This window comes from Pseudoxanthomonas sp. z9 (genome assembly GCF_006542425.1).
Lineage (GTDB): Bacteria > Pseudomonadota > Gammaproteobacteria > Xanthomonadales > Xanthomonadaceae > Pseudoxanthomonas_A.
Genome location: NZ_VFID01000004.1, coordinates 114,643 through 172,313 on the forward strand (window position 1 = coordinate 114,643; position 57,671 = coordinate 172,313).

49 protein-coding genes and 2 tRNA genes (2 of these 51 only partly in view) are annotated in these 57,671 nt (G+C 68.1%); 18 read left to right on the forward strand and 33 right to left on the reverse strand.

The features are described from left to right. The 8 genes from FG323_RS05090 to FG323_RS05125 all read right to left on the reverse strand — a co-directional run. On the reverse strand, positions 1-13 hold the beginning of the coding sequence (locus FG323_RS05090; RefSeq protein ID WP_141453396.1) for a glycosyltransferase family 2 protein. 779 nt of this gene lie to the left of the window's left edge; the window shows 13 of its 792 coding nt (coding positions 1-13); it begins with the start codon at positions 11-13; its stop codon lies beyond the left edge, outside the window. Then, positions 10-1,197 carry a hypothetical protein gene (locus tag FG323_RS05095; protein ID WP_255470082.1) on the reverse strand — a complete coding sequence of 396 codons (1,188 nt, stop codon included), beginning with the start codon at positions 1,195-1,197 and terminating at the stop codon, positions 10-12. The genes FG323_RS05090 and FG323_RS05095 overlap by 4 nt, the downstream gene beginning before the upstream one ends. A gap of 131 nt (positions 1,198-1,328) precedes the next feature. Beyond that, entirely contained in the window at positions 1,329-1,967 is a 639-nt protein-coding gene (locus tag FG323_RS05100; protein WP_141453400.1) for a polysaccharide deacetylase family protein, read from the reverse strand. A gap of 110 nt (positions 1,968-2,077) precedes the next feature. Continuing rightward, positions 2,078-3,232, reverse strand: coding sequence for a glycosyltransferase (locus FG323_RS05105; RefSeq protein WP_249890077.1), 1,155 nt, complete (start codon positions 3,230-3,232; stop codon positions 2,078-2,080). Further along, a complete protein-coding gene (locus FG323_RS05110; protein WP_141453402.1) occupies positions 3,229-4,569 on the reverse strand; it encodes a phenylacetate--CoA ligase family protein in 1,341 nt (446 codons plus the stop codon). Before FG323_RS05110 ends, FG323_RS05105 begins: the two co-directional genes overlap by 4 nt. Then, positions 4,566-6,119, reverse strand: a complete 1,554-nt coding sequence (locus FG323_RS05115) for an oligosaccharide flippase family protein (RefSeq protein WP_141453403.1) — start codon at positions 6,117-6,119, stop codon at positions 4,566-4,568. The genes FG323_RS05110 and FG323_RS05115 overlap by 4 nt, the downstream gene beginning before the upstream one ends. Further along, a complete protein-coding gene (locus FG323_RS05120) occupies positions 6,116-7,411 on the reverse strand; it encodes an O-antigen ligase family protein (RefSeq protein ID WP_141453405.1) in 1,296 nt (431 codons plus the stop codon). The genes FG323_RS05115 and FG323_RS05120 overlap by 4 nt, the downstream gene beginning before the upstream one ends. A 22-nt stretch (positions 7,412-7,433) precedes the next feature. Further along, positions 7,434-8,516, reverse strand: a complete 1,083-nt coding sequence (locus FG323_RS05125) for a polysaccharide deacetylase family protein (protein WP_249890075.1) — start codon at positions 8,514-8,516, stop codon at positions 7,434-7,436. A 168-nt stretch (positions 8,517-8,684) separates the two neighbouring features. Between FG323_RS05125 and FG323_RS05130 the strand changes: the two genes are divergently transcribed. The 6 genes from FG323_RS05130 to FG323_RS05155 all read left to right on the forward strand — a co-directional run bounded on the left by FG323_RS05130 (position 8,685) and on the right by FG323_RS05155 (position 15,698). After that, positions 8,685-9,446, forward strand: coding sequence for a hypothetical protein (locus tag FG323_RS05130; protein WP_141453407.1), 762 nt, complete (start codon positions 8,685-8,687; stop codon positions 9,444-9,446). A gap of 25 nt (positions 9,447-9,471) precedes the next feature. After that, the gene (locus FG323_RS05135; RefSeq protein WP_181444088.1) at positions 9,472-10,083 is read left to right on the forward strand and encodes a class I SAM-dependent methyltransferase; all 612 of its coding nucleotides are present in this window, start codon (positions 9,472-9,474) and stop codon (positions 10,081-10,083) included. Further along, complete coding sequence (locus tag FG323_RS05140; RefSeq protein ID WP_141453410.1) at positions 10,076-11,263, forward strand: glycosyltransferase; 1,188 nt, start codon at positions 10,076-10,078, stop codon at positions 11,261-11,263. The genes FG323_RS05135 and FG323_RS05140 overlap by 8 nt, the downstream gene beginning before the upstream one ends. A gap of 17 nt (positions 11,264-11,280) precedes the next feature. Next, complete coding sequence (locus FG323_RS05145; RefSeq protein WP_181444089.1) at positions 11,281-13,341, forward strand: NAD-dependent epimerase/dehydratase family protein; 2,061 nt, start codon at positions 11,281-11,283, stop codon at positions 13,339-13,341. A gap of 132 nt (positions 13,342-13,473) precedes the next feature. Continuing rightward, complete coding sequence (locus FG323_RS05150) at positions 13,474-14,601, forward strand: GNAT family N-acetyltransferase (protein ID WP_141453414.1); 1,128 nt, start codon at positions 13,474-13,476, stop codon at positions 14,599-14,601. After that, complete coding sequence (locus tag FG323_RS05155) at positions 14,598-15,698, forward strand: GNAT family N-acetyltransferase (RefSeq protein WP_141453416.1); 1,101 nt, start codon at positions 14,598-14,600, stop codon at positions 15,696-15,698. The genes FG323_RS05150 and FG323_RS05155 overlap by 4 nt, the downstream gene beginning before the upstream one ends. 27 nt (positions 15,699-15,725) lie before the next feature. Here FG323_RS05155 and FG323_RS05160 read toward each other — a convergent pair whose 3' ends face one another. The 3 genes from FG323_RS05160 to FG323_RS05170 form a co-directional block, all read right to left on the reverse strand. After that, positions 15,726-16,355, reverse strand: a complete 630-nt coding sequence (locus tag FG323_RS05160; protein WP_141453417.1) for a hypothetical protein — start codon at positions 16,353-16,355, stop codon at positions 15,726-15,728. Between the two features lie 78 nt (positions 16,356-16,433). After that, on the reverse strand, positions 16,434-17,906 hold the full coding sequence (locus FG323_RS05165; RefSeq protein WP_141453419.1) for an oligosaccharide flippase family protein: 1,473 nt from the start codon (positions 17,904-17,906) through the stop codon (positions 16,434-16,436). A gap of 43 nt (positions 17,907-17,949) precedes the next feature. Continuing rightward, a complete protein-coding gene (locus tag FG323_RS05170) occupies positions 17,950-18,981 on the reverse strand; it encodes an acyltransferase (RefSeq protein ID WP_181444090.1) in 1,032 nt (343 codons plus the stop codon). A gap of 94 nt (positions 18,982-19,075) precedes the next feature. Between FG323_RS05170 and FG323_RS05175 the strand changes: the two genes are divergently transcribed. The 3 genes from FG323_RS05175 to FG323_RS05185 are packed head-to-tail and all read left to right on the forward strand — an operon-like array spanning position 19,076 to position 23,269. Further along, positions 19,076-20,260, forward strand: coding sequence for a glycosyltransferase (locus tag FG323_RS05175; protein WP_181444091.1), 1,185 nt, complete (start codon positions 19,076-19,078; stop codon positions 20,258-20,260). A 24-nt stretch (positions 20,261-20,284) separates the two neighbouring features. Beyond that, the gene (gene asnB / locus FG323_RS05180; protein ID WP_141453425.1) at positions 20,285-22,279 is read left to right on the forward strand and encodes an asparagine synthase (glutamine-hydrolyzing); all 1,995 of its coding nucleotides are present in this window, start codon (positions 20,285-20,287) and stop codon (positions 22,277-22,279) included. Positions 22,280-22,327: 48 nt separating this feature from the next. Continuing rightward, a complete protein-coding gene (locus FG323_RS05185; RefSeq protein ID WP_220094127.1) occupies positions 22,328-23,269 on the forward strand; it encodes a class I SAM-dependent methyltransferase in 942 nt (313 codons plus the stop codon). Here the strand turns inward: FG323_RS05185 and FG323_RS05190 are convergent. Further along, complete coding sequence (locus tag FG323_RS05190) at positions 23,266-24,459, reverse strand: PQQ-dependent sugar dehydrogenase (RefSeq protein ID WP_141453429.1); 1,194 nt, start codon at positions 24,457-24,459, stop codon at positions 23,266-23,268. The two genes, FG323_RS05185 and FG323_RS05190, sit on opposite strands and share 4 nt — an antisense overlap. A 139-nt stretch (positions 24,460-24,598) precedes the next feature. On the opposite strand from FG323_RS05190, the gene FG323_RS05195 reads away from it, so the two are divergent. From FG323_RS05195 to FG323_RS05210, 4 genes are read left to right on the forward strand one after another with little or no spacing between them, the layout of a single operon-like run. Further along, on the forward strand, positions 24,599-24,847 hold the full coding sequence (locus FG323_RS05195; protein ID WP_141453430.1) for an acyl carrier protein: 249 nt from the start codon (positions 24,599-24,601) through the stop codon (positions 24,845-24,847). 10 nt (positions 24,848-24,857) lie between these two features. Then, entirely contained in the window at positions 24,858-26,366 is a 1,509-nt protein-coding gene (locus FG323_RS05200; protein ID WP_141453432.1) for a class I adenylate-forming enzyme family protein, read from the forward strand. Next, positions 26,363-27,343: an NAD(+) synthase gene (gene nadE, locus FG323_RS05205; protein WP_141453433.1), complete on the forward strand. Its 981-nt coding sequence runs from the start codon at positions 26,363-26,365 to the stop codon at positions 27,341-27,343. The genes FG323_RS05200 and nadE overlap by 4 nt, the downstream gene beginning before the upstream one ends. A gap of 3 nt (positions 27,344-27,346) precedes the next feature. Continuing rightward, positions 27,347-28,396 carry a GNAT family N-acetyltransferase gene (locus FG323_RS05210; protein ID WP_141453435.1) on the forward strand — a complete coding sequence of 350 codons (1,050 nt, stop codon included), beginning with the start codon at positions 27,347-27,349 and terminating at the stop codon, positions 28,394-28,396. 16 nt (positions 28,397-28,412) lie between these two features. Here the strand turns inward: FG323_RS05210 and FG323_RS05215 are convergent, their stop codons facing one another. Beyond that, entirely contained in the window at positions 28,413-29,435 is a 1,023-nt protein-coding gene (locus tag FG323_RS05215) for a polysaccharide deacetylase family protein (protein WP_141453438.1), read from the reverse strand. Between FG323_RS05215 and FG323_RS05220 the strand changes: the two genes are divergently transcribed. Next, on the forward strand, positions 29,434-30,348 hold the full coding sequence (locus FG323_RS05220; protein WP_141453439.1) for a glycosyltransferase: 915 nt from the start codon (positions 29,434-29,436) through the stop codon (positions 30,346-30,348). The genes FG323_RS05215 and FG323_RS05220 overlap by 2 nt on opposite strands. Positions 30,349-30,379: 31 nt before the next feature. Here FG323_RS05220 and FG323_RS05225 read toward each other — a convergent pair whose 3' ends face one another. Further along, complete coding sequence (locus FG323_RS05225; RefSeq protein WP_141453441.1) at positions 30,380-31,777, reverse strand: TIGR03013 family XrtA/PEP-CTERM system glycosyltransferase; 1,398 nt, start codon at positions 31,775-31,777, stop codon at positions 30,380-30,382. 420 nt (positions 31,778-32,197) lie between these two features. After that, complete coding sequence (locus FG323_RS05230; protein ID WP_181444092.1) at positions 32,198-33,754, reverse strand: right-handed parallel beta-helix repeat-containing protein; 1,557 nt, start codon at positions 33,752-33,754, stop codon at positions 32,198-32,200. A gap of 258 nt (positions 33,755-34,012) precedes the next feature. On the opposite strand from FG323_RS05230, the gene FG323_RS05235 reads away from it, so the two are divergent. After that, a tRNA-Arg gene (locus FG323_RS05235) sits at positions 34,013-34,089 on the forward strand. Positions 34,090-34,383: 294 nt separating this feature from the next. Here the strand turns inward: FG323_RS05235 and FG323_RS05240 are convergent. The 11 genes from FG323_RS05240 to FG323_RS05290 form a co-directional block, all read right to left on the reverse strand. Next, positions 34,384-36,171, reverse strand: a complete 1,788-nt coding sequence (locus FG323_RS05240) for a M56 family metallopeptidase (RefSeq protein WP_141453445.1) — start codon at positions 36,169-36,171, stop codon at positions 34,384-34,386. 3 nt (positions 36,172-36,174) lie between these two features. Then, positions 36,175-36,561: a BlaI/MecI/CopY family transcriptional regulator gene (locus FG323_RS05245; RefSeq protein WP_141453446.1), complete on the reverse strand. Its 387-nt coding sequence runs from the start codon at positions 36,559-36,561 to the stop codon at positions 36,175-36,177. 344 nt (positions 36,562-36,905) lie between these two features. Then, a tRNA-Ser gene (locus tag FG323_RS05250) sits at positions 36,906-36,998 on the reverse strand. Positions 36,999-37,069: 71 nt separating this feature from the next. Next, positions 37,070-37,279, reverse strand: coding sequence for a carbon storage regulator CsrA (gene csrA / locus FG323_RS05255; protein WP_141453448.1), 210 nt, complete (start codon positions 37,277-37,279; stop codon positions 37,070-37,072). A gap of 148 nt (positions 37,280-37,427) precedes the next feature. After that, positions 37,428-40,076 carry an alanine--tRNA ligase gene (alaS, locus tag FG323_RS05260; RefSeq protein ID WP_141453450.1) on the reverse strand — a complete coding sequence of 883 codons (2,649 nt, stop codon included), beginning with the start codon at positions 40,074-40,076 and terminating at the stop codon, positions 37,428-37,430. Positions 40,077-40,183: 107 nt separating this feature from the next. Continuing rightward, positions 40,184-40,678, reverse strand: coding sequence for a recombination regulator RecX (gene recX / locus FG323_RS05265; protein WP_141453452.1), 495 nt, complete (start codon positions 40,676-40,678; stop codon positions 40,184-40,186). 62 nt (positions 40,679-40,740) lie between these two features. Beyond that, positions 40,741-41,778: a recombinase RecA gene (gene recA / locus FG323_RS05270; RefSeq protein ID WP_141453454.1), complete on the reverse strand. Its 1,038-nt coding sequence runs from the start codon at positions 41,776-41,778 to the stop codon at positions 40,741-40,743. A 168-nt stretch (positions 41,779-41,946) separates the two neighbouring features. Then, positions 41,947-42,588 carry a transcriptional repressor LexA gene (gene lexA / locus FG323_RS05275; protein ID WP_141453455.1) on the reverse strand — a complete coding sequence of 214 codons (642 nt, stop codon included), beginning with the start codon at positions 42,586-42,588 and terminating at the stop codon, positions 41,947-41,949. 97 nt (positions 42,589-42,685) lie between these two features. Beyond that, positions 42,686-44,368, reverse strand: coding sequence for an AarF/UbiB family protein (locus FG323_RS05280; RefSeq protein ID WP_141453457.1), 1,683 nt, complete (start codon positions 44,366-44,368; stop codon positions 42,686-42,688). Between the two features lie 33 nt (positions 44,369-44,401). Continuing rightward, positions 44,402-44,905, reverse strand: coding sequence for a CinA family protein (locus FG323_RS05285; RefSeq protein ID WP_181444093.1), 504 nt, complete (start codon positions 44,903-44,905; stop codon positions 44,402-44,404). 125 nt (positions 44,906-45,030) lie between these two features. Then, the gene (locus tag FG323_RS05290; RefSeq protein ID WP_141453459.1) at positions 45,031-47,619 is read right to left on the reverse strand and encodes a TonB-dependent receptor; all 2,589 of its coding nucleotides are present in this window, start codon (positions 47,617-47,619) and stop codon (positions 45,031-45,033) included. 491 nt (positions 47,620-48,110) lie between these two features. Here FG323_RS05290 and mutS point away from each other — a divergent pair, with 491 nt between their 5' ends. The 3 genes from mutS to FG323_RS05305 all read left to right on the forward strand — a co-directional run bounded on the left by mutS (position 48,111) and on the right by FG323_RS05305 (position 54,145). Continuing rightward, positions 48,111-50,741, forward strand: a complete 2,631-nt coding sequence (mutS, locus tag FG323_RS05295) for a DNA mismatch repair protein MutS (RefSeq protein ID WP_181444094.1) — start codon at positions 48,111-48,113, stop codon at positions 50,739-50,741. Between the two features lie 426 nt (positions 50,742-51,167). Continuing rightward, a complete protein-coding gene (gene katG, locus FG323_RS05300) occupies positions 51,168-53,354 on the forward strand; it encodes a catalase/peroxidase HPI (protein WP_141453461.1) in 2,187 nt (728 codons plus the stop codon). Between the two features lie 179 nt (positions 53,355-53,533). Then, positions 53,534-54,145: a DUF937 domain-containing protein gene (locus FG323_RS05305; RefSeq protein ID WP_141453462.1), complete on the forward strand. Its 612-nt coding sequence runs from the start codon at positions 53,534-53,536 to the stop codon at positions 54,143-54,145. 71 nt (positions 54,146-54,216) lie between these two features. Here the strand turns inward: FG323_RS05305 and FG323_RS05310 are convergent, their stop codons facing one another. From FG323_RS05310 to FG323_RS05340, 7 genes are all read right to left on the reverse strand, one after another. Then, positions 54,217-54,627 carry a S4 domain-containing protein gene (locus FG323_RS05310; RefSeq protein ID WP_141453464.1) on the reverse strand — a complete coding sequence of 137 codons (411 nt, stop codon included), beginning with the start codon at positions 54,625-54,627 and terminating at the stop codon, positions 54,217-54,219. 4 nt (positions 54,628-54,631) lie between these two features. Continuing rightward, positions 54,632-54,835, reverse strand: coding sequence for a hypothetical protein (locus FG323_RS05315; RefSeq protein ID WP_141453466.1), 204 nt, complete (start codon positions 54,833-54,835; stop codon positions 54,632-54,634). Positions 54,836-55,029: 194 nt separating this feature from the next. Further along, entirely contained in the window at positions 55,030-55,434 is a 405-nt protein-coding gene (rplS, locus tag FG323_RS05320) for a 50S ribosomal protein L19 (RefSeq protein WP_141453468.1), read from the reverse strand. Between the two features lie 146 nt (positions 55,435-55,580). Next, complete coding sequence (trmD, locus tag FG323_RS05325; protein ID WP_141453469.1) at positions 55,581-56,339, reverse strand: tRNA (guanosine(37)-N1)-methyltransferase TrmD; 759 nt, start codon at positions 56,337-56,339, stop codon at positions 55,581-55,583. 70 nt (positions 56,340-56,409) lie between these two features. Then, complete coding sequence (gene rimM / locus FG323_RS05330; protein WP_141453472.1) at positions 56,410-56,937, reverse strand: ribosome maturation factor RimM; 528 nt, start codon at positions 56,935-56,937, stop codon at positions 56,410-56,412. Between the two features lie 37 nt (positions 56,938-56,974). After that, positions 56,975-57,226 (reverse strand): 30S ribosomal protein S16, encoded by a 252-nt coding sequence (rpsP, locus tag FG323_RS05335; protein ID WP_141453473.1) that lies wholly within the window; start codon positions 57,224-57,226, stop codon positions 56,975-56,977. Positions 57,227-57,311: 85 nt separating this feature from the next. After that, positions 57,312-57,671 carry the end of an aminotransferase class IV family protein gene (locus tag FG323_RS05340; protein WP_141453474.1) on the reverse strand. 438 nt of this gene lie beyond the right edge of the window, so only the last 360 of its 798 coding nucleotides appear in the window; its start codon lies off the right edge, out of view — the gene reads right to left on this strand; its stop codon occupies positions 57,312-57,314.

The following is a 57,671-nucleotide window of genomic DNA, read 5'->3' on the forward strand; positions in this document are numbered from 1 at the left end:
CCGGGGTGTTCACGCGGCGTCCCGGGCGACCGTGTTGCGGCCCGAGCCCGCCCACGACGAACGCGGCGCCGGCAGCACGAAATCGCGGTAATCGTTGGGATTTCCCTGGCGTCCTGCCTCGGCGGCCTTGGCGATGTTGTACGCCTCGCGCGCGCTGACGTAGTGCAGCACATAGCGCTTGCCATCGTTGTAGGCCGACTCCAGATACGCGTGCATCGCATCCACCGGCGCGCCCAGCAGCGTATCCATGTCCGCCTCCTGGGTGCCGTGGGTGTGGATCTTGATGAACACCCATTCCGGCCGGCCCTCGACGTGCACGCCGGTGCGCACCCATGCATCCACGCGTTCGGTGGTGGGTGGCTGGCCGCCGCGCACGTCGGCGTTCTCGATGCGCGGGACCAGGCCCATCCGGCGATCCCGCCAGTTCAGCCCCAGCGGTCCCTGGATCAGCATCAGGTCGCCGCTGGGCGTGCCGCCCACCCGCACCGGGGTGCCATCGTCATGCGATTTGGGCGCATGCGGATCGTCGGTGGCGTAGTAGATTGAGTTGATGATCCGGGTCTGGGTGTCGCTCGGCGCCGAGGGCATGGTGAAGTCGGCGTAGCAACCCAGCTCGCGCAGCAGGATCAGTTCGTTGTCGATGCCGCACCAGCGGCCGTCGGGACGCGAATTGTCCAGGCACCAGTTGCCGTGGATGAAGCCGAAGCGCAGTTCACCGCTGACCGGATCGCGCGGCAGCGCGCCGTGCCGCTCGTGCAGGATATGGCAGAAACGGGTGATGCTCTGGCGGAAATTGGCCTCGGTGTCGTTGTCGTGGTGCAGGTGCACCTCGATTTCGCCGTAGCCATCGGCACACAGTTCGGCCAGCTTCTCCAGGTGCTCCGGTGCGTACTCCTCTTCCGGATAGAAAAAGCTGTGTTGCGGCGGGCGCCCGTCCGCGTCGCGGTGGCGCGCGGCCATGTGCCGGTACTCGTGGCACCAGCGATCCACCCGGGTGCGCTGGGTGGCCAGGTCCGCACCGCGCCACATCGGCTCGAAATGATCGACGAAGCAGAACATCACGTGGACCGGCCGGTCGGTGACCCGCGGCGGCTTGCGGCGCAGGTAGCTGCCGATCCAGATTTCCATGTTGCGGGCGCGCAGCAGGCGCCAGATCACGAAGGCGCCGAGCGCCGCGAGGGCGGCCAATACGGCCACTCCAATCAGAACGTTCAAGCCTTCCCCCGTCGCTGCTTTCGTCCGGCGTCTGCCGCCATTCACAACAACGCGCTGCGGGGGGCGAACCGGCCATCCCGAGGTGCCGGCCAGGACGGTTCCGGCGGCCGTGTTCAGTCCAGCGCGGGCAAGGCCTGCAGCGCGAAGCCCGCCGCCTTCCAGCGTGGAATCAGCTCCCTGAGCAGATCCAGCGACAGCCGGCTGTCGTCGTGCATCAGCACGATTTCGCCTGGCCGCATCGGATGGCGGCCGATGACCTCCAGCAGGTCGCCGGCAGGCCGCCGGCTGTAGTCCAGGCTGTCGTAGGACCAATACAGGATGCGGCGGCGCTCGCGAATGCAGCGGGCGATCATCGGCAGCGACAGCACGCCGCGCGGCGGGCGGAAACCATGCCGCTGGCGGCCGTTGATGGCGGTCAACAGCCGGTCGGTGCGGTCGATTTCCTCGAACTGCTGCCGCAGCGACAGCGTCTCGAAACGTGGATGGGAGAAGGAATGGTTGCCCAGCGTGTGGCCCTCGGCGGCAATCCGCCGGGCCAGATCCGGGTGCCGCTCGATCTGCTGGCCGATCAGGAAGAAGCTGGCCCGCGCATCGTGCTCGGCCAACAGGTCCAGCAACGGCGCGGTGTGCTCGGGATGCGGACCGTCGTCGAAGGTCAGGTAAATCGCCCGGCCGTCAGCCGGGCCGGCGGTGGTCAGCCAGGCGTTGGGCAGCCATTGCAGGACTTTCAGGCGGCGCGGCCGGGGATTCATGCGGGCGGGGATCCGGATTCGGGGGAAAAAACACCGGGGCGCGCGCAAGCGCGCATGGCGGCATCCGGATCATGCCGGCCGGGGAAAACGATGTGGCGGATCGCGCGCATTCAGCCGATCTCCACTTCGGGGGCCAGTTCGCCCAACGCGATCGGCTGGCCGGCATACAGTCGTTCGTAGCGCAGCGCCATGGTCCGGAACGAGCCTTCCGCCAGCACCCAGTCGCGCCCGGCCCGGCCCATCCGCGCCGCGGTTTCGGGCGTTTCCAACAGTGCCAGCAGCGCCGCCGCCAGCGCGTCGGGATCCCCCGGGGCAATCAGTTTTCCATTGACGCCGTCGCGGACGATCTCGCGATTGCCGCCGACGTCGGTGGCCACGATCGGCAGTCCCGCAGCGCAAGCTTCCAGCAACGCAATCGAATAGCCCTCGCTGCGCGAGGGCAGCGCGAACACTTCCAGCCCGGTCAGCAGTCTAGGCACATCGCTGCGGTCGCCGAGGAACCGCACGGCATCGCCCAGCTCCAATTCACCGGCCAGGCCCTCGAGCTGGGCGCGCAGGGCGCCATCGCCGACGACCGCCAGCACCGCCTGCGGCATCTTCTCGCGCAAGCTCGCGAACGCTCGCAACAGTCCCTGCTGCTCCTTGACCGGCTGCAGTCGCCCGACCGTGCCGATGATGCGGCAGTCGGCGGGCCAGCCCAGTTCCGTGGCCAGTACCGCGCGTCCGGCGGCGTCGGCCGCCCGGAAACGTTCCAGGCGGATCCCGTTGGGCACCGCCAGCAGCCGCTCGCGCGGGCGCACGCCCTGGTCGTCGAAACACCGGCGCGCGGCTTCGCACACGCCGGCGACATAGTCGGTCTGGCGCATGCTGCGGCGATACAGCCATTCCTTGCGGCTGCGCGGGTCCACCGCCCCCATGCTGTGGCGGGTGTTGATCACCCGCGCCAGCGGCAAGCCCCACGCCGCCAGCACCGCATGGTAGTGCGCGGTGGCGTTGTGGGTATGCAGCACCGCGCCGGGGTGGCGACGGAGCAGCGCGCGGGCGCGGCGCACCGCCGACCAGTCCAGGCCGCGCCGCTTGTGACAGGCCGTCACCTCCACGCCCTGCGCGGTCAGTTCGGAGGCCAGCTGGCCGGGTTCGAACAGGCAGATCACCCGGCAGGCGTGGCCGGCGTCGCGCTGGGCCGCGATCAGGTCGATGACGGTGCGCTCAAGCCCGCCGCGCTCCAGGTTCTCGACGAAGTGGATGACTTCCATACCCTTCATGTCAGTTCAGATACCGTCACGCGTTGTTTGCCGGTCGCGGTCAGCGGAATGTCGTCGGCGAAGCGGAAATCCAGCGCGACCTGCTGGCCGATCACCTTGCGCAGTTCCGCGCCCATCCGTTCGACCACGGACGGATCGAAATCATGATCGCGCACCAGGGTGATCTCGAAGGCGTCCAGGCGCTTCTGCACCACCTGGTAGCGGCGGATGCCGGTGGCGCCCAGGAAAGCGTACACGATGAACTCGCCGGGAATGTAACGGCCGTCCGGCGTGCGCAGGGCGTCCAGCTTGCGGCCATCGACGCTGGCCAGCAACGGCAGCGCGCGCCCGCAGCTGCAACGCCCCTGCCCCGCCGTCGCCAGATCGCCGTTGACGTAGCGCAGCAGTGGCATGCCCAGGTTGTGCAGGTCGGTGACGATGATCTCGCGCGGGCCGGCCGCGTCGCCACCAACGCCCGCGCCCAGTTCCACGTGCAGGTGGTCGATATTGACGTGCAGGCCCTTGCGGTGTTCGCATTCGGCCGCGATCAGCATGAACTCGCGGCAGCCGTAGGTGTTGTAGGCGGGACAGCCGAAAGCCTGCTCAATCAACGCGCGCTGGCTCTCGTGCAGCGTCTCGGCGGCGCCGAGGATGCGCTGGGGCCGGTGCACGCGACGGCCGTTGGCGATCAGCCATTCGGACATCTTCACGATCGGCGCGACATAGGAAACGATCGTCTCCGGGCGGAACCGGTCGATGGCGTCGGCATACTCGGCCATGCGCGCCTCGCTCATCTCGAAGGCGCTGAGCATGTAACGGTTGAAGGCGGCGTGATACAGGCGATCCTTGCGCTTCTGCGCGCCAACCGGCGTGCCCCACAGGTACAGCGTGCGCTGGCCCAGGCGCGCGCCGGCCCAGCCGTAGCCGCGCCACATGATCGCCATCCGGCGCTCGTAGCTCTCGTGGGTGTAGCCGAACTTCAGCGGCTCGCCAGTGGAGCCGCCGGTGGTCTTGTAGAGCAGGCCGGCACGCTGGTTGGTCGCGATCAGCGCCTCGAAGTTGGCGCGGATGGTCGGCTTGTCCAGCAACGGCAGGCGGGCGTAGTCGTCCAGCCCGTGGATGTCTTCGGGCGAGCGAATGCCCAGTTCGCCCCAGGTTCGCCGATAGAACGGCACCTGTTCCCAGCAGTGGCGCAGCAGGCGCTGCAGCTTCTGCCACTGCAGCGCGCGCAGCGCTTCCTCGTCCTGCGATTGGTTGCGTTCGTATTCGTCGAGGTAGCGCAAGGTCTTGCGTCCGCGCAGCCCGGATTCGTACAGCGGGAACAGCACCCGCCGGAACAGTGGCGCGTACAGGCTCATGACGTGCCCTCCCCCGGCGCGCGCTGGTAGGCCCACGCCAGGAAACGCGCGCCCAGCCGCGGCCGGCCTGCGGCGAAGCGCTGGTGGAGATGCTGAAGATGCTCGATGTCGCCCCGGCTCCAGCAACCGAGCAATAACGTCAACGGAATGTAGGCCAGCACCAGGACCGCGCCGCCGCTCAGCACCGAGGCGATCGGCAGCAGGCCGCGCAACGGCCAGGCCAGCAGGCCGGCCAGCGCGGCGGCAAGCAGGATGCGCGCCAGCCGTCCCCATTCCGGGTGCGCATGGCTGACCCGGGTGGCAAGGGTCATGTAGACCGCCGCGTTGATGGTGGCGACGGTGATGTAGGCCACCACCGCCCCCTTCAGCGCGAAATGCGCGATCAGCACGGCATCCAGCAGCACCTTGAGCAGCGCGCAGATGATCACCAGCACCAGGATGCTGCGCTGGCGATCGGCGCTGACCAGCAGGCTGGAGCCGCCCTGGGTCATCGCGGTCAGGCAGGCCGCCACCAGGCATACCGCGAATACCGGCCCGGCCGCGTAATACTCGCGGCCATACAGCAGGTGGATGACATCGTTGCAGAACACCACGCCGAACGCCGCCAGCGGTGCGGCCAGCAGCACGAGATAGCCGGTGGTGGCGACGAAGCGCTGCGCGGCGATTTCGCGCCCTCGGCTCAATGCATTGGCCATCATCGGCAGCAGCAGCGCGCCGAACACGCCCGGCACCAGCATCGCCGCGCCGGTGGCCAGCTGGTAGGCGACCTTGAACTGGCCGGCGGCATGGCTGTCGGCGTACATGTTCAGGAACATCACTTCCACTTCGCTGGCGGCCATGAAGCCGACCGACACCGTCAGCGCGGTCCAGCCCATGTGCCGTCGTACCCGCGCCAGCAGCGGCGCCGGCAACTGCACCCCCGGCTTGCGCGCCGGCACCATCGGCGCGATCTGGCGGAACGAGATGCCGAAGAACACGAAACTGGAAACGACGAACACCGCCAGCAGCCATTCCACCGGCGCATCCAGCCGCCAGGCCAGGACGACCAGCAGCAGGTTGATCGGGGTGGACACCAGCGCCACCGTCGCGGTCGCGCGGAAATTCTCGAAGCCCTTGGCCACGCCGATGTTGAACATGTAGGACGAGCGCAGCGCCACCGCCACCACCAGGAACCCCAGCAGCAACTTGTGGTTCATGCCCGGAGCGATGTGATCGCCGCCGAAGATGAACACCGCCGCGCCGGCCAGCAGCACCACCAGCAGGAAAATCCGCTGCGCGCGCCGCAGGTAGTCCAGCAGGTACGGCACCATCTCGATGCGCTCGGTGCCGCGCAGTTCGGCGACGAACTTGATCGCCGCGCTCGCGGTGCCCGAATTGGTGATCGCCACGCCCATCGCCACCAGCCAGATGACCAGGCTGTAGGTACCGAAACCGTCCGGCCCCAGGTGCCGGGCGATGATGATCGAGGTGAGCATGCCCAGCACGTACTCGGTGTACGTGCCCACCGAGGAGAACAGGGTGTTGCTGAGGGTGCGCGACCGACTGTTCATGCCATTGCCAGGAGGACCTTGACCATCACGTACAGCCCGATAACGCCGATTACGGCGTAGATCGGCCAGCGCAGCAGGTCCTTGTCCAGACTGAAGGCAGGCAGGCTCGGGTAGACCTCGCGCAGGCGGGTGTAGTGGGCGACCACGATGGCGATCAGCAGGTACAGGATGATCACGTAGCTGCGGCTGAGGAAGAACGCGGCGGTGATGAACCCGCTCAGCGACATCAGCAGGGTCAGGGTCAGCGCGCGATCCTTGCGCCAGTCCGCCAGGGCCTGCTCGTCCGATACGTCCGGCGGCACGTCGTTGATGATGTCGTCGCCGCGCCGCAGCGGCGCCAGCATCATCCGGAAGCTGTAGCCGACGATGGCCAGCCACAGGGTGAAGCCGATGATGCCCATTTCGGCGAGCACCAGCACGAAGGAATTGTGCGCGGTCAGCTCATGAAGATCCGAATAGCCACCGGCGCCGATACCGAACACCGGGTTGCCGATGAACATCTGGATGCCTTCGTACCAGGAGTCCACCCGGCCCATCGCGGAGGCCTCGGAGACTTCCATTTCCTGCAGGCGCGACGGCAGCATCATCAGCCCGCCCAGCGCCCCGACCCCGAGCAGGCCGGCGGTGAAGATGCCGCGCTTGCGCCACACGTACACGCCCAGCAGCGCCACCAGCGCCAGCAGGGTGCCGCGCGAATTGGTCAGGTAGCAGCCATAGATCAGCAGGCCGGCCACCACCAGCCAGAACAGGCGGCGCAAGCCCATCAGGCCGCCCCGCGCGCTCAGGTAGAACGCCATCGGCAGGCACATCACGAACAGCAGGCCCAGGTCGTTGGGGTCATTGAAGATGCCCACGTACTGGATGCGGGTGCCCTGGGACAGTTCCACACCGGTCCAGCCGATGCCGATGGTGGCCTGTTCCACGCCATGCAGCGCCAGCACGCCCGCACAGATGGTCAATACCGCCATCACTGTCTCCAGCCGTTCGCGGGTGTGGGCCGCATTGGCCAGCAGCACGTAGGCCAGCAGCACCGGGGCGAAGATGAAGAACACGAACAGCGCGCCGCCCGGCCATCCGTTCACCACCTTGGACACCATGGCCACGAACAGGAAGCACGGTATCAGCAGGTACTGCGGCGCCGAGAACGACTTGCGCGCGGAGAACACCCACAGTCCGGCGGCCAGCAACAGCGCGATCGACTGCAGCGGCGGCCCCGGGTTCTCGGCAATGGCCGGATAGTCCTGGGGCCGGATGATCACCAGCGCCAGATACACCAACAAGAAAAAGAACATCAGCCCCTGTCGCTCCGCTCGTTCAACCTGTGCGCAACCTTGATGTGTAGCTGAACACCTCCGGCACCGCCACCATCGCCTCGAACCATTCCCGATCCATCTGCCGCTCCACCGGCAACCGCGGCACCGAGTACAGCGTGGTCGCCTCGATCGCGCGAGTTCCGGCCACGTAGCTGCAGGCCATCCGGAACCCGGCCGCCCGTACCGCCTCGACCGTGTCGCCGTCGAACGCGTCCGGTCCACCGACCGGGTAGGACAGCACCGCGACCGGACCGCCCAGTTCGCGCTCCAGCGCCTGCTTGGATCCCTGCACCTCGGCGATCATCCGATCCCGCGGCAACTTGGCCAGCATCCGGTGGTCCACCCCGTGCGAACCGATTTCCATGCCCGCCGCGCGCATTTCGCGCAGTTGGTCCCAGGTCATCGGCCGGCAATGCGGATGTCCCTCCGAGCGTGGCAGGTTCCACTCGCGCTCCAGTCGCGCGATCAGCGCGCCCTGGCCCTCGTCATCCAGCGACTTGAGCCGATCCAGCAACTCCGAGGCCTGCGCGCGGCGCTCGCCCAGGTCCGGGCCCAGCGCCCAGTCCACGCCCAGTTCCGGCGCCCGCAGGCGCGCGGCCGTGGTCGAGCACACCATGTGCACCAGCCAGTCGTAGGCATAGGGACGGCCGGAATCGATGTGGCCGGTGGACACGAAGAACATCGCCGACATCCCCAGTTCGCGCAGGATCGGGAAGGCGATCCGGTAGTTGTCGTCGTAGCCGTCGTCGAAGGTCACCAGCACCGCGCCGCGGGGAAGCCGCCGGCCCTGGTCCAGGTGATCCAGCACCTGTGCGAACGTCATCGGCACGAAGTGGCGCTTCAGATAGGCCATCTGCTGGCGGAACGCGTCCGCGGAGGCGCTGATGAGGTCGGTGTCGAAACTGAAGTCGTCCGGTTCGGCCGATTCCAGTACCCGGTGATAGGCCAGCACGCGCACTGCGTCGCCCGAGCCAAGCCGCATCCTGCCGAGCAGCGGCAGCACACCGGCACGGTGGCACCAGCGCGCCAGCAGTTGCCTGCGGCCCGCGCGTTCCCTTGCCTGTTTCGATGCTCCCCTGGCCATCATCCATCCGCATCCGGCAACCATGCCTGATGCCCTGAATACGAGGATTGCCGCCGGATCCGGCCACGCCGGCGCCGGTTGGCCGCATTCGCGCCGGTTTGTCGTCTGGCAGGCGAACGCAAGCGCGCTGCGCTAACGTAAACAGGGATTATCAGGGGCGTGTCCTGCATGTCGGACGATACCGACTTCGTCGCGTTGTACAACGAACTGGGGCTGGACGCGGAATGCAGCATGCTGCATTTCAAGCATGCCTACCGGCGCCGGGTGATGCAGTTGCATCCGGATCACCAGCGCCATCCCGCCGATGTCGCGCGGCTGCAGCGGCTGAACCGCATGTACGCGGCGGCGCTGGAATTCCACCGCGCCCACGGCCGCCTGCCCGGCGCGTCGCGGCCGACACCGGTGTCGGCGAAAGACGGCGGCGGTACTCCCGTGCTGGTGGATGACTTCCCGCCAGCACCGGCGCCGGGTCCCGCGCTCGCGTTCGCCGCCGAGCAGGCGCGCTGGACCCGCGAGTCCGAACCGGCCAACGATGCCGACGAGGAACCCGTGCCCGAGCCGGTGACCGGATTTCCGCGTCGTCGCCGTTACTTGCTGATATTGGCGCTGCTTGCGCTCGTGCTGTACTGGTGGGGCGCTCAGAAGAACGCCACGCCCTCGCTGGATCCCGCGGGTCCCGGTGACGCGGTTTCACCGGGACTGGGCACGCCGGAGATCACCAGCCGGCTTGCCGTTGGCATGGACGCCCGGCAGGCCCGGCGCATCCTCGGTGAGCCCGATGGCGAGCACGCGGCCCGCTGGGACTATGGCCCCTCGTGGGTCGAGTTCCGCTGCGGCAGGGTGGCTGGCTGGTACAGCTCGCCGCTGCGGCCGCTGCGGGTGGACGAGGCAAGCGCGCATGCGGCGACCGAGGAGGTGCCGCACTGCTGAAGGACGAAGGTTCAGGGGGATTCGAATGTTTGCTGGCACCGCCGGACTGCTGAAGAAGGCGCAGCGACGCCTGTGGATGAAGTACGCGCTGCGCGGCGTCGGCGGCAGCGACAACCATGCGCGGCTGGACATGGCCTATCGCATGGAGGATCCCTGGAACATGGATTCGGCGATGGAGCGGACCCGCTTCGAGGCCACCAACCGGGTGATCGAACAGGCCTTCGGCCGGGTCGGCAGCGTGCTCGAGATCGGTTGCGGCGAAGGCCACCAGACCGAATACCTGGCCCGCCTGAGCGATGAGCAGTACGGCCTGGACGTCAGCGCGCACGCGGTGGCGCGCGCGCAGGCGCGGCTGCCACGCGCGCATTTCGCCGCCGCCGACCTGTTCCACCAGCCCTGGGGCGAACAGCGCCACCGTTTCGATCTGGTCACCGCCTGCGAAGTGCTCTACTACCTGAGCGATCCCGCCGCCACGGTCGCGCGCATGCGCCACCTCGGCCGCAACGGGCTGGTGACATTCTTCGCGCCGGCCTGTGGACGGATCGGCCCGCACGTGGAAGACATCCCGGGCGTGCGCAAGGACTGGATCCACCACGGCGCCACCGCCTGGCTGATCGCATGGTGGCGCGATGACTGACGCCGACGCGACCCTGCAGGGGCTGGGCGTGGTCTATTTCGGCAACGACTGGAACGCGGAGAACCGCACCAGCAGCCACCACATCGCCACCCGCCTGGCCGGCCACATGCCGGTGCTGTATGTGGATTCCCCCGGCATGCGCGCGCCCAACGCGTCCGGACGGGATCTGAAGAAGGCATGGCGCAAACTGAGCGCGGCGCTGCGCCGCCCCGAACGCATCCGCGAGGGATTCTGGCGCTGTACCGTGCCGCAGTTGCCGTTCCGGCGCATCCCCGGCGTGGACGCGTTCAACCGCCTGTTCGGGCGCTGGGCGGTACGCCGCGCGCTGCGCGCGGTCGGCATCCAGCGACGCATCTCCTGGTTCGCCGTCCCGCATCCGGGCTTCCTGGCCGGGCGCCTGGGCGAGGAATTCTGCGTGTATTACTGCATCGACGACTATGCCGCGCATCCGGGCGTGGATCCGGAACTGATCGGGCAGCGCGATGAAGCGCTCAGCCGCGCGGCCGACCTCCAGTTCGTCGCCCCGCCGGCGCTGCTGGCGCGCAAACAAGAACTGAACCCGCACACGGTCTACTCCCCGCACGGGGTCGACGTGGATCTGTTCCGCCGTGCCAGCGAGGCCGGCACCGAACTGCCCGCCGCCGCGCGCGACCTGCCCGGGCCGGTGATTGGCTACATCGGCTCGCTGCACGAATGGATCGACCTGGACCTGATCGCATGGCTGGCGCGACAGCGCCCGCAGTGGACCTTCCTGCTGGTCGGCCATGCCGCCGCCGACGTGAGCGAACTGCGCGCGCTGCCCAACGTGCGCCTGGCCGGAGCGCAGCCCTACGCCACCCTGCCGCAGTGGGCTAAGGCGTTCGACGCGGCGATCATCCCGTACCGGATGAATCGTCAGGTGGCCAACTCCAATCCGCTCAAGCTGCGCGAATACCTGGCCACCGGCAAGCCGGTGGTGAGCGTGCACAACCCCGAAATCGAGAAGTTCTCGCGCTGGGTGCGCATCGCCCGCGATCGCGAGGAGTACCTGCGCGCGCTGGAAAGCGCGCTGGCCGAAGACACGCCTCAAGCCGCCGCCGAACGCATCGCCGCGGTGGCCGACCAGACCTGGGATCGCCGCGTCGACACGGTGCTGGAGACCGTCGCGCAGGCCCTGCAACGCCAACGCCCCCTTTCCTGATCATGCTCAATACCCCCATGCCCGCTTCCGCTTCCACCCGGCTGCGCGTCGCCATCGTCGGCGCCGGCTATGTCGCCACCCACCACCTGGCCGCGCTCAAGCGCCTGGATTTCGTCGACGTGGTCGGCATCTGCGACAACCAACTGCAGGCTGCGCAGGCGCTGGCCGAGCGCTTCGGCGTGGCGCGCGCGGCCGCGCGCCTGGAGGATCTCGCCGACGCGCAGCCGCAGGCGGTGTACGTGCTCACCCCGCCGTCGTCGCACCCGTCCATCGCCCTGGCGGCGCTGGACATGGGCTGCCACGTGCTGGTCGAAAAGCCGATGGCCGACAGCGTCGCCGACTGCGAAGCGATGATTGCCAGCGCCCGCGGCCGCGGCCTGCTGCTGGGCGTGAACCATTCGGATCTGTTCGATCCGGTACTGATGCAGGCCATGCAGGCGGTGCGCGACGGCCGGATCGGCGACGTGGTGTCGGTCGACATCATCCGCAATTCCGAATATCCGCCCTACGCCGGCGGCCCGTTGCCGGGATCGGTGACCCAGGGTTCCTACCCGTTCCGTGATCTCGGCGTGCACGGCCTGTACACCATCGAGGCGTTCCTCGGCGAGATCGAGCATGCCGAAGTCGCGTTCCAGGCCCGCGGCACCGATCCCAACCTGCATTTCGACGAGTGGCAGGCGCAGGTGCGCGCCGCGCGCGGCACCGGCCGGCTGCTGCTGTCCTGGAACGCACGGCCGATGGAGAACCGCGTGTTCGTGCGTGGTACCCGCGGCACCATCGAGGTCGATCGCTTCCTGCAGACCTGCCGCGTCCATCGCGTGCTGCCCGGCCCGAAGTTCATCGGCATCGTCGCCAACGCTTTCATCAGCGCGTTCAAGGACGTGTTCCGGATTCCCTGGAACGTGGTGCGCTTCGCCACCGGCCTGCTCAAGCCCTCGCCCGGCATCCGCCACGGCGCGCAGGCGTTCGCGCAGGCCGCGCGCGATGGCGCCGCGCCGCCGTTCACCGGCGAGGACGCGCTGCGCATCGCCCGCCTGCTGGAGCCGCTGTGCGTCGAACCGGATCGCCAGCGCCTCGCCCTGCTGGAAAGCCGCTACACCGAATTGCCGCCCGTCGATGCGCTGGTCACCGGCGCCGCCGGTTTCCTCGGCCGCCGGCTGGTCGCGCGCCTGCGCGCCGAGGGCCGCAGCGTGCGCGTGCTGGTGCGTCGTCCGGTCGCCGCCTATGCACAGGATCCCGGCGTGCAGTCGGTGATCGGCGACCTGGGCGACCCGCGCATCGTCGACCACGCGGTCAAGGGCGCGGGCGTGGTCTATCACGTCGGCGCGGCCATGCGCGGCGGACCGCGCGATTTCGAGGCCGGCACGGTGTGGGGGACACGCAACGTCGTCGACGCCTGCCTGGCCCATGGCAGCCGCCGCCTGGTCTACGTCAGTTCGATGAGCGTGTTCGATCACGCCGGCCGCGCGCCGACCGCGGTGATGAACGAATCCTCCGCCTATGAACCGCATCCGGAATGGCGCGGCGCCTACACCCAGACCAAGCTGAGCGCCGAGCGCCATGTGCGCGAGGCGATCGAGCGCCAGGGCCTGCCGGCGGTGATCCTGCGGCCCGGCCAGATCTTCGGCCCCGGCGCGGAAAAGGTCACCCCCAACGGCGTCATCGGCCTGGCCGGTCGCTGGGTCGCGGTGGGCAGCGGCGCGCAGACCCTGCCGCTGGTCTACATCGACGACGTGGTGGACGCGCTGGTGCAGGCGGCCGACGCGCCCGGTGCTCCCGGCCGCATCTTCAACATCGTGGACACCTCCGCCGTCACCCAGGAAGCCTACCTGCAGCGCGCGCAGCGCAAGCTGGGCGGCGAACTCAAGCGGCTGCGGGTGCCGGTGGGGATCTTCATGCTGCTGGGCTGGGGCGTGGAACTGCTGGGCAAGCTGCTCAAGCGCGACGTGCCGTTGACCCGCTACCGCGTGCGTTCGCTGCGGCCGCTGGCCAATTTCGACACCACCGCCGCGCGCGAGCAGTTGGGCTGGACGCCGCGCGTGGGCGTGGAGCAGGGCCTGGATGCGACGTTCGGCTGACCGAGTCGCCTTCCTTCCCGTTCCATCCGTCGACGCGCGTCCGCGTGGCACAACTCTTGCATCACCCGCCCTGATCCCGCGTGGTCGCGCGGGATCGTGGTGACGCCTCCCCACGGATACGAGAAACCCGCGATGCTCTCGCCCGCCACCCGCTCATTCGAAGTCCGCCTGGAGCCGCTGCCGGATCTGGAACTCCTGCGCCTGCGCTGGGAGGAACTGGAAAGCCGCTCCCACTGCAGCGTGTTCCTCAGCTGGCTGTGGATCGGCACCTGGCTGAAACTGATCTGCCCGCGCCGGACCGCGCGGTTGGCATCGGTCTATTTGAACAAGCGCCTGGTCGGGCTGGGCATCGTCACCGCGCGCCGCCGCTTCTTCGGCCTGGGTCCCACCCACCTGCGGCTGCACCAGGTGGGCGATCGTGCGCTCGACAGCCTGACCATCGAATTCAACGGCCTGCTCAGCGAGACGGGACTGGAAAGCGACACCCTGGTGGCATTCGTGGATCACCTGCATCGCCACGAGCGTCATTGGCTCACCCTGTTCCTGCCGGGCATCGAGGTCGATCGCATTCCGCTGGATCAGATGCGCGCGCCGGATCTTCGCCTGCGCATGTTCAAGCGGCCAACGCCGTACATCGACCTGACCGGCCTGCGCGAAGACCATGGCCTGTACCTGTCCAGCGTGCTCGGACGCAACACCCGCGCCCGCGTGCGCCGCACCGCCCGCAGGCTGGGCGAACGCTGGGGAGAACTGGAGGTCGCCGTGGCGGCCACGGTCGAGGAGCGGCTGGCGTTCTTCGATGGCCTGGTCGCGCTGCATCAGGCGCACTGGACCGCCGAAGCCGGCGAACAGGGCGCGTTCGCCGATCCTCGCATCGTTGCCTTCCATCGCCAATTGATCAGCGATTCCGAGCCCGGCCATGGCGCGCAACTGCTGCGCTTCCAGGCCGGCGGGCATGTGGTTGGCTATCTCTACCACCTGGTGTCGCGCGGCGTGGTCTGCTTCTACCAGGCCGGCATCGACTATCCGCGCATCGGCGACTGCGGCAGTCCCGGACTCCTGCTGCTGACCGAAGCGGTGCAGCACGCCATCCAGGAGGGTCAATCGCGCTACGAACTGATGGCCGGCGACATGGACTACAAGCGCGTGCTGGCGATGGCCGAAGGCCGCATGGCCTGGCTGTCGGTGGATCGCGTGGGCCTGCGCACCCGGGTGATGGACGCACTGCGCGGGCGCAAGCATGGAACCGTGCCGGCATGACCGCCACGGTCGCCCTGGATGCCTGGGATCGCCTGCAGGCCGCCGACTTCGCGGAATGGGAAGCCCTGGCCGGCACCAGCGCGGCTTCCAACCCATTCCTGATGCCGGGCTTCGTGCAGGCGGCCGCGCGCTGGCTGACGCCGCAGGCCCCGCCATCGCTGCTGCGCGTGCGCGACGGCGGCGGCGAACTGATCGGCCTTGCCTGCCTGGAGCGCCGGCGGCCCAACCTGTTCGTGCCGCTGCCGCACTGGCGCGGCTATCGCCACGCGCACGCGTTCCAGTCCGGCCTGCTGCATGCGCCCGGTGCCGCCGACGTTGTCGCCGACGCGATGATCGATCTGATGGCGCAGCCGCGGTCACCGGTGCCGGTACTGCTGCTGCACAACCTGGTGGCCGAATGCCCGCTGTCGGCGGCGCTGTGGGCCACCCGTGATCCACGCCTGCAATGGCACGAAACCCGGCGCTTCCAGCGGCCGGTGCTGCGCGCCAGGGCCGGAATCTCCACCGCCGCGCGCATGCGCGCCTCGGTGCTCAAGGATCTGCGCCGACGCCTGCGCCGGCTGCAGGACCAGGGTGAAGTCTCCACCCGCATCCTGCAAGGCAGCGATGCCGACCAGGCCGCGGCCGAACGGCATCTCGCGCTCGAGCACGCCGGCTGGAAGGGCGAGGCGGGCAGTTCACTGCATGCCAGCGTGGCCCAGCGCGGCTTCTTCCTGGAAATGGCGGCGCGGTTGGCGCCGACCGGCGCGCTGGTGTTCGTCGAGACGCTGTGCGCGGGCAAGGTCATCGCCTCGACCAGCAACCTGATGTCGGGCCATGTCCTCAGCGGCTTCAAGACCGGTTGGGATCCGGAGTATCGCCAGGCCAGCCCCGGCCGGCTCAATGAATGGCAGCTCTTCGAAACGATGCACGCGCGCTGGCCGCATCTTCGCCAGTTCGACAGCCAGGCCCAGGAGAACTCCTACCTGGCGGAGCTGTTGCCGGACCAGCAGGTCATGGTGTCCGGCGTACTCGCCGCCGGAACCGCGGCCAATCGCTGGCTGTCGGCCGCGCGCGCGTTGCGGCCACTGGCGTACCGGTTGGGCCACGACGACTGAAGCCGGGCCGTGCCCACGCACCGCCACTCAGGCGATCTGGGTGCGGTGCCAGGCGCGCTCCTCCGCGCTCAACCACAGCAGGCGCTTGTGCGGATGCAGTGCCGTGGGCACCGGCAACAGCGTTGGTGGCTGGCTCCGCCACAGCAACCGCCCTCCCAGCATCAGGCTGCACACGGTGGCGAACGGCTTGAAACCCATCGTCCGGTGCGCACGCAGCGACGGACGATTGATGTAGCTGACGTCGGACAGATACTCCAACGGCGCGGATTCCACCGTGCTGCCAATCGCCATCATCGCCAGCAGCAGGCGGCGGCCGCGACGACGCGGCACGACGTAGGCATCGCGCAGCCAGACCTGGGTCTTGTCCAGCGGAAACAGCCAGCCCATCTCGTCGAAGTAACGCGGCACCCCGTGCAGCGCCCAGAACCAGGCGATCACTTCATCGCCCTCTTCGATCGCGAAGCAGCGGAAACCGCGCTCGAAGCGCAGGCGCAGGCGTGCCGGATCGCCGGTGCGGCCCTGCTGCCGGTACACCTTCGACAACCGCGCCTCGTCGCCCAGCCTCAGCTCGACGAACCGTTGCTCCGGCGCCAGCGGATTTTCGCCCGGGCTGCCAGCTTCGCGTCGCAACAGCACGATGGCATTGAAATCGAACATCCCCTTCCTTCCCCTTCGGCTTCCCCGGAAGCCATGATTCCGTATGCGCGGGGCGATCGCCCCGCACCACCCCGTTCTTCAACCGCGCAACCAGCGTCCCAGCAACGGCAACCGTCCCAGGCCCGCCGACTGCAGCAGGTTCCCCAGCAACCCGCCGCCAAAAACGCCCAGCGCCACCGGATAGGCCAGCACGCCTGTGGCCACTTCCAGCAGCAGCTGCGCGGCGGCCGGCACCTGGCCGGCGATCAGCGCACGCACGCCCCACACCGCCAGCGCCATCGCCACGCAAGCCAGCGCCACCCGTGACAGCGGCGACCACAGGCGTCCCAGCCGCACGCCATCGCGATGGCAGGCCTGGACCGTCAGCAGCCACTGCACCAGCATCGCCACGCCGACCGCGAAAGCCGCCGCCATCACTCCCCAACGCGCCAGCACGGCGAACGCGGCCAACAGTACCCCCATCGTCGCGACCTCGATCCACATCAGGATCGCATTGCGACCGAGCGAGGTCAGGAACGAGGACAGGATGTAGCTGCCCGGTCCCAGCAGGAGCATGAAAGCCAGCACGCCCAGCAGCGGTGCGACCAGCGCCCACGTCGGCGGCAGCAATGCGGCGACCAGGGTCGGTGCGACCATCGCCAGGCCCGCCGCCATCGGGCACAGCAGCACTGCCGCCACCACCAGCGCATTGACGATCAGCGGCGCGCGTGCCGCCGGTTCCGCGCGCACGATCGCCGGTACCATCACCGTGCCGATATGCCCGCCGACGTAGACCGCAGGCAATTGCGCCAGGTTGAAGGCCATGCCATAGGCGCCGGCGTCATGCGCGCCGACCAGCCGCAGCATCAGCGGCTTGTCCCAATAGCGTCCCCCCTCGGCAAGGGTGATTTCGCCGGTGATCGGCGCGCCGAACCGGATGATGTCGCGCACCCGCGACCAGCGCAGGCGGGCCGGCGCCAGCCAGCTGCGCCAGCCGGTGCCGGTGATGGTGATCCCCGCGATCACGCAGGACTGGGCGATGAAGCCCAGGATCATCGCGCGACCACCGAGATCGGTCGTGCTCACCAGGGTCACCGCGACCGTGGCGTAGGCCACGTCGCCCATCGCGGTGGCCATCGCGATGCGCCCGAACCGCAGCTCGCGCGCCAGCAGCTTGTCCGGTATCGCGCCCAGCCGGCGGATGCCGATGCCCAGCAGGGCGCCGGGCAGGTAGGCCGCCAGGTTCGGCGCCTGCAACCAATCGGCCAGCCACGGCGTGGCCCACCAGGTCGCCGCGATCACCAGCGAACCGGCCAGCAGGTAGAACACGCTGGCGGTGAAAATCGCCTCGCGTCCCTCGCCGCCGCGCACCATCACGTACTGGCCGCAGCCCCAGGCACCGATCCAGTTGCCGGTCAGCGCAATGATGGTGGCGACCGTCACCTCGGCGACGATGTCCGGACTCAGGTGGCGGGCGATCAGCAGCGTGCCCAGCAACCCGACGGCACGGCCGGCGAGGCCGGCGCCAATGCTCCATGCGGCGGCGGAAACGATCTTGTGCCTGTCCTTCAAACCCCGTCCCCAGCCTGCCCCGCGTGGGCGCCATCGTACGTGCTCACGCGGTCTCCAGGCGCATGCCGCGCCGCTTCCACTCCGAGCGGATCCAGCGCATCGCCGGCCTCTCCACCCCGTGGCTCAACAACATGGCCAGGGCGAACGCCACCGCCACCGCCGCGCCGCAGGCGGCCAGGCTCGGCACGCCCAGCTGTTCCAGCCGGTAGATCACCGCGAAACCGATCGCCTGGTGGATCAGGTACAGCGAATAGGACAGCGTGCCCAGCCAGGCGAAGAAGCGCACATTGAGGAAGCGCAGCCAACCGAGGGTGAAGGCGATGAAGATCGCGCAGCAGACCGTGCCCACCAGCAGGAACACCGGCCGTTCGCCGACCGCGATCGCCAGCAGGCACAGCCCGATCATGGTCGCGTTCAATCGCCATTCGTCCGGATTCTGGCGGAGCCGGTAGAACAGGATGCCCATCGCGAAGAACGGGATGAAGCGCAGGATCAGCAATTCGCGCAGCACGTAGGAGAAGTGCCAGCCATTCTTCTCGCACAGGCCTTCGATGGCGGCCAGCACCAGCCAGCCGGCGATGATCCAGTGGATCCGCTTCAGCAATCCCAGCATGTACCAGAGCAGCATCTGCGCGTAGAAGAACAGCTCGATCTGCAAGGTCCAGTACGAGCCGTCCAGGTGCTCGCCGCCCAGGAACTCCTGGCACATCGTCAGGTTCAGCGCCCAGTCGTGTAGCGACAGCTGCTGCAACGGCAGGCCGATCGAATAGACCACCAGGCTGGTCAGGGCCAGCGCCGCCCAGTAGGCGGGAAACAGCCGGGAAAAGCGCGAGACCACGAAATCCATCGCGGTCCGGGTCCGCTCCAGGGTCATGAAGATGACGAAGCCACTGATCAGGAAGAACAGTTGCACCCCGTACTTGCCGGCCAGCAGGTCCAGCGGCATGCCCCCCGCATGGCCTATCTGCTCCGTGTACCGCGTTGTGTAGTGGTAAGCCATCACGGCCACGGCGGCGATGCCCCGCAGGGCATCCAGCTCCACCACGCGCACGGAAGGCGAATTTTCGCGGACCACTTCAACTCCCGGAACCGGTTCACTGCATGGTCGATATAACGCTAGCGAGTCCCGCAACAGGCCAGTTCCCGGCATCCGGCCGAGGCGGGGCGACATGCGGCTACTGATCGTCACTTCGCAGTTCCCGATTGCCGGCGAGCCCCACCGCGGCCGCCCGATCTACCAGACCGTGCGCGAGCTTTCCCGGTTGGCGCAGGTGCGCGTGCTCAGCCCGGTCGCCTCCTATCCGCGCTGGGCGCAGCCGCGCAGCTACCTGTACCGGGCCTCGGACGAGCACCACAGCGTGCCCGGCTGCGACGTCGAATACGTGCGCTACCCCGCCCTGCCCGCCGTCAGCCGGCCCTTCAACGGCCGTCTGTGCGCGCGTGCCATCGCCGCGCCGATGCGCGCCTTCGCGCCCGATCTGGTGCTGTCCTACTGGCTGTATCCGGACGCCTACGGGGCGATGCTGGCCGCGCGCCAGGCCGAAGTGCCGCTGGTGGTGGGCGCGCGCGGCTCGGACCTGCGCGTACGCGACGCCATCAGCCGCCGCCTGACCCGGCCGGTGCTGCACGCCGCCCGCCGCCTGCTGGTGGTCAGCGAGGATCTGGGCCGGGTCGCCGAACGCGACTACGGTGCCCATCCGGACCGCATCCGCGCCATCCCCAACGGCTGCGATGCCTCCATTTTCCATCCGGCCGACCGTGCCGAAGCGCGGCAGGCGCTGGACCTGCCCGCCGAGGCCGAAGTGGTCACCTACGTGGGCCGCCTGGTCCCCGAGAAAGGCCTGCGCGAGCTGCTCGCCGCCGCCGGCGCGCTGCGCGCCAGTCGCCCGCGCCTGCAACTGGTGCTGGTCGGCGAAGGCCCGATGCACGCGGAACTGGCGGCGTTGGCCGCGGCCGGCGAGCTGCCGGTGCGGTTCGCCGGCACCCGCCCGCCGGCGGAAGTCGCGCGCTGGATGTGCGCCTCCGATCTGGTCACCCTGCCCAGCTATTCCGAAGGCCATCCCAACGTGCTGGTCGAGGCGCTGGCCTGCGGCCGGCCGGTGGTCGCCACCCCGGTCGGCGGCATTCCCGAGGTGGTCGACGCGGCCAGCGGCGTGCTGGTGCCGGCGCGCGATCCGGCCGCGTTGGCCGAGGGCCTGCGCGGAGCGCTGGAGCGCGACTGGGACGAGGCCGCCCTGGCCCGCCGGTTCTCGCGCGACTGGCGCCAGGTCGCCCAGGACACCCTGCTGGCCTGCGAGGAAGTGCTGGCCGAAGCCCGGGGCGAGCGTGCGCTGTACGCCGCCGGTTCCACCTGATTCCGCCGCGAAGGAGACCCGACCATGTGCGGAATCGCAGGCTTCAGCGGCGCTGACGTGACCCCGGACGGCGCCCGTCCGGCGCTGGAAAGGATGATCCACCCACTGGCCCATCGCGGCCCGGACGGCTTCGGCTTCCACGCCGAGCCCGGCGCGGCGCTCGCGCATGCGCGGCTGTCGATCATCGACCTGGCCACCGGCGACCAACCGATCCACAACGAGCGCCGCACGGCGTGGACGGTGTTCAACGGCGAGATCTTCAACTACGTGGAACTGCGCCGGGACCTGGAAGCCCGCGGCCACCGCTTCTACACCCACTCCGACACCGAAGTGATCGTGCACCTGTACGACCGCTACGGCGACGATTTCGTCCAGCACCTCAACGGCCAGTTCGCGATCGCCCTATGGGACGGCGAACGTCGGCGGCTGGTGCTGGCGCGGGATCGCGCCGGCATCCGTCCGCTGTACCACGCCCATCGCCATGGCCGGGTGTGGTTCGCCTCGGAAGTGAAGTCGCTGCTGGCGGTGCTGCCCGAATGCGCGCAGCTCAATCCGCGCGCGCTGATGCAGACCCTGACCTACTGGGCGCCGGTGGATCCGGACACCCTGTACGAAGGCGTGCAGAGCCTGCCCCCAGGCTGCCTGCTGAGCATCGAGGCCGACGGCAGCCAGCACCTGCGTCCGTACTGGAACTGGACGTTCCCGGACGCCGCCGAAACCTCGCCGGCGCGCTACCCGCTGTCGGTGGAACAGGCCACCGACGAACTGCGCGATCTGCTGGTCGACGCGGTCCGCCTGCAACTGCGCGCCGACGTGCCGGTCGGCGCGTACCTGAGCGGCGGCCTGGATTCCTCCGGCATCGTCGCGCTGATCAAGGGTTTCACGGACACGCCCGTCCGTACCTTCTCGGTCGCGTTCGAAGATGGCGAGTTCGACGAGAGCGAACACCAGCAGGCGATGGTCCGCCACCTCGGCACCGACCACACCACACTGCGCTGCACGCGCCGCGACATCGGCGAAGCCTTCCCGCGCCTGATCCGCCACACCGAGACGCCGGTGCTGCGGACCGCGCCGGTGCCGCTGATGCTGCTGGCCGGCAGCGTGCGCGAGCACGGCTACAAGGTGGTGCTGACCGGCGAAGGCGCCGACGAGGTATTCGGCGGCTACGACCTGTTCAAGGAAGCCAAGGTGCGCCGGTTCTGGGCGCGGCAACCGGATTCGCGCCTGCGCCCGCGCCTGCTGGAACGCCTGTACGGCTACCTGCGCAACTCGCCGGTCAGCCATCCGGGCTTCGCCCAGTCGTTCTTCGGCCAGGGCATGGAACACCTGCACCGTCCGGTGTTCGCGCACGTCCCGCGCTGGACAACCTCGCAGCGCGCGCTGGGATTCCTGTCGCCGGATCTGCGCGCGGCCTCCACCAGCTGGGATCCGTTGGACGCCTATGAGCAGACCCTGCCGCCGGACATCATGGCGTGGAGTCCGCTCGCACGTGACCAGTACGTGGAAGCCAAGTCGCTGCTGGCCGGCTACCTGCTGTCCTCGCAGGGCGACCGGGTGGCGATGGCCAACTCCATCGAAGGCCGCTTCCCCTACCTGGATCACCGGGTCATCGAATTCGCCAACCGGCTGCCGCCGAGCTTCAAGATCCGTGGCATGACCGAAAAGTACCTGTTGCGCCGCGCGCTGGCGGATCTGCTGCCGGCCGACATCGTGCAGCGGACCAAGCAGCCCTATCGCGCGCCGGACAGCCAGAGCTTCTTCTTCGACGGAAAGCCGCTGGACTACGTGGCCGAACTGCTTGCGCCCGCCTCCGTCCGCGATGCCGGCTACTTCGAACCGCAGGCGGTGTCGCGGCTGGTGGAGAAATGCCGCCAGGGCCGCGCCACCGGCTTCGCCGACAACCAGGCGTTCGTCGGCATCCTCTCGACCTTGCTGGTGCACCGCCAGCTCAACGAAACGCGCACCGCCCCCGCCGCCCATCGCGCCGCCGACGCGCCGCTGGCCGTGCCGGCGGCCTGAGCGCACCCACCCGATCACGGAGCCGACATGCACTGGCGAGTCAAAGGAATGGTCCAGAAAGTGCTGGGATACCTGCCCGGCGGCCATACCCTGCATTTCCACCTGCAACGCCAGTTCGGCGGCCTGCAGGATTTCGAGCGCGAACTGTCGGTGAAAATCGACGACTGGGCGATCATGGCCGGCCACCTGCGCGACGCCGGCGCGCCGTTCGCCGGCATGCGCGGCTTCGAGATCGGCACGGGCTGGTACCCGACCTTTCCGTTCGCCTGCTACCTGGCCGGCGCGGCGCGCGTCACCACGTACGACCTGAACACCCACCTGCGCCGGGATCTGACCGAGCGTTGCGTGGCCACCCTGGAAAAATTCCTGCCGCGCATCGCCGAAGCCGGCGGCGCGGATCCGCACGCGGTGCGCGAGCGTTACCTGCGCCTGCGCAATCGCCTGCTGGCCGGCGACTCGCTGGAATCGGCCACCGACGGCGTGGTCCAGTACCGCGCCCCGGCCGATGCCACCCGCACCTCGCTGGGCGATGGCGAGGTCGACGTGGTGTTCTCCAACAGCGTGCTGGAGCACGTGCCACCGGAAGTCATCGGCGCGATGTACCGCGAATCCATGCGGATCCTGGCGCCGGGCGGCATCATGTTCCATTCGGTCAACTGTGGCGATCACTACGCCTACGTGGATCGCGAAATCCACCAGTTGCATTACCTGCGCTATTCGGATCAACAGTGGCGGCGCTGGAACAACGCCTTCCTCTATCAAAATCGGCTGCGCGCGCATCGCTTCGTCGATGACGCCCGCGACTGCGGATTCACCATCGTGCTGGATACCTCGAACGCGCGCCCGGAGCGCCTGCGGCAACTGGCGGCCACGCCGGTGCATCCGCAGTTCGCCGGCATTCCGCCGGAACAGCTGTGCATCACCAGCGTGGATTTCATCGCGCGCAAGCCCGCCGCGACGGCGGCGCCCGCGGTGGCCGCCGCGGTCTAGCCGCCCGGCGCGCCCGCGGCGCCTGCCGGCGGCGCGATCCGCAACAGCTTGCCGTCCGGCGCGTCCACCAGCACGTACAGCGCGCCGTCCGGTCCCTGGCGCACGTCGCGGATGCGCTGGTTGCGCTCGCCCAGCAGGCGCTCTTCGTGTACCACCTTGTCGCCGTCCAGCTCCAGCCGGATCAGCTGCTTGGTCGCCAGCGTGCCCAGGAACAGGTTGCCCTGCCACTGCGGGAACAGGCCACCGGTGTAGAACGCCATGCCGCTGACCGCCGGCGATTTCTCCCACACGTAATGCGGATCCTCCATCCCCGGCACGCTGCGCCCGCGCGCACCTTCCACCGGCTTGCCGCTGTAATCGATGCCATGGGTCGCCAGCGGCCAGCCGTAGTTGGCGCCCGGGCGCGGCAGGTTGATTTCATCGCCGCCCTGCGGACCATGCTCGCTGGTCCACAGCGCGCGGGTGACCGGATGCAGCGCCGCGCCCTGCATGTTGCGGTGGCCGTAGGACCAGATTTCCGGCCGCGCGCCGGCCTTGCCCACGAACGGGTTGTCGTCCGGAATGCGTCCGTCCGGCCAGATCCGCACCAGCTTGCCCTGCAGCTTGTCCAGTTCCTGCGCGGCGGCGGCGGCCACCCGGTTGTCGCCCTGGGTGACGAACAGGTGGCCGGTGTCGTCGAACACCAGCCGGGCGCCGACGTGGGTGCCATGCGAGAGCTTGGGCTCCTGCCGGTACACCACCTCCACGTCCTTGAGCTGGTCGCCCTCCAGCCTTCCACGCGCCACCGCGGTGCCGGCCTTGTTGCCGCGGAAGGTCGGTTCGGCGAACGCCAGGTAAACCCACGGCTCGCGCGCGAACTGGGGCGACAACGCCACGTCCAGCAACCCGGCCTGGCCGTCCACGAAGATGTCGGGCAATCCGCCGATGGGTGCGGACACCTCGCCGTCCGCGCCGATGCGGCGCAGCCGGCCCGGGCGTTCCGTAACCAGGATGCCGCCGTCGGGCAGGAAGGCCAGCGCCCAGGGGTGTTCCAGCCCGGTGACCAGTTCGGTCACGGCGTAAGCACCCTTTTCCGAAACGTAGGGGACGGGGGTCGCCCCGCGGACCACGTGGGGCTGCACGGAAGGCGCCGGCGCATCCTGGCGGCAGGCCGCCAACCCCAGCAGCAGAACCAGTGGCAGACGGCGCATCGCGAGCTTCCCCGGCGTGAAGACCGCCGCGATGGTAACACCGCCACCGACCACGCCAACGCCACCGTACGGACTGGCCGGATGCCCGCCGGGCTTGCGTTTTCAATGACAGCAAGCGAAACCGCCACAGGGGACCCCCATGCAGCAGAAACAACAGATCAAGCAGTTCATCCTGGAGAACTTCCTGTTCTCGGATGACCCCGCCGCCATCGGCGACCAGGATTCGCTGATTCGCGGCGGCATCATCGATTCGACCGGCATCCACGAGCTGATCTTCTTCCTGGAGGATCAGTTCAAGCTGCAGATCGTGCCGGAGGAAATGACCCCGGCCAACTTCGACACCATCGACACGGTGGACGAGTTCGTCACCCGCAAGCGGGCCGGCTGATCCATCGCCGATGGAAACCCTCTGCTCCCGGGTCGAACGCGTGGCGCGCGACGCGCCCGCGCGCACGGCCCTCGTCGACGGCGATCGCCAGGCCGACTATGCCGGCTTCTGGCGGCAGGCGCGCCGGTTCGCCGCGCGCCTGCGCGAGACCGGCCTGCGCGACGGCGATCGGGTGGCGATCATCCTGCCCAACCGCATCGAGGCCGCGGTCGCCTGCTACGGGACGTGGCTGGCCGGCGGCATCGCGGTGCCGCTGAACGCGCAGGCGCGCCTGCGCGACTTCCTGCCCTGGCTGCAGCACTGCGGCGCGCACCATGTGGTGCATGAAGCCACGCATCGCGATGTCGTCGACGCGATCGCGCAGTTGCCCGCGCCCCCCCTCTGCACCGCGCTGGAAGACGGACAAGCGCTGGTGGACGAAGGCGCTGGCGACCTTCCGCCCACCACGCTGCTGCCGGAAGCCTCGGATCCGGCCCTGCTCCTGTACACCTCCGGCACCACCGGCGCGCCCAAGGGCGTGATGCTCACCCACGCCAACCTGTTGGCGAACGCGCAGGCAATCGTGGATTACCTGCGCCTGGATGCTTCCGACCGCGTGCTCAGCGTGCTGCCGTTCTACTACGCCTACGGCGCGTCGGTACTGCACACCCATCTCATCAGCGGTGCCCGCGTGGTGCTCGGGCCCGGCCTGATGTTTCCGCACCTGGTGCTCGATGCGATCGAGCAGGCCGGAGCGACCGGATTTTCCGGCGTCCCCTCCACCTTCGCGCTGCTGCTGGAGCCGCTGGCCGCGCGTGCGCGCCCGCTCTCCAGCCTGCGCTATCTCACCCAGGCCGGTGGCGCGATGTCGCCGGCGTTGACCCGCCGGCTACGCGAACTGCTGCCGGCGCCTCGGTTGTACGTGATGTACGGGCAGACCGAGGCGACCTCGCGGATCAGCTGGCTGCCGCCGGAACGGCTGGACGACAAACTCGGGTCGGTCGGCATCCCGGTGACCGGCGTGCAGTGGAAGATCCGCCGCGAGGACGGCGCCACCGCCGCGCCCGGCGAGGATGGCGAAGTCTGCGTGCGCGGCTCGAACGTGATGGCCGGCTACTGGAACAATCCCGAGGCGACCGCGCAGGTGCTGCGCGACGGCTGGCTGCACACCGGTGATCTGGGCCATCTGGATGCGGACGGCTTCCTGTACCTGCAGGGCCGCCGCAGCGACATGATCAAGACCGGCGCCCACCGCGTGCATCCCACCGACGTGGAGGAAGTCATCGCCGAATTGCCCGTCGTCCGCGAGGTCGCGGTGGTGGGCGTGGACGACGAAGTGATGGGGCAGGTCATCCGCGCCTTCGTCGTCGCCGCCGGCGAACTGCCGCCCCGCGCCGAGGACCGCATCAAGGCGCACTGCCGCGCGCGCCTGGCCCCGTACAAGATTCCCCGACAAGTCACCTTCGTCGACACCCTGCCCCGGACCGCCTCGGGCAAGGTGCGACGTTTCCAACTGATGGAGCAGACCGCAACGCCATGAGCAGCCTCGACCGCCACGTCCTCGACATCGACTACGAACAGGAAGCCGATCGCATCGCCGCGCGCCTGCGTGAAATCACCGCGCGGCAACTGCACCGGCGCGGCCTGGTGGTCGCCATTTCCGGCGGCATCGACAGCTCGGTCAGCGCCGCGCTGGCCGTGCGCGCGCTGGGCCCGGACCGCGTGTTCACCCTGATCCTGCCGGAACGCGACTCCTCCGACGACAGCGCGGTGCGCGCCCGCCTGCTGGCCGAACACCTCGGCGTGCGCACCGAAACCGTCGACATCGCGCCGGCACTGGAAGCCATCGGCTGCTACCGCGCGCGCGACCAGGCGGTGCGCAACACCCTGCCCGGGTACGGCGAGGGATGGAAGTTCAAGATCGTCATCGAGGGCGGCACCGAGGGCCGCATCAACCGCTTCCGCCTGATCGCCGAATCGCCGGATGGCCAACGCCACGAACGCGAGCTGGCGCTGGCCGATTACCTGGCCATCGTCGCCGCGACCAATTTCAAGCAGCGCATCCGCAAGACCCTGGAGTATTTCCACGCCGACCGCCTCAACTACGGCGTGGTCGGTACCCCCAACCGGGTCGAGTACGACCAGGGCTTCTTCGTCAAGAACGGCGACGGCTCCGCCGACGTCAAGCCCATCGCCCATCTGTACAAATCGCAGGTGTACGGCATGGCGCGCCACCTGGGTCTGCCCGAACGCGTGTGCGCGGCGATTCCCACCACCGACACCTACAGCCTCAGCCAGGGCCAGGACGAGTTCTACTTCGCCCTGCCTTACCAGCAGATGGATCTGGCGTTGTGGGCGCTGAACCATGATCGTCCCGCCAATGAACTGGCGACCGCGCTGGGCATCACCCCGGCACAGGCCGAAGCCGTCTACGAGGACATCCGCAACAAGCGTCGCACCACCCGCTACCTGCACATGGCGCCGGTGCTGGCCGGCGACGTTCCCGAGCTGGACTGATCCGTGAACCAATCCCCGCCCACGCCGCAGTACCTGGTCCACGCCGGCGATCCACTGCGCGACCGCGACACCGTGCTGTCGATCTGGTGGGGCAATCTGGGGCGCACCGATCGGATCGCCGCCAAGTACGACTGGTTCTACCTGGGTTGCCCGCACGGCGCGCCGTTGCTGCAGCTGTTGCAGGAAACCCGGACCGGCCAGTGGGTGGGCACCGCCTGCGCCGGTCGCCGCCGGATGCGCCATCGCGGCCGCGACCTGGCCGCCGGCGTGCTGGTGGATCTGGCGGTGCTGCCCGAACATCGTTCGCTCGGTCCGGCGCTGATGCTGCAGCAAGGGCTGATCGACGGCGGCCGGGAACAGGTGGACGTCCTGTACGGATTTCCCAACCCGAAGGCGGCGGCGGTGTTCAAGCGCATGGGCTACCAGCAGGCGACCCATCTGGTGCGCTATGCGCGGGTGATTCGCCATGCGCGCTACCTGCGTGCGCGGATGCCGGCTTGGCTCGCTCCCGCCGCGGGCTGGCTGCTGGATGCGGGGGTGGCCTTGCGCGACGGCTGGCGCCGCTGGCATGGCCCGCGCCTGCGCGCCGAATGGGGCAACCGCGCCGATCCGCGCATGGATGCCCTGTGGGCCGCCGCCTCGCAGGGCGATGGCGTGCTCGCGGTGCGCGACAGCGTGCACGCCAAGTGGCGCTTCGACGACTCGCCGCTGGCGACCACCCGCTATCTCTGGATCACCTCGCCCGGCCGCAGCGAACTGAAGGCATGGTTCGCGGTGCAGGTGGAGGACGCCGCCCTGCACGTGCGCGACTTCTGGTCCGACAACGGCGCACACGGGCTCACCGCGCACTACGTGCAGGCGCTGATCGCCGCCGCACGCGCGGCGGGCCACGCCTCGGTATCGGTGGAGATCACCGGGCCGGAAGGCCAGTTGCAGGGCTGGCGCGAATCCGGCTTCAGCGAACGCAGCCAGCGGCCGGTATTCGTGCGCTGGAACCTGGCCAACGCCACCGAACCGGTGTGGTTCCTGACCTCGGCGGATGAGGACGAATGAGCCCGGCGGTCTGGCCTCAGGCCAGCCGCTGCGCCGGCTTGCGGAACAGGTAGAGCGCCAGCCAGTCCGGCCGGAAACGTCCGCGCGCATCGACCACCGCGTCGGTCTCGAAACCGGTGCGTCCCAGCAGCCAGCCAACCCCGCCGGCGACCGGATTGAGCACCGGCACGCTGGTGAAGATCAATTCGTACCCGGCCCCGCGCGCACGCTGCGCGATCGCGTCGTCGAAGGACCCATGCGGGAACGACATCGATTCGGCGTTGGGTGCCGGCTGTCCCAGGTGCCGCGCCAGCGCGGCGCGCGCGCCGGACAGTTCCGCATCGAGATCCGGCGCGTGCTTCATCGGCGCGTGGGTCTTGCCATGCAGGCCCAGCGCCATGCCGCCGGCGGCCAACCGCTGCAATTCCTCCACGGTCACCATGTGCCGGTGGCCATCATCCAGCGCCGCCATGAACGGCGCCAGCACCGCCTCACGGTGTTCGGCCGGCATCCGTTCGAGCCGGGCGATGGCCTCGCGCAGTTCGCCCAGCGATTCATCGCGCGGCTGCCAGGGTTCGGCCAGGTGCGGCTGCATCGCGCCCGCCAGATCGGCCAGCTTCAACGCGCCCCGGCGCAACGCGGCGATCAGCCGTTCCTGGAAAAACGGTTGGCGGGTACCGACCGCGTCGGACACCACGAACATCAACGCCGGCAGGCCCGCCTTGCGCAGTTCCGGCAACGCGTAGTCGGCATTGTCGGCCCAGCCATCGTCGAAGGTGATCAACAGTGCGCGGGGCGGCAGCGGCGCCCCCGTCCGGCGGGAGGCCAGCACCTGCTCCAGCGGCACCACGTGGTAGTGCCTGCGGAAAAACGCCAGCGAATCGGCCAGCCAGCGCGTGGCCAGGGTGTAATCCGGATCGCAGGTCCGCCAGCGCGGATCCTCCGGGCTCAGGGTACGATGGAACATCACCACGGTCAGGCTGTCCGCGTTGCGCACACGGTGGTACAGGCCCAGCAGACCACTGACGTATAGAAGCTTCTTGGAGAGATCCTTCAGCATGGCGCCAGCTATCGAGGTTTCAACGATTATACCCACCTACAACCGGCGGGACCTGGTGGTGCGCGCGATCGAAACGGTGCTCGCGCAGACCCGCGCCGTCGACGAAATCATCGTCATCGACGATGGTTCCACCGATGGCACGGAACAACTCCTGCGCGCGCGCTACGGTGATCGCGTGCGCTACGTGTGGCAGGCCAACGCGGGCGTTTCCGCCGCGCGCAACCACGGCATGCGCCTGGCCCGCGGCCGCTACTTCGCGCTGCTGGACAGCGACGATGAATGGCTGCCGGAAAAGACCGAGCGGCAACTGGCCTGGCTGGAAGCGCATCCGGAGGCCGGCATGGTCCTGTGCGACGTCGAGCGGGTCGACAGCGGAGGTCGCCTGATCGACGTGTTCCGTCGCCGCGACGTCATCCGCGAGGATGGCCGGGTGCTGCGCTGGGTGATCCACAATCCCGCGCTCGCGCCGGCGTCGGCGATCCTGCGCCGCGAGGTGTTCGAGGACATCGGCGGTTTCGATGAAAGCCTGCGCACCGCCGAGGACATCGACTTCCACCTGCGCATCGCCCAACGCTGGCCGATCGGCGTGGTCGAGCAGTCGCTGGTGCGGGCCATGCGCGGACACGACGGCCTTTCCGCCGAAGCCAGCACCTACGACGACTACGTGCGCGTGGTCGAACGGGCGGTGCGCGCCGCGCGCGGCCAGGTCGCCGACGCGGAACTGGATCGCGCCCTGGCCGGCACCTACGCGCGCAACGCGCGTGGAATGCTGATTCGCGGGCGCTGGCGCGACGGCTGGCGACTGGCGCGCGATGCCTGGCGACTGACGCCGGATCCGGCGGTCCGCCGCGAGCTGCTGCGGCTGGCGCCGTTCGCCGCGCGTCGCGCGATCCGCAGCCTGCTTCCCGGTTGAGCCGAGGCGTTCCCGCATCCCGGCAACGCCGTCAGCGCGCGCCACGTCCGAACAGCACGACCTCGACCGTCTGCAGCAGGATCATCAGGTCGAACACCAGGCCGTGGTTCTTCACGTAGAACAGATCGAACTTCAGCTTCTCCTCGGCGTCGCGCACCGAGGCACCGTAGGGATAGCGCAGTTGCGCCCAGCCGGTCAGGCCCGGCTTCACGCTGTGGCGAACGCCGTAGTAGCGGATCTCGTCGTTGAGCATGTCGACGAAATGCGGGCGCTCCGGGCGCGGCCCGACGAAACTCATGTCGCCGCGGATCACCGCCACCAGCTGCGGCAGTTCGTCCAGGCGGGTCTTGCGGATGAACTTGCCGACCCGGGTACTGCGGTCATCATCCTTGCTCGCCCATATCGCCACGCCGTCCTTTTCCGCATCCACGCGCATGCTGCGGAACTTGGTCAGGGTGAAATGGCGGCCACGCTCGCCCACCCGGGTCTGGCTGTAGAAAATCGGTCCGCCCGATTCCACCCAGACCGCCAGTGCCACCAGCAGCATCAGCGGCCAGGCGATCAGCAGCAACGCCAGCGCCGCCGCGAGATCGAAGAAGCGCTTGCTCAATCGCCGCGGGGTCGAATAATCGAAACCACCGGAGAACACCAGCCACGAAGGATCCACCACGTTGAGCTGGACCATGCCGGCCTCGCGCTCGAAGAAGCTGGACAGATCCACCACCGACACGCCGCGCTGCACGCATAGCAGCATCTCTTCCATCGGCAGGCCGCCGCGACGCTCGTCGGGCGCGATGACCAGTTCGTCGATCTGCATGCGCTCGACCAGTTCGGCCAGGCCCTCCTCGCCCGGGCGGACCAGCAGGTCCTCGCTCACCAGCACCGGCTGGCCGGGCACCGGCACGAAGCCGAGCACCAGGAACGAACGCCGATCGGATTTGCGGCGCATGCGTGAATTGATCAGGTCGGCATTCTTGCCGGCGCCGAAAATCAGGATCCTCTGCTTGAGCACATCCGAACCGTAGATGCGCATCCAGGCCAGCCGCACCAGGCAGACGCCGACCAGACCGAGCGCCAGCGACATCGCCTGCACGCCGCGGCCGATGTAAGTGGCCGGAATCAGGTAATAGAGCACCACCAGGCCGATGCCGCCGAATGCGAACGAGAGGGTCAGCCGCAGGATGAAATCCAGCCGGGTGTGGCGGACGTGCACCTGGTACAGGCCGAACGCCGCCATCGCGCCGGTGAGGAACAGCGCCACCAGCACCGCGCGAATCGGCGCCTGTTCGACGAAGACGACGTGGTACTCGGGCTCGTTGTGGAAACGGATCCAGGCGGCGGCCATCACCGCGGCCATCAGCACGATGGCCTCCGCGATCCACAGGATGCGGGCGGCGCGCGCCTTGCGGCTGGCCTGGCTGGACTTCATGGCGACCTCCCGGCCACCGGCACCGGCAGCGCTTTCGTCCGCAGCCCCCGCGGCGCGCGGCACCGGCCGCACGCGTTCAAGCAATCCTGCATGTTTCCCCCTGTCCTGGCCCCCGAATCCCTGGTGTTCCTGCGGCCTGCCCGTACTGAGGTCATTCGCGGATACCCACGGTTTCACTTGCATTGGTAACACCGCTACCAACGCGACTTCAGCCGGTGGCCGGCCACCTTCCGTCCGCTTCGCGAATCTGGAGTCCGCGCCGGGAGGCTTCATGACCCACCGGCGAGACGCCTGCCGGACAGGTGCCCAGCGGCCCGCGGCGTTCTCTCCACCCACGCCCACGAAAAAGGCCGGGTCGCCCCGGCCTTCTTTCGCAAGCGCCGGGAAGGCCGAAGCCTGCCCGGCTGCCCTGCACGTCCGTCAGGGCCTCACCACCGAACGGCGATAACGCGCCGCCGGTGCCTGCCGGTACGGCGATCGTCCGACATACACGCCACGCCCGCTCGATACCGGCTGGACCTGCCCTCCGGCGGTCGGCGGAGCGGCCGACGATGACGGCGCCTGTCCGGGAATCAGCGGTTGCGCGCCGTTGACCCGGATGCGGTTGTCGATGTCGCTCTGCTCCAGCGCGCCGATCGTGATCCGGCTGGGCACAAGCCGCGCATGCCTGTCACCGATTGCCTGCTTGACCCGCAACGGCGGATCGTAGGCCGGCAGCAACTGCGGCGACGGGAACGGGAAACCCGCCGGGGTCGCCGGCGTGTTGTTGCCTGCCGCCAGCAGGGGACTGCCGGCGCGGGGACGCAGGCTGCGCTGGGTGAGATTGGTGAGCATCGGATCCGAGCCACGCACGGTGCCGCTCCACTCCGCCGGCACCAGAGTCGCCCCGGTCTGCACCCAGTTGTTGCTGCCGGCGACCTTGCGGCCGTTCGACCACGGCTCGCGGCTGGGCGGCCCGCAGTACGGTGCGGCCACGTCGCTGGCCGGGTTCTCGCGCACGATCGCCGGGGCGCTGCCGCCATTCTGGTAGATGGCGTTGTTGTGCATCTCCAGCGAGCCCTGGCCCAGTTGCACCAGCACCGCGTTGGCGTTGCCGCTGCGATCCAGGATGATCGTGTTGTTGACCAGGCGGGTACGGCCCTGGTTGCGGCCATTGAGATCGCCGCCGATGCGGAAGGCATTGCCGGAACGGCTGCTGGCGCGATGGATGATCACGTTGCCGACCACGTCGGCATCCTCGCGTCGCAGATCCGCGGTCCAGCCGGATTTCTGGGTTTCGCAGTCTGGGCCGATCAACTCGACTTCATGCAGATCCGAACCCTCGATCCAGTTGTAATAGATCTCCGCGCGTTGGTGGCGCACGCGCACCAGCACGCCGCCGGTGGCGTCATGCACGTAGTTGTGCCGCATCCGGAACACGGTGTCCGGGAACGCGACCTCGTCGGATTGCATGTAGATCGCGTGGCGGCGGTCGCCCTGCCCGGCCCGCGCGACCTCGCTGTACTCGAGCGTGAACGAGCCCGAATTCTGATCCGCGCCGAGGATGCCGTGCGACGGGCAGTCGTGGATGTAGGCATCACGCACGGTCGCGTTGTGGGCCTCGCTGAAGACACAGCTCGAGCTGCCACCGGTGATCTCGAACCCTTCCAGCACGACATGGTTGGATTGTTCGAACTTGATGGTATGGGTACCGCCGCTCAACACCGGGCGCGTGGCACCGGCCACCCGCCGCCAGCGGATGGTCACCGGATTGGCTTCGGTGCCGCTGTCGTCGTCGCCGATGACGATGTTGCCGCTGTAAGTCGCGTTGCCATCCACCTCGACGATGTCGCCGGGGGCGAGGTTGACGTTATTGAACAGCGTGGACAGCTGGGTGTACTGGCGCCCGGATGGGCCGACCGTGTAGGTCGCGGCCGCCGCGCTCAGCGGGGCAGCCGCAATCAGCCCCAGGCCGAGCAAGGACTTGGAAAAACGCATTGATTTGGAACTCCCGGAATTCTGGTTGTTCCCCCTGTGGACGGTATTGTCACGGGCCGGCCGTGAAAGTCCCGCTAACCGACGCCGATCGCGTCCCCGGCATTTTCCGAACTGCGACCGGGTCGTCATCCCGGCTCATGGCGGGAGCGCCGGCGGGGGCCTGCCTGCCCCGGGGCCGGCATCGGTCCAGGAAACTCGTTACGGAAAAATGATTGACGACCGAAATCGAATCGTGCAGAATTCCGCCTCTAACGCAACGCGCCCGTAGCTCAGCTGGATAGAGTACCTGGCTACGAACCAGGCGGTCGGGAGTTCGAATCTCTCCGGGCGCGCCACTTAGCAGCGATAGTGCATGCAGACGTGAAAACGAATGCCGGCATTATTCACCCGCCTCCGATGACTTGTCTTCGAGCGGAAGCAAAAGCCACCTTCGGGTGGCTTTTTGCATTTCAGGGCTTTGGCGGAGCACGGTACGCCACAGCGGTGCGAATGGCCGCTTCAGCGACCGGCAAGCTCGAATCCATCCTCCCGGATGGTTTCCCGCTGGTGCGAAGCGGCTGGCCTTGTGTCCCTGTCCCGGACCGGCATGGGAAGCCGCTGCGACTTCCCATGCCGACGGCATCCGGTGCTCAGCGATCGATGCGCTGCGCCACCCGGCTTGCGAGCGCGCTGTCGAGCAGTTGCTTCAACCCCGCGTCGGCGCGCCGGGTCGCCGCGGCCTGGCGTTCGCCCAGCGCGGCCTGTTGCTTGCCCAGTTCGGCCTGTTGTCGACCCAAGGCTTCCTGGCGTTCTCCCAGATCCTCCTGGCGTGCGGTGAGTTCGGCCTGCTCGCGGGATTCGGCGGATTCCTCCTCCCCGGCCAGCGCACGCTGCGCCGCCGCCAATGCGATGCTCGCCTGGCGCCGCCCCAGTTCGCCCTGTTCGCGCCCGAGCTTGCCCTGCTGCTGCCCCAGCCGGCCCTGGCGCTGTCCCAATTCTCCTTGCTGCTCGCCCAACTGGCGGACGGGAGCAATCAGTGCATCGAAGCGTTGGAGCGTCGCCGGATCCCGGATCAGATAACGCGCGCTTCCCTGGCGTACCCACAAAGCCTGCCCCTGTCCGCCGACGGCGCGGCGCGCTTCCTCCAGATCGTGCGTGGAGCCATTCATGACCGTGCGCTTGCCGTCACCCTGGAGACGCACGTACGCCTGATCCGGACCGGAATCGGACAAATGGATCTGTCCGGAAACCTCGTCGTCCCCACTCGCGGTACTGACCATCGAAGCGGTGCTCTGGACGACGGTGGTTGCACTTGTCACGACCGGTGGCCTGGCTACGACCGCCGATACGGGTGCGGGAGCCGACACGGCGACGGGCACGACCGCAGGCGTGGGCGCGGGCGCAGGTGCGGCGACCACCGCGGCCACCGGAGCCACGACGGTGGCCGCATCGCTGGAGGCGGCTACCAGCCGCACCGGCGCCACGCCGGCGGCAGCCACCAGCACCAGCAGCACGAAGGAGCCGGCGCGCGGGAAGGAAGCGGTGTTCTGCAGCATGGTCAATCTCCTTTTGAGGCTGAGGAAGGTGGGAGAAGCACTGGCCAGGCCGGTGCGAAGGGAAGGCGATGTGCCGAGCCGCAACAACAACCGGCCATAGTCGTGGCGGCAGCGACGGTCCCCGGCCACGACCGCCGCGTCGCAGGCGGCTTCGCGGGCGATGCCGTACTCGCGCACTGCCAGATGGATCAGCGGATGGAAGAAGAACAGGTGGCGGGCCAGCGTCGGACCCCAGCCCCACCACAGGTCGCGGCGATGCAGGTGCACCAGCTCATGCGTCAGTGCCATGTCCAGGTCGTCCCCGCTCAACACCCGGTTCGCGGGCAGCAGCAGGACGGGACGCCACGGCCCCACCAATTGCGGCGAATCGATCCGGTCGGAGACCCGCAACCGGGGTGCGTGGCGGAGACCATGGGCTTCGGCCGCCAGCGCCAATGCCCGCACCAGCGCTTCGTCGGTGCAGGGCACGGCCTGTCCCAGGAGTTGACGGCCGCGCCGCCAGTCGCGAAACGTCACGCCCGCCATGACCAGCACGCCGGCCAGCCACGCCGCCACCCCACCCGCCTGCCAGGTAAGCGTCGACGCCACGGGCGAGGCAGCGATGAGCATCGGAGCCGTCACCCCGCCGGTTGCGGCCACCGGGCCAATCTCCAGCGGTGCCACCGGGACCGACACCTTTGCCGCCAGCCAGGGCAATTCGAGCGGTGGCGCGACCAACCCCAACAACGCCTGCAGGGCCACCAGCCACCACAACCAGCATTGGGTGCCCGATGGCAGTCGCGGCACCAGCCGGCAGAGCCCCCAGACCAGGGCCACCAGCACGACAGTCTGCGCGCTGGTCGCGATCAAGCGTTCGAGGCACGATGCAATGAAGGCGTCCATGGCTCAGTCCTCCTGCCGCTTGGACTGCAGGCGTGCGACCAGCGCTTCCAGTTCGGCGAGTTCCTCGTCGCTGACCTCGCCGCGCTTGGACATCCAGGCCACGAAAGGACTGACCGAACCGCGCAGGGTCTTTTCCACGAACGCCCCCACCGCTCCCTGCACCACGTCGTCCTCGCCGGCCGTGGCCGAATAGCGGTAGACACCGCCCGCGTGGCGCCGCTTCAGATATCCCTTGGCACGCAGCCGTTCCATCATGGTCAGCACGGTCGAGCGCGCCAATCCCTGCGCCTCGCCGAAACCGGCGGCGACCTCCCCGACCGACGCGTCTCCCTGCTGCCCCACATACTGGAGCAGGGCCAGCTCCTGGTCCCCGATGCTCTTGCGTGCCATGGTCCCCTCCTCGGGGTGACTACAGATGTAGTCAAACTAGACCTGACTACATCTGTAGTCAAGCGTGACCGATGGCAGGGGGTGTCCCGGATCGTCCTGGAAGGCCTCCCAGGCCGCGCGGCGACACGCTCGGTGCGTCCCCTGTCGGAAACGTCCCGGGCGACGCCGTGAAGAAAAATGGGAAGAACGAACACGTCACCAAGTGGCCGGAAAGCATCGGTCACCCGCATGCTGTCGGCGCGCTGCGGCCAACGAGCGTCACCGCGTCGGCGCGACTTCGCGCAACCGGATTCGCAGTCGCTGAAAACCAGAAACCCCGCCGAGGCGGGGTTTCTGGACGCAACTGGCGGAGTGAGAGGGATTCGAACCCTCGATAAGGCTTTTGACCCTATACTCCCTTAGCAGGGGAGCCCCTTCGGCCACTCGGGCATCACTCCGGGAAATGTTCCGCAGTCAAACGACGGCGGCCGCATAGGATAACGGCAGACCGGTTCGGCGGCAAACGGAATCAGCTCGAGGACGAATCGTCGTTGTGGGAAGCGGAACCCGCTTCCTCGCCGCGCTGGATGCGCTGGTAGATCTCTTCGCGGTGCACGGCAACATCCTTGGGCGCGGTGATACCGATGCGCACCTGGTTGCCCTTCACGCCGAGCACAGTCACCGTGACCGAATCACCGATCATCAAGGTTTCGCCGACTCGGCGGGTCAAAATCAGCATGTTTCTTCTCCTGAATCCGGCAAGATTAAGGCCGGGGCCGCGTTCCTGCATCGCTGGGCGCGAGGAAGCTTCCAGATAGGTTCATCGTCGTGAATCATGGTACGGGCCGAAGCACGCGCCCGCAAGCACGGGCGCGTGGCCGGGCGGTTCATTGCAGGCGCCCGGCGACCCAGTCATTGACGCCCTTGAGGGCAGACACAAGGGCGGGCCCGTCCTCGCCACCACCCTGGGCGAGATCCGGGCGACCGCCGCCCTTGCCGCCAATCTGACCGGCGACATGGGACAGAAGTTCCCCGGCCTTGACCTTGCCGGCGGCGGCGCCGCTGACACCGGCCACCAGCGCCGCTTTGCCATCACTGGTACCCGCAAGCACGATTACGGCATCGCCCAGCTGCTGCTTGAGCCGGTCGACCGCGTCACGCAACGCCTTGGCATCGAAACCTTCCAGTCGCGAAGCCAGCACGCGGACGCCATGGACGTCCTGCGCCGCTCCGGCCAGATCGGCGGTGGCGCCCGAGGCCGCCTTGGCCTTGAGGAGTTCCAGCTCGCGCTCGAGCTTCTTCTGCCGCTCCGCCAAGGCGCGGATTTTCTCCACCACGTCGTTGGCGTTGCCGCCCAGCAGCTCGGCCGCCTGTTGCAGCCGGTGTTCCTCGGCGTCCACGTGATCCAGCGCGCCCTGTCCGGTCACCGCCTCAATCCGGCGCACGCCCGCGGAGACGCCGCCTTCGCTGACGATCTTGAACAGTCCGATGTCACCGGTCCGGCCCACGTGGGTACCGCCGCACAGCTCGGTGGAGTATTCGCCCATGCGCAGCACCCGCACGTTTTCCCCGTACTTCTCGCCGAACAGGGCCATCGCACCGAAATCCAGGGCTTCCTGCATGCCCATGTGGTGCACTTCGGCCTCGTGGTTGGCCCGCACCTGCGCATTCACCCGACGCTCGACCTCGGCCAGCTCCTGCGGGCTGATGGCCTGGAAATGCGAGAAGTCGAAACGCAGGCGATCCGGCGCGACCAGCGAGCCCTTCTGTTGCACGTGGGTGCCCAGCACTTCGCGCAGCGCCGCGTGCAGCAGGTGGGTGGCGGAGTGATTGAGGATGGTGGCTGCCCGCCGCGGCGCATCCACGCTCGCGGCAATGCGATCACCCAGCTTGAGGGTGCCGCGGGTCATCCTGCCTACGTGGCCATGGAACTGACCGGCGAGTTTCTGCGTGTCCGACACCGCGAACTCGGCATCAGGCCCGGCCAGACGGCCCACGTCGCCCACCTGCCCACCGGACTCGGCATAGAACGGCGTGCGATCCAGCAGGACCACCGCCTCGTCCCCGCTGCCAATCGATTCAACCGGACGACCGTCCTTCATCAGCGCGACCACGCGCAGATCACCGGCGTCGAGTTGCTCGTAGCCCAGGAACCCGGTCGGCTGCAGCTGTGCCACCAGATCGGCAGGCAGGCTGGCGCCGGAAGCGAACTTGCCGGCAGCGCGCGCGGTTTCACGCTGCTGCTCCATGGCTGTCTCAAAACCGGCCATGTCCACGGTGAGACCGCGCTCGCGCGCGATGTCGGCGGTCAGATCAACCGGGAAGCCATACGTGTCATACAGGCGGAAAGCCTCGACACCGGGAATCACGCCCTGGGCGCGCGCGGCGATGTCGTCGAAGATCCGCATGCCCGAATCCAGCGTCTCGGCGAAACGCTCCTCTTCAGCCTTCAACGCCCGCTCGACCAACTCGCGCGCGGCCGGCAGTTCCGGATACGCATCACCCATCAGATCGGACAGGGTACCGACCATCCTGTGGAAGAACGGCTGGCGCACGCCCAGCATCCAGCCGTGGCGCAGGGCGCGGCGGATGATCCGGCGCAGCACGTAGCCGCGGCCTTCATTGGAAGGCAGCACGCCGTCGACGATGAGGAAGCTGCAGGCACGGATGTGATCGGCAATCACGCGCAGCGACTTGTTCTCGAGATCCGGCGTTCCGGTCAATGCGGCGGCTTGCTTGATCAGCGCCTGGAACAGATCGATTTCGTAGTTGCTGTGGACGTGCTGAAGGATCGCAGTGAGGCGCTCCAGGCCCATGCCGGTATCCACGCAGGGTGCCGGCAACGGCACCAAAGTGCCATCGGTCTGGCGATCGAACTGCATGAACACCAGGTTCCAGATCTCGATGAAACGATCGCCGTCCTCGTCAGGCGAGCCCGGCGGACCACCGGCGATGTGATCGCCGTGGTCGTAGAAGATCTCGGTGCACGGACCGCAGGGACCGGTATCGGCCATCTGCCAGAAATTATCGGAGGCGAACGGCGCGCCCTTGTTGTCGCCGATGCGGACGATACGCTCGGCCGGAATGCCGATGTCCTTGTTCCAGATCTCGAAGGCTTCGTCGTCGGTGTGATAGACCGTGACCAGCAGGCGTTCTTTCGGCAGCTTCCACACGCCGGTCAGCAGCTCCCACGCCCAGGCAATGGCTTCCTTCTTGAAGTAGTCGCCGAAGGACCAGTTGCCCAGCATCTCGAAGAAGGTGTGGTGGCGGGCGGTATAGCCCACCGAATCCAGGTCGTTGTGCTTGCCACCGGCCCGCAGGCAGCGCTGCACATCGGCCGCGCGCACGTAGCTGCGTTTCTCCGCGCCCAGGAACACGTCCTTGAACTGGACCATGCCCGAGTTGGTGAACAGCAGGGTCGGATCGTTGCCCGGCACCAGCGGCGCCGACGGCACGATTGTGTGGCCCTTGCTGTGGAAGAAGTCGAGGAAATCCTGGCGGATCTGGCGGGTGCTGATTTTGGGGGAGCTGGTCATCTGGCTGGCATTGGCTGACGGGCGCATCCGGACGCCGCGTCCCCCACAGATGCGGGCGCGGGCCTGCCGAAGCAACCCAATGCCCTAGATTAACAGGCCCGGCGGGCTCAGTCCTCCCAGTCCAGCCGGGTCGCTGCGCGGACGCTGCCGCCATCGAATCCCCGCCGGATCAGGAAGTCGGCGGCCTTGCGCCGCCCGGCCAGGTCAGTCAAGCCGCCCGGACCGAAACGGCGGCGGACGAGGTCGCACGCCGTTTCGGTCCAGTCGCCATCAAAAGTGTCCATGGCCGTCGCGATGGCTTCGCGATCCAGCCCATGGGTCGCCAACTCCGCACGGATGCGGAGCGGCCCATAACCGCTGCTGGCCCGGCTGCGGACCAGCAATTCGGCGAACCGGCGGTCATCCTGCCAGCCTTCGCCAGCCAAACGGTCCACCGTTGCCCTGGCCTCTTCCGTGCTCACGCCCCGGGAGGCCAGCTTGCGTTCCAGTTCCCGCTTCGAGTGTTCCCGGCGGGTCAGCAGCCCCAGCGCCCGCTGGACCGGGGTCTGTTCGACCCGGGGGCGCCGCCGTCGCGGCGAACCCGGTTCTTCATCCCTGCTCATCGTTCCACCCGCCGGGCCGGAGAGCCGGTACCCGATCCGGGCCGTTCTCCTTGCCGAACGACTCAGTCATCCTGATCCGCGTCGTCGTCCTCGCTGCGCGAGGCTTCGGCCGGCTGGAACTTCTCGCGCAGCTCGCCTTCCAGCTTCGCCGCAATCTGCGGGTTCTCACGCAGGAAGGTCCGCGAATTGTCCTTGCCCTGGCCAATGCGTTCGCTGCCGTAGCTGTACCAGGCGCCGGCCTTCTCGACCAGCTTGGCTTCCACGCCCATGTCGATCAGCTCGCCTTCGCGGCTGATGCCCTCGCCATAGAGGATCTCGGTGACGACCTGCTTGAACGGGGGCGCCAGCTTGTTCTTGACGACCTTGATCTTGGTCTGGTTGCCGATGATCTCGTCGCCCTTCTTGATCGCGCCGATGCGGCGGATGTCCAGGCGCACGGAGGCGTAGAACTTCAGCGCGTTGCCGCCGGTGGTCGTTTCCGGGCTCTGGCCCGGCATCATCACGCCGATCTTCATGCGCAACTGGTTGATGAAGACCACCAGGGTGTTGGAGCGCTTGATGTTGCCGGTCAGCTTGCGCAGGGCCTGGCTCATCAGGCGGGCCTGCAGGCCCGGCAGCTGATCGCCCATCTCGCCCTCGATTTCCGCCTTCGGGGTCAGCGCGGCGACCGAGTCGATGACGACGATGTCGATGGAACCCGAACGTACCAGCATGTCGGCGATTTCCAGCGCCTGTTCGCCGGTATCCGGCTGCGAGACCAGCAGATCGTCCACGTTGACGCCCAGCTTGGCGGCATAGATGGGATCCAGCGCGTGCTCGGCATCGATGAAGGCCGCGGTGCCGCCCTGCTTCTGGCATTCGGCGATGGCCTGCAGGGTCAGGGTGGTCTTGCCCGAGGATTCCGGTCCGTAGATTTCCACCACGCGACCCTTGGGCAGGCCGCCGATGCCGAGGGCGATGTCCAGCATCAGCGAGCCGGTCGGGATGACTTCCACCGGTTCGATCACGCGATCGCCCATGCGCATCACCGAGCCCTTGCCGAACTGGCGCTCGATCTGGGTCAGGGCCACGGAAAGGGCGCGCTTCTTGTTCTCGTCCATCATCTGTTCCTCGGAAGTATCAATTCGTTGAATGCAAGGCTAGCGGGGGTGGATCGCACGGGCTGCGACAGCCCCGGAAAATCTGAAATTAGGGGAACCGGCGTGGTCCGGCCATCAGGGAAACCGGCGCCCAGGCATCGGACAAACCCGCATGGACCCGTCGGCTCCTCACCGATTGGGCCTCACCAGCCCGCAATACAGGCCTTCGATGGCGAAATCCTGGTCCGGCTGCACTTCAATGGGCGAATAGTCCGGATTGCGCGGCAGCAGGCGAATCCGATCCTTGCCGACCTTGAGCAGCTTGACCGTGATCTCGTCGTCGATGCGGGCAACGACGATTTGCCCCGAACGCGCGTCACGGGTGCGGTGCACGCCGATCAGGTCGCCGTCGAAGATGCCCTCGTCGCGCATGGAATCGCCCTTGACCCGCAGCAGGTAGTCCGGGGCCGGGGCGAAGAACGCGCGGTCCAGCAGGACGTAGTCGTGGTGGCCGGCATCGGCGCCAATCGGCGCGCCCGCCGCTACCTGCCCCAATACCGGAATCCGCAGCCCATCATCGTTGGCGGAAGGGAACGCCAGCTCCGGCTGGGGCTGCACCGGCGCCTTCAGCAGGCGGATGCCGCGCGCCCGGCCGGGCAGCCGCTCGATGGCGCCGGCCTGCTCCAGGGCCTCCAGGTGGTACTGCGCCGCCCGCACGCCCTTGAACCCGAAAGCCCGGGCAATCTCGGTCTGGGAGGGCGGCATGCCTTCGGCCTCGATGCGCTCGGCAATGAGGGCGAGGATGGCTTGCTGGGTATCGGTCAGGTCCATGGTTAGTAGTATTACTACTAACAGCAAGGTTTGGCAAGCCTGCGCCTGATTCCCTTTTGGCACGCCGGGGCTGGCCGGCCCGCCGGCCTCGAAAGGGTTACTTCCGCCCGCTCCGCCAGATCGACAGCACGATCCAGACGCCGGTCATTGCCGCGAACACGAAGCCCAGCACGCCCATTGCCATCAGCCAGCGATTGGAGATGCCGCCGCCCACGCTGTTCATGACGATGGACGAACCGATGATGAGGGCGGCGGTGACCACGCCGATGGTCAGCCGGTTGGCGGCGCTGTTGAGCTGATCGCCGAAGGCTTTCAGCGAAGTGATGTCCAGTTGCCCGCGCAGCCGCCCGCGGCGCGCCGCCTGCAGCAGGCGGCGCAGGTCACGCGGCATGTCGCCGACCAGATCGAGGGCGCCGGAAAGGCTGCGACGCCCGCGCCGGGCGACCGCCCTCGGCGAGTAGCGATCCAGGATCGCCCGTTCCAGGTAGGGGCGCGCCTCGCTGGCCATGTCGAATTCCGGATCGAGTTGCCGGCCCAGGCCTTCCAGCGTCAGGAACGCCTTGATCATCAGCGCCAGATCCGGCGGCAGGCTCAGGCCGTGCCGGCGCAACAACGCGGCCACGTCGGTGAGCATGGCGCCCATCCGCAGTTGCTTCAGCGGCACGCCGCGATAGCGATCGGTGAACACGCCCACGTCGGCCTGCAGACGGGTTTCGTCGACCGACGCGTCACCCTCGGTCCAGTCGAGCAGGATGTCGGTGACGGCTTCCGGGTCCTCGCCCACCAGCCCGTTGAGCAAGCGCGCGACCTGGAATCGGCGCTGTTCGGATACTCCGCCGACCATGCCGAAGTCGATCAGGCCGATGCGGCCGTCGCGAAGATAGAACACGTTGCCGGGATGCGGGTCGGCATGGAACAGGCCATCCACCAGCACCATCTTCAGCACGATCGCCGCGCCCGTGCTCGCCAGCGCATGACGGTCCAATCCAGCCGCGTCGACGGCCGCCAGATCGCAGCCGGGAATGCCGTCCACCCAGTCCTGCACGCTCAGGCGCTCGCTGGTCCATTGCCAGTGCACGGCCGGAATCAGCACTTCGGGATGGTCGCGGAAATTGAACGCGATGCGCTCGGCGTTGCGGCATTCACTTGCGAAATCCAGTTCCGCGCGCAGCGATGCGGCGAACTGCTGGGCGATGCCCACCGGGTGATAGCGGCGCAGGTCGGGAACCTGCGCCTGGATGATTTCGGCCAGCCGTGCCAACAGCCGCAGATCCGCCTCGACCACTTCGCGGATGCCCGGCCGGCGCACCTTCAGCACCACCGCCGTGCCGTCGTCGAGCCAGGCGCGATGCGCCTGCGCCAGCGACGCGGCCGCGAGAGGTTCCGGATCCAGCCGGGCGAAGATGTTCTCCGGCGCATCGCCCAGGTCTTCGATCAATTGCGGGCGGATGGCGTCATACGGCAAGGCCGGCACCGCGTTCTGCAACCGGCTCAGTTCGGCGATCCATTCCGGCGGCAGCAAGTCGATGCGGGTGGCCAGGACCTGGCCGAGCTTGACGAAGGTGGGGCCCAGCGTTTCCAGCGCGCGGCGCAGGCGCTCGGGCGGCTCCATCCGCAGGGTTTCTTCCGCATGCTGCCAATGCAGCAGCCGGCCGGCCCGTTCCAGCGCGCCGGCCAGGCCGACGCGCCGCACCATGTCGCCGAAGCCGTTGCGGATCAGGACCGAAGCGATTTCCTGCAGCCGCCCCAGATCGCGTACCGCACCCAAGGTTTCCCACATGTCAGCGTCGCCCGTCCCTGCCCCTCGGCCTTGTCACAACCGCTCCAGGCCGCGCAGTGCGGAGGCCACGGTCTGCCGGCGCACGGCGTCGCGGTCGCCGTCGAACTGGAACACTTCCGCACGCGCGTAGCCACCGCGCCGCTTCCAGCCAATCCAGACCGTGCCGACCGGTTTGCCCTCGCTGCCTCCGCCGGGACCGGCAATGCCCGTCACCGCCACGGCGACGCTCGCGCCGGAGTTCACCAGCGCGCCGGACACCATCTCGATGACCGTCTCGCGGCTGACCGCCCCATGGGTTTCCAGGGTCTGCGGACGCACGCCCAGCAAGGCCTGCTTGGCTTCGTAGCTGTACGCCACCATGCCGCTGTCGAACCAGTCAGAGGAGCCGGCGATATCGGTCACCGTCTTGGCGATCCAGCCGCCGGTACAGCTTTCCGCGGTCACCAGGTGATCGTGCTCGGCGCGCAGGCGGGCGCCAATCAGTTCGGCCTGCTCGCGCAGTTCGGCGTCGGAGGGAATCGCGGCCACGGTCGACATCGGCAAAGCCCGGGGGAAGAAGCCTCCGTTTTAGCCGAATTCGGTGTCCCTGTCTGCCCGCCATCGGCATGCACCCGCCCGGAATCGGACGGGTGCATGCGTCTCGCCGGCGAAGTCGCCGTGTTTCAGTAGGTCACGCGCAGGGTCACGCCGTAGGTCCGCGGCGCACCGAGGAATGCGTTGAACGAGTTGGTCGGATCCCCCGGGGTGGGCGAGAAGTTCTGCAGCGGGGCGTCGAAGCCGACCTGCTGGTAGGTCTCGTCGGTCAGGTTCTGTCCCCACAGCTCCACCATCCAGCGCTTGTTCTTCGCGCCGAACCCGATGCGGGCGTTGACCAGCGTGTAGCCCTCCTGGATCTTCTCGATGTCCATGTCCGAACCGGTGTTGTGTTCGGAGATGTACTTGGCGCCGACATTGAAACGTCCGATCAGGCTGCTGCCGAAGTCCCACTGGTAGGTCAGCGACGCCGAACCCGACCACAGCGGCGCGAAGCTGATGTGGTTTCCCGGCAGCTTGTACAGCGTGCCGCCGGGAGCGACGAATTCCGACGTCGGCTTCTCGTCGCCGTAACGCGTGTCGGCATAGGTGAGGCCGGCCTGCAGCATCAGGCCATCCAGTCCGGTCTGCCACAGCACTTCGGCGTCGATGCCCTTCGAGGTGACCTTGGGAATCGAACGCACCACATAGCTGGTGCCGAGGAAACTGTTGAGCTGGAAGTCGGTGAACTCCTGGTAGAACAGGGTGCCGTTGAGCAGCAGGTTGCCATCCAGCCAGGTGGACTTGGCGCCGAGCTCATAACTGTCGACGAACTCGCCCGGGAACGAGGTATCCCTGACCGGCAGGATGCCAGCGGTGCCGCTGGACAGGCCGGTATTCGACTGCACGCGGTCCAGGTTGAAGCCGCCGCCCTTGTAGCCGCGCGCACCGGACAGGTAGGTCATCAGGTGGTCGTTCCAGCGGTAGGCGAACTTGAGCGTGCCGGACCACTCGCTTTCGGACCGATCCTGCTTCGTGTGGCGTCCGTTGTGGGCGATGTTGGCCCAGGGCAGGCACATGTAGCCGATCGCGGTCGGCGCCAGTTGCTGCGCCACCGCCTGCGGAATCCCGCGCGCCATCAACGCGCCCACGACCTGCGCCGGAGCCATCAACGCGGTCGCGCAGCCCAGGCTGCCGTTCGGGTTGGTGTAGACCGAATCCAGCTCCTTCTTTTCATGGGTGTAGCGCAGGCCGAGCGTAATCGCCAACTGGTCGGTGGCATGCCAGGTGTTGTTGGTGAACAACGCGGCGGTCCTGGCATTCTGGTTGTAGGTATCGTGCGCGCCCTCGCTCTCGCCCGGGAACACGCTGCCGAACGCCCGCCCGGTGGCCTGCGATGCGAACAGGAACGGATTGGCGGTGTTGACGGTGATGCCCAGCGGAGCGAGCTGGCGGGCGAACAGGCTCAACAGCGCGGTGGACAGATACGCTTCGTAGTGCCTACCGATCATGTACTGGTCGTGGCGCTCCAGATCCTCGTCCGAATAGAAGAAGCCCAGCATCCAGTCCAGCTTGTCGGTGCTGCCGGTCAGCCGCAGTTCCTGGCTGAAGGTCTTGAACTTGGTCGAGGAGTCATCGAAGTTGTTGCGCCGGTACAGCAGGTCAGCGCCGCTGAAATCGAAGTCCAGTGCGTTGACCGACTGCCAGTCGCGGGCAGCGGTGATCGAGGTGAGGGTGGCGCCGTTGAACCAGGGCGTGTTCCAGTCGATCTGGGTGGAGAAGCCTTTGTCCAGCACGCTCTGCTCGGTGCCGCGGTTGCTGTAGGCCAGGCGCCGTTCGGGATCGGCGACCGGAATGATCGCGCGCCCCGCGCCGCCGGCGAGCGCATCCAGGATGTTGGCGGTCAGGCCGCGCACGGTGGTCACGCCGACGCAGCAGTTCTCGTCGCGTCGGGTGTAATCGGCGATGAAGGTGAAGTCGAGATCGTCGTTCGGTTCCCACAGCAACTGCGCGCGCAGGGTGCGGAAGTCGCGGTCGCTGTCCTCGCGTTGCGTGCGCGGTCCGGTCCCGGTGTTCACGTCGGTCACCCCATCGCGGGTGCGCTTGGCCGCATAGATGCGAAAGGCGGCATGATCGCTGATGGCGTCGTTGTAGGCGCCGGAGATGCCGAACTCCCCGTAGTTGCCGAAGGTCAGTTCGCCCTCCGCGCTCTGGGTGTAGCTGGGGCGACGGGTGATGACGTTGATCACGCCGGCGGAGGTGTTCTTGCCGAACACGGTGCCCTGCGGTCCCTTCAGCACCTCGATGCGTTCCAGTTCGCCCAGATCGCCGAAGCCTACGCCGGTGCGCGGCCGGTAGACGCCATCGATCACCACGCCCACCGCCGACTCCAGGCCGGCGTTGTCGCCGTTGGTGCCGACGCCACGGATGCGCGCGGTGGTCTGCGATTCGTTGGTGGTCGAGCTGACATGCAGGCCCGGCACCAGCAACTGCACGTCCTTGATGTCGGACACACCGGCGTCCTGCAGCAGTTGCTCCGGCAGCGCGGTCAGCATGATGGGGACATCCTGCATCGCCTCTTCGCGCTTCTGCGCAGTGACCGTCATGGTCGCGAGCGTGGTCGCCTCCTCGTCGGGTCTGGTCTGGGCTGGTGTGGTCTCCTGCGCGTGCAGATTGGCGGACAGTGCGGCGAAAACGGCGAGCGCGAGTGCGCGGTGCTGCGGTTTGGCGACGACCATGTGTTCCCCTCCCCCGGGTCATGTCGGATGTGATCAATCGACTGCGATATGCGGACCTGCCTTGCGACTGCTGATTTCACTTGCGCGCTCGCGGCGCGCCCCCTGTGCGAGGGAAGCTAGCACTCCTCGGCGCGACGAAGCATTTTGCAGCGCACCCATACGCAGAAAGCGCACTTTGCACGGGAAAATAAGCACGCTCGTGCGGAAAAACGGTTACTCGCGCGATGGCGTGGACCGGGGCCCGACACGTTCCTTCCACGCCATCGAGCGCGGCTGGCCATACCTCGGCGATGCGATGGGGAACGACCGCATGGCGGCGTGCGCGGCAATCCGCTGGCCGCGGATGCTGACCATCGTCGGCAGCGGCGGCGTGCCGCTCTCCTCGGTCCAGCGGCAATCCCCTAAACTTGCGTTCTTTCCCCCGGCTGCATGGCCTTTCCGCCGATGCCGGACGGGCGCCCCGGCGCGCCGGATGTTTTCCAGAAGGTCACATGAAGCAGGACAAGTCGCAGGAACACACGCCCCTGATGAAGCAGTTCTTCGCCGCCAAGGCGGAGTACCCGGATCTGCTGCTGTTCTTCCGGATGGGGGATTTCTACGAACTGTTCTACGACGATGCCCGCAAGGCCGCTCGGCTGCTGGACATCACCCTGACCCAGCGCGGCAACTCGGCCGGCGCGCCCATCCCGATGGCCGGCGTGCCGCACCACGCCTACGAGAGCTACCTGGCCCGGCTGGTGGCGCTGGGCGAGTCGGTGGCGATCTGCGAGCAGATCGGCGACCCCGCCCTGGCCAAGGGACTGGTCGAACGCAAGGTCGTGCGGGTGGTCACGCCCGGCACGGTCACCGACGAAGCCCTGCTCAACGAGCGCCGCGACACCCTGCTGATGGCGATCGCCCGCGGCCGTACGGGCTACGGCCTGGCCTGGGCGGATCTGGCCGGCGGCCGCTTCGTGGTCAACGAGGTCGACGGCGAGGACGGGCTGGAAGCCGAGCTTTCACGGCTGGAACCGGCGGAAATCCTGCTGGCCGATGCGGACGGCTGGCCGGAGTTCCTGCGCGGCCGGCACGGTCTGCGCCGGCGGGCGCCCTGGCTGTTCGATCCGGAGAACGGGCGCCGGCAGCTGCTGCAGTTCTTCCAGGTGCGCGATCTCAACGGCTTCGGCATCGAACGCATGCCGCTGGCGACCGGCGCGGCCGCGGCCCTGCTCGGCTATGTCGAGGAAACCCAGAAGCAGCGGCTGACCCATCTGGGCGCGATCAGCACCGAATCGGCCGGCGACGCGATCGCCATGAACGCCGCCACCCGCCGCCACCTGGAACTGGACACCCGCGTCGATGGCGACACCGCCAACACCCTGCTCGGCGTACTCGACAGCACCATCACCCCGATGGGCGGCCGTTTGCTGCGCCGCTGGCTGCACCGCCCGCTGCGCGATCACCGGACGCTGGGCGAACGCCACCAGGCGGTCGAAAGCCTGATCGGGAGCGGGCTGGACACCAGCCTGCGCGAACGCTTCCGCGCCCTCGGCGACATGGAGCGCATCCTGACCCGCGTGGCCCTGCGCTCGGCGCGCCCGCGCGACCTGTCCACCCTGCGCGACGCATTGGCGCTGCTACCGGACATCCGCCAGGCGCTGGCCGGCGCGACGGTTTCCTCCACCACGCTCGCGGGTTCTCCGCGCCTGGCCGAACTGGCGGCGGAGCTGGGCGAGCACGCCGACGTCGCAGCGCTGCTGGCGCGCGCGATCGCACCGCATCCGGCGCTCAAGCTGGTCGACGGCGGCGTCATCGCCGACGGGTTCGATGCCGACCTCGACGAACTGCGCCGGCTGAGTACCCACGCCGATCAATTCCTGGTGGATCTGGAAGCACGCGAGCGCGAACGCAGCGGCATCGCCACCCTGAAGGTCGGCTACAACCGGGTGCACGGCTATTACATCGAAATCAGCAAGGGTCAGGCCGATCGCGCGCCGGTCCATTACACCCGCCGGCAGACCCTGACCAACGCCGAACGCTACATCACCGAGGAGCTGAAGAGCTTCGAGGACAAGGTGCTGTCGGCGCGGGACCGCTCGCTCACCCGCGAGAAGGCCCTGTACGAAGGCCTGCTGGATACGCTCAACCAGGATCTGGAGCCGCTCAAGCGCTGCGCCGCGGCGCTGAGCGAACTGGACGTGTTGGCCGGCTTCGCCGAACGTGCGCAGGCGCTGGACTGGTCCCGCCCCACCCTCACCGCCGACGCCGGCCTGCGCATCGATCGCGGGCGCCACCCGGTGGTGGAAGCGGTGCGCGCCGAACCGTTCGAGCCCAACGACCTGCATCTGGACGAACAGCGCCGGATGCTGATCATCACCGGACCCAACATGGGCGGCAAATCGACCTACATGCGCCAGAACGCGCTGATCGTGCTGCTCGCCCACATCGGCAGCTTCGTGCCGGCGACGCGCGCGGACATCGGTCCGATCGATCGCATCCTCACCCGCATCGGCGCCGGCGACGATCTGGCGCGCGGGCAGTCGACCTTCATGGTCGAGATGGCCGAGACCAGCTACATCCTCCACCACGCCACCGCGCAATCGCTGGTGCTGATGGACGAAATCGGCCGCGGCACCTCCACCTACGACGGCCTGGCGCTGGCCGACGCGGTCGCCCGCCACCTGGCCGGCCAGAACCGCTGCTACACCCTGTTCGCCACCCACTATTTCGAACTCACCGCGCTGGCGGACGGTCCCGTCGAAGGTGGCGAAAGCGGCATCGCCAACGTCCACCTCGACGCGGTGGAACACCACGACCGCGAACGCGGCGACACCCTGGTGTTCATGCACGCGGTGAAGGATGGTCCCGCCAATCGCAGCTTCGGCCTGCAGGTCGCCGCGCTCGCCGGCCTGCCACGCTCCACCGTCGCCCAGGCGCGTCGGCGGCTGGCCGAACTGGAGGCGCGCGGCCGCGAAAGCCATGCGTCGGCGATGGCCCCGCAGGCGCTCGATGCCCCGCAGCAGATCGGCCTGTTCGCGCCCGTTCCCTCCGCCGCCGTGGAAGCGCTGGCGGCGCTGGATCCCGATGAGCTGACGCCCAAGCAGGCATTGGAAGCGCTGTACCGGCTCAAGCATCTGCTCTGAGCCGGACAGCCTGCCGCACGCTCCTCGCGCCGCGGCGGGCTTCGCCCTGCCCCCCACAAACATCCGCGTAACACCGCCCGGGTATCGTGACGCGGTCCAGGTCGCTGTGCTTGCGCGCCGCACCATTGAGCGGCGCTATCGGATTGTTCGCCAAAAACGATTTTGCTTAATCGCAGAGCCTGCCTAGTCTGGCCGTGTCCTTTTCATCGCCAACGAGATCGTCAGCCATGAACACGTCCCCGAGCGTTCTGCATCCATCCCGCCCGCAAACACCACGACGACGATAGCGCCGCCGATACCGCGCATCCGCTATCCGCCATTGCCGCGTGAGCTTCCACCGATTTCCCCGCCATCCGGTTTCCGTGAGGAACCGCGCACCGCTTTCCCCTCCCGCCTTTCCCAGGACCGCTGCCCAGGAGCACGACCATGAATCTCGAAACCGCCAAATGTCCGTTCAATCATTCCGTCGGCGGCGGCACCACCAATCGCGACTGGTGGCCGAAGCAACTGCGCGTGGATCTGCTGCACCAGCATTCGTCCAAGTCCGATCCGATGGACAAGGACTTCAACTACGCCGAGGCGTTCAAAAGCCTGGATTACGAAGCGCTGAAAAAGGATCTGGCCGATCTGATGACCGACTCGCAGCCGTGGTGGCCGGCGGATTTCGGCCACTATGGTCCCTTGTTCATCCGCATGGCCTGGCACAGCGCCGGCACCTACCGCATCGGTGATGGCCGTGGCGGCGGTGGTCGCGGACAGCAGCGCTATGCGCCGCTCAACAGTTGGCCGGACAACGTCAGCCTGGACAAGGCGCGCCGACTCCTGTGGCCGATCAAGCAGAAATACGGCAACCGGATTTCCTGGGCCGATCTGATGATCCTCACCGGCAACGTCGCGCTGGAGACGATGGGCTTCAAGACCTTCGGTTTCGCCGGTGGCCGCGAGGACGTGTGGGAACCGGATCTGGACGTGTACTGGGGTTCGGAAACCGCGTGGCTGGGTGGCGACAAGCGCTACTCCGGCGAGCGAGACCTGGAGAACCCGCTGGCCGCCGTGCAGATGGGCCTGATCTACGTGAATCCGGAAGGTCCCAACGGCAATCCGGACCCGGTCGCCGCCGCGCGCGACATCCGCGAGACCTTCGCCCGCATGGCGATGGACGACGAGGAAACCGTTGCCCTGATCGCCGGCGGCCATACCTTCGGCAAGACCCACGGCGCGGGCGAAGCTTCGCATGTCGGCGCGGATCCGGAAGCCGACGACATCGTCGCCCAGGGCCTGGGCTGGCGCAGCACCCACGGCACCGGCATTGCCGGTGATGCGATCACCAGCGGGCTGGAAGTCACCTGGACGACGAAGCCGACGCAGTGGAGCCAGGATTTCTTCAAGCACCTGTTCGGTTTCGAATGGGAACTGACCAAGAGCCCGGCTGGCGCGCACCAGTGGAAACCGAAGAACAACGCCGGCGCCGACACCGTGCCCGACGCCCATGACGGCACCAAACGGCGCGCGCCGAACATGCTGACCACCGATCTGTCGCTGCGCTTCGATCCGGCGTACGAGAAGATCTCGCGGCGCTTCATGGAGCATCCGGATCAGTTCGCCGATGCGTTCGCCCGCGCCTGGTTCAAGCTGACCCATCGCGACATGGGGCCGCGCGCGCGTTATCTCGGCCCGGAAGTGCCGAACGAGGAGCTGATCTGGCAGGACCCGGTTCCCGCCGTTGATCATTCGCTGATCGATGAAGCGGACATCGCCGCGCTGAAGAAGAAGATTCTTGAATCCGGCCTGTCGACGGGCGAGTTGGTGTCGACCGCGTGGGCCTCGGCATCCACCTTCCGCGGTTCCGACAAGCGTGGTGGCGCCAACGGCGCGCGCATCCGGCTGGCGCCGCAGAAGGACTGGGAGGTCAACGAGCCCGCGCAACTGGCGAAGGTGATCAAGGTGCTGGAAGGCATCCAGGCGGGCTTCAATGGCGCGCAATCCGGCGGCAAGAAGGTCTCGCTCGCGGATCTGATCGTGCTGGGCGGCGCGGCGGCGGTCGAGGACGCCGCGAAGAAGGCCGGTCATCCCGTCGCGGTGCCGTTCTCGCCGGGACGCACCGATGCCTCGCAGGAACAGACCGACGTGGCGTCGTTCGCGGTGCTGGAGCCGGCCGCGGACGGCTTCCGCAATTACCTGAAGGGCAAGTACAGCGTGCCGGCCGAAACCCTGCTGATCGACAAGGCGCAGCTGCTGACCCTGACCGCGCCGGAGATGACCGCGCTGGTCGGTGGCCTGCGCGTGCTCGGCGGCAACGTCGGGCAGACCAGGCACGGCGTGTTCACCGACCGCCCGGGCGTGCTGAGCAACGATTTCTTCGTCAACCTGCTGGACATGCGCACCGAGTGGAAGGCCACCTCGGACAACGAGGCGGTGTTCGAGGCACTCGATCGCAAGACCGGTGAGCGCAAGTGGACCGGCACCCGCGTGGATCTGATCTTCGGTTCGCATTCCCAGTTGCGCGCCTTGGCCGAGGTCTATGCCAGCGCGGACGCGAAGGAGAAGTTCGTCCGTGATTTCGTCGCCGCCTGGGCCAAGGTGATGGAACTGGATCGCTTCGATTTGCGTTGAGTCCCAACCCGGCCGGTGCCGGTACTGGCCTGCGTCCCGCGTCCCGCCCGCCCCGGCTTTTCCGCCGGGGCGGGCTGTTTCTTGCCGGGATGTCCCATCTTCTCCCCGGGTTAACCACCGGCGTCACAGTTTGGCGCTAGCATCGGCGGTTCCAACCCGCGTCCAGGAGGACGGCCGTCATGAGCAACCAGTCACTCGCGCAAGAACTCTTCGCCCAGCTCCAGGGCGCGCCCTTGCAGCAGGTCTCCCAGCAACTGGGCATCGGCCAGGCCGAGGCCTCCGGCGCGGTCGGCGCGGCGCTGCCGCTGCTGATGGGCGCGCTGGGCCGCAATGCCGAGCAGCCGCAGGGTGCCGAAGCGTTGTTCGGCGCGCTCCAGCGCAACCACAGCGGCCTGGATATCGGCAGCGTGCTGGGCTCGGTCCTGGGCGGCGCCTCCACCCCGGAAGCCAACGGCGCCGGCATCCTCGGCCACATCTTCGGCGGCAACCAGCCGCGCGCCGAGGCGGGCCTGGGCCAGGCGACGGGCCTGGACAGCAACCGCGCCGGGCAGTTGCTCAAGATCCTCGCCCCCATCGTGCTGGCCTTCCTTGCCCAGCGCATGAGCCAGGGCGGCCAGGGTTCGCCCGGCGCGCTCAGCCAGGTACTCGGCCAGGAGCAGCAGCAGATCCGCCAGCAGGGCGGACTGGGCGGCGGCCTGCTCGGCGCCGTGCTGGATCAGGATGGCGACGGCCAACTGGGCCTGGGCGATCTGCTGAAGGTCGGCAGTGGCTTCCTCGGCGGCGGCCGCTGACCCGTAGAGTCGGGCTTGCCCGGCTGCTTTTTGCTCAAAGGCCCCGGCGGAGCAAGCTCCGCCCCATGCGTTTACATCGCGTCGATGTCGCCCAGCGCGCGGATCAGGCGGCGTGCGCGCTTGTCCGGTTTCGACAACGGTGCCTGATAGCCGGTGCGTTCGGCGCGCCGCGTGGCGGCGGCGGCCTCGCGGCGCTGCCGTGATTCATCGCTTTCTCGATACAGCGCCTGTGCCACGGGTGCGGAGCCGCGCTGCTCGCTCAATCCCTCGACGCGGATGCCGTAGGTGTCCTCGCCGCGCACGACCTTGAGCTCATCGCCCACGCGCACGATGCGCGAGGGCTTGGCGCGCTGCCCCGCGACGTCCACCTTTCCGGTTTCCACCGCCTGCTTGGCCAGGCTGCGGGTCTTGTAGAAACGCGCGGCCCACAGCCAGATGTCGAGGCGAACGCCGGGCGCGGCGACAGGTGAATCGGAACTCATCGGATCAGGGTTTGCGTGGCAATGGATGGCTCAAGGGAACGGTGACGCTGTGTTGGTCGGCCTGCTGGCACGCCTTGGAAACATGGTAGTCGCGCACGGCTTGCCGCTGCTCCGGCGTGGCCTTGTCCGGCATGGGCTGCTGGGCGGCGGCACGCAACTCGTCGGCGCACCAGGGGAACGGCAGATCCGATCGGGTATCCAGGCTCATCGCATCGCCGCCGGCGCAGCCGGTCAACACGCACGACAGTACAACCGCATTCCATCGCCCACCGTGAAAACCCATCATCGTCACGCTCCGCCGTGCCACGAATGAAAGACAGTCTGCATCGGCGCCAATGCAGACGCCAGAAACGCGAACGGCCACCCGAAGGTGGCCGTCCAGCGATGGCGCCTGCGAGTGGATTACTCGGCAGCGGCGGCCAGGCGCGCCTTCTTGGCGGCGGCGTTGGCGGCCAGGTCTTCCTTGATGCGGGCGGCCTTGCCTTCCAGATCGCGCAGGTAGTACAGCTTGCCCGAACGGACCTTGCCGCGGCGCTTCACTTCGACCGAGTCGATGGAGGCGCTGTGGGTCTGGAACACGCGCTCGACGCCGTAGCCATGCGAAATCTTGCGCACGGTGAAAGCCGAGTTCAGGCCGGCGTTCTTCTTGGCGATGACCACGCCTTCGTACGCCTGCACGCGCTCGCGGTTGCCTTCCTTCACCTTCACGTTCACGACGACGGTGTCGCCGGGACCGAAAGCGGGCAGCTCACGCTGGATCTGGGCGGCTTCGAATTCCGCGATGATGGACTTGTTGAGACTGCTCATGGTGGCACCGTTCTGTATGCGTGGGTGTGTCGTTCGACAGCAATGACTGATGCAGTCGCCGGATTGCGCTGCACGATATTGTTATGGGGTTCCGGGCCGGTCAGGCGCTGGAAGCCCGCCATCTTACTGATTTTTCTTGGACCTGGCTAGCTTTCGTCCTGCCCCTCCCGGGCGGCCCGGAACGCGGCCAGCAGGGCCCGGTCGGCCTTGGACAGACTGGATTCGTCCAGCAGGTCCGGCCGCCGCAGCCAGGTCCGGCCCAGCGACTGCTGGCGCCGCCAGCGGGCGATGCCGGCGTGGTTGCCGGAACGCAGCACCTCCGGCACGTCGCCCAGGTCGGGGTGCTGGGCCGGATGGGTGTAGTGCGGGCAGTCCAGCAGGCCGTCGTTCTCGAAACTGTCCTGAACGGCCGATTCAGCATCGCCGAGCGCCCCGTCCTGCAACCGGGCCACCGCGTCCACCACCACCGCCGCAGCCAGTTCGCCACCGGACAGCACGTAGTCGCCGATCGAGATTTCCTCGTCCACCTCGGCGTCCAGCAGGCGTTCGTCCACGCCCTCGTAGCGGCCGCACAGCAGGATCAGGCGCGGCCGGGCCGCCAGTTCGCGGACCTTGCGCTGGGTCAGCGGCCGGCCCTGCGGGCTCAGATAGATGACCGGCGCCGGCGCGGGATCCGCGGCACGGGCCGCGGCCAGGCAGGCACGCAGGGGCTCGATCATCATCACCATGCCTGGGCCGCCGCCGAACGGACGGTCGTCGACCCGCCGGTAGCCGCCCTCGGCGTAGTCGCGCGGATTCCAGCCCTGCAGGGTCAGCAATCCGCGTTCCTGCGCGCGCCCGACCACGCCCACCGCCGCGGCCTGGGCGATGAACTCGGGAAACAGGGTCAGGACGTCGATGCGCATGGAAAGCCCGGAGGGGAAACACGTGAATCGGGAAAGGAGTATTGCCCAGCCCCGATGCCGGCTCCAGCGATCAGAACTCGGGATCCCAGTCGACCGTGATGCGCTGGGCATCGAAGTCGACGGATTGGACGACGTCGGGTTCGATGAAGGGAATCAGCCGCTCCCGCTCGCCCCGCACCACCAGCACGTCGTTGGCGCCGGTGGAGAACAGATGCGAAACGGTGCCGAAGTCCACGCCGTCGTGCGTCACCACGCGCAGGCCTTCCAGGTCCACCCAATAGAACTCGCCGGGTTGCGGTGGCGGCAGTGCGTCGCGCGGGACCAGGATTTCGATGCCCCGGAGGGCGTCGGCCGCATCGCGATCGGCGATGTCCGGGACATTCGCGATCAGGTGCTTGCCGGAAGCCTTGCCACGCACGCCCGACAGCTCGCGCTCGGCGCCGGAGCCCTCGCGGAGGATCCAGGGCTGGTAGCGGAAAATGGCATCGCGCGGTTCGGTCCAGGATTCCAGCTTGACCTGTCCGCGAACGCCAAAAGCGCCCGCGAAGCGGCCCAGCAGGATGATCTTGCCGGGACGCGGCGGGCGCTCGTTATCCATGCGTCAGCATGGCCGCGCCGGGGCGCGGCCGGAGGGATCAGGCCGAAGCCTTGGTGGCTTCCTTGTACAGGTTGCGGACCTTTTCGGTCAGCTGGGCACCGTGGCCCACCCAATGATCCACGCGGGCGACATCGAGTTCGATGCGCTTTTCGTTACCCGAAGCAACCGGGTTGTAGTAACCGACGCGCTCGATGTTGCGGCCGTCGCGGGCGCTGCGCGAGTCGGTGACGATGATGTGGTAGAAGGGGCGCTTCTTGGCGCCGCCACGGGTAAGGCGGATCTTGACCATTGCTATTTCCAGTGTTGCCCAGTCGCCAGGATGGCGAGGTAAGCCGGCTATTCTAAGCCATTGAACGGCGGAAGGAAACCGCCCCTCAGGCCGGGTTTTCCCAGGGCATGCCGGCCAGCGCCGCCCCGAGCCGATCCATCAGGCCCGCGTCCGGGGCGTATTCGACCCCGTCGATGCCCAGAAGGGGCTGGATGCCGCTGGCATTGGCGGCGAAGGCCGCCCGGAAGCCACCGGCCTCGGCCAGCGCCACCGGGCGGGTTTCCTGGGCAACCCCCTGTCTGGCCAGGCCGGCCTGCAGCAGTTGCTCGCAGGTTCCCCGCAAGGCGGGGGCCAGCGGCCAGATCACGGCCTGGCCGTCCCAGAACCCGATGTTCCAGATCGAGCCCTCGCTGACGTGTCCATCCGGGGTGACGAACAGCGCGTCGTCGAATCCGTCCAGCAGTGC

Coding starts and splice junctions, on each gene's coding strand:
- FG323_RS05200 (WP_141453432.1), top strand. CDS start 24,858: ATGGAAACCCTCTGCTCCCGGGTCGAACGCGTGGCGCGCGACGCGCCC.
- FG323_RS05155 (WP_141453416.1), top strand. CDS start 14,598: ATGACCGCCACGGTCGCCCTGGATGCCTGGGATCGCCTGCAGGCCGCC.
- FG323_RS05150 (WP_141453414.1), top strand. CDS start 13,474: ATGCTCTCGCCCGCCACCCGCTCATTCGAAGTCCGCCTGGAGCCGCTG.
- FG323_RS05120 (WP_141453405.1), bottom strand. CDS start 7,411: ATGTTCTTTTTCTTGTTGGTGTATCTGGCGCTGGTGATCATCCGGCCC.
- FG323_RS05280 (WP_141453457.1), bottom strand. CDS start 44,368: ATGTGGGAAACCTTGGGTGCGGTACGCGATCTGGGGCGGCTGCAGGAA.
- mutS (WP_181444094.1), top strand. CDS start 48,111: ATGAAGCAGGACAAGTCGCAGGAACACACGCCCCTGATGAAGCAGTTC.
- FG323_RS05315 (WP_141453466.1), bottom strand. CDS start 54,835: ATGAGCCTGGATACCCGATCGGATCTGCCGTTCCCCTGGTGCGCCGAC.
- nadE (WP_141453433.1), top strand. CDS start 26,363: ATGAGCAGCCTCGACCGCCACGTCCTCGACATCGACTACGAACAGGAA.
- FG323_RS05105 (WP_249890077.1), bottom strand. CDS start 3,232: ATGAAGGGTATGGAAGTCATCCACTTCGTCGAGAACCTGGAGCGCGGC.
- FG323_RS05290 (WP_141453459.1), bottom strand. CDS start 47,619: ATGGTCGTCGCCAAACCGCAGCACCGCGCACTCGCGCTCGCCGTTTTC.
- recA (WP_141453454.1), bottom strand. CDS start 41,778: ATGGACGAGAACAAGAAGCGCGCCCTTTCCGTGGCCCTGACCCAGATC.
- rplS (WP_141453468.1), bottom strand. CDS start 55,434: ATGAGCAGTCTCAACAAGTCCATCATCGCGGAATTCGAAGCCGCCCAG.
- FG323_RS05140 (WP_141453410.1), top strand. CDS start 10,076: ATGACTGACGCCGACGCGACCCTGCAGGGGCTGGGCGTGGTCTATTTC.
- alaS (WP_141453450.1), bottom strand. CDS start 40,076: ATGACCAGCTCCCCCAAAATCAGCACCCGCCAGATCCGCCAGGATTTC.
- FG323_RS05230 (WP_181444092.1), bottom strand. CDS start 33,754: ATGCGTTTTTCCAAGTCCTTGCTCGGCCTGGGGCTGATTGCGGCTGCC.
- FG323_RS05215 (WP_141453438.1), bottom strand. CDS start 29,435: ATGCTGAAGGATCTCTCCAAGAAGCTTCTATACGTCAGTGGTCTGCTG.
- lexA (WP_141453455.1), bottom strand. CDS start 42,588: ATGGACCTGACCGATACCCAGCAAGCCATCCTCGCCCTCATTGCCGAG.
- FG323_RS05115 (WP_141453403.1), bottom strand. CDS start 6,119: ATGAACAGTCGGTCGCGCACCCTCAGCAACACCCTGTTCTCCTCGGTG.
- FG323_RS05285 (WP_181444093.1), bottom strand. CDS start 44,905: ATGTCGACCGTGGCCGCGATTCCCTCCGACGCCGAACTGCGCGAGCAG.
- FG323_RS05195 (WP_141453430.1), top strand. CDS start 24,599: ATGCAGCAGAAACAACAGATCAAGCAGTTCATCCTGGAGAACTTCCTG.
- rimM (WP_141453472.1), bottom strand. CDS start 56,937: ATGGATAACGAGCGCCCGCCGCGTCCCGGCAAGATCATCCTGCTGGGC.
- FG323_RS05190 (WP_141453429.1), bottom strand. CDS start 24,459: ATGCGCCGTCTGCCACTGGTTCTGCTGCTGGGGTTGGCGGCCTGCCGC.
- rpsP (WP_141453473.1), bottom strand. CDS start 57,226: ATGGTCAAGATCCGCCTTACCCGTGGCGGCGCCAAGAAGCGCCCCTTC.
- recX (WP_141453452.1), bottom strand. CDS start 40,678: ATGAGCAGGGATGAAGAACCGGGTTCGCCGCGACGGCGGCGCCCCCGG.
- csrA (WP_141453448.1), bottom strand. CDS start 37,279: ATGCTGATTTTGACCCGCCGAGTCGGCGAAACCTTGATGATCGGTGAT.
- FG323_RS05240 (WP_141453445.1), bottom strand. CDS start 36,171: ATGGACGCCTTCATTGCATCGTGCCTCGAACGCTTGATCGCGACCAGC.
- FG323_RS05145 (WP_181444089.1), top strand. CDS start 11,281: ATGCCCGCTTCCGCTTCCACCCGGCTGCGCGTCGCCATCGTCGGCGCC.
- FG323_RS05175 (WP_181444091.1), top strand. CDS start 19,076: ATGCGGCTACTGATCGTCACTTCGCAGTTCCCGATTGCCGGCGAGCCC.
- trmD (WP_141453469.1), bottom strand. CDS start 56,339: ATGCGCATCGACGTCCTGACCCTGTTTCCCGAGTTCATCGCCCAGGCC.
- FG323_RS05110 (WP_141453402.1), bottom strand. CDS start 4,569: ATGAGCCTGTACGCGCCACTGTTCCGGCGGGTGCTGTTCCCGCTGTAC.
- FG323_RS05225 (WP_141453441.1), bottom strand. CDS start 31,777: ATGAAGTCCAGCCAGGCCAGCCGCAAGGCGCGCGCCGCCCGCATCCTG.
- katG (WP_141453461.1), top strand. CDS start 51,168: ATGAATCTCGAAACCGCCAAATGTCCGTTCAATCATTCCGTCGGCGGC.
- FG323_RS05310 (WP_141453464.1), bottom strand. CDS start 54,627: ATGAGTTCCGATTCACCTGTCGCCGCGCCCGGCGTTCGCCTCGACATC.
- FG323_RS05100 (WP_141453400.1), bottom strand. CDS start 1,967: ATGAATCCCCGGCCGCGCCGCCTGAAAGTCCTGCAATGGCTGCCCAAC.
- FG323_RS05245 (WP_141453446.1), bottom strand. CDS start 36,561: ATGGCACGCAAGAGCATCGGGGACCAGGAGCTGGCCCTGCTCCAGTAT.
- FG323_RS05220 (WP_141453439.1), top strand. CDS start 29,434: ATGGCGCCAGCTATCGAGGTTTCAACGATTATACCCACCTACAACCGG.
- FG323_RS05135 (WP_181444088.1), top strand. CDS start 9,472: ATGTTTGCTGGCACCGCCGGACTGCTGAAGAAGGCGCAGCGACGCCTG.
- FG323_RS05305 (WP_141453462.1), top strand. CDS start 53,534: ATGAGCAACCAGTCACTCGCGCAAGAACTCTTCGCCCAGCTCCAGGGC.
- FG323_RS05130 (WP_141453407.1), top strand. CDS start 8,685: ATGTCGGACGATACCGACTTCGTCGCGTTGTACAACGAACTGGGGCTG.
- FG323_RS05160 (WP_141453417.1), bottom strand. CDS start 16,355: ATGTTCGATTTCAATGCCATCGTGCTGTTGCGACGCGAAGCTGGCAGC.
- FG323_RS05185 (WP_220094127.1), top strand. CDS start 22,328: ATGGTCCAGAAAGTGCTGGGATACCTGCCCGGCGGCCATACCCTGCAT.
- FG323_RS05125 (WP_249890075.1), bottom strand. CDS start 8,516: ATGGCCAGGGGAGCATCGAAACAGGCAAGGGAACGCGCGGGCCGCAGG.
- asnB (WP_141453425.1), top strand. CDS start 20,285: ATGTGCGGAATCGCAGGCTTCAGCGGCGCTGACGTGACCCCGGACGGC.